Here is a 54108-nt window from a genome sequence, read left to right as displayed (position 1 = left end):
ATTACAACGGCAGCCTCGATCCCTCGACCTACGTGGTCGTTCCCTACGCCGCTCCCGAAGTGCGGTTGAAGGCGTATACCCGTTACCTGGAAGCGATCCCGATGGCGGCCCAGCGCATCCGCGAGAATTTGCGCACCCCGCTGCCGATGTCGTTTGTCGACTATGGCAAGAGCGCGTTCGGCGGATATGCGGACTATTACCCCGGTGATGGCCTCAAGGCATTCGCCGGTGTCGGCAACGGACAAGAGCAAGAAGCGCTCAAGACCGCATCGACCAACGCGGCGACGGCAATGCACTCGCTCGCCGACTGGTTGGAGCAGCAGCGACCCAAAGCGAACAATGACTTCGCGCTGGGCGCGGCGAAGTTCCAGCAGATGCTCTACGACACGGAAATGGTCGATACGCCGATCGCCGAGCTTGAGCGGATTGGCCGTGCCGACCTCGATTCCAATTTGAAGCTGCTCACCGAAGCTTGTGGCCGCTGGGCAGCCGGCATGACGATCATGCAGTGTATGGAAAAGATGAACGCGAACAAGCCCGAAGGCGGCGCGGTCGCGGCCGCGCGAGTGCAGCTGACGGGCCTCAAGCAGTTCATTGTCGACAAGGATCTGGTGACGATCCCCGGGACGGAAGAGGCCAAGGTCGAGGAAGCGCCAGCCTACAATCGGCAGAATTTCGCCTACATCAACATCCCTGGGCCGTACGAAAAAGGGCTGCCATCGGTTTATTATATCGCCCCGGCCGACCCGACTTGGCCCAAGGCGGTTCAGGATGGCTTTGTCCCCGGCAAGGCGGACCTGCTGTTCACCTCGGTGCATGAAGTGTGGCCCGGCCACTTCCTCAACTTCCTCCATTCGAACCGCTCGCCCTTCATTTTCGGCAAGGTGTTTGTCGGCTACGCATTCGCCGAGGGCTGGGCGCACTACAGCGAAGAGATGATGCGCGTTGCTGGCGTCGGCGGCGGCACTGACGAAACGATGATCGGGCAATTGTCCAACGCGTTGCTGCGCGATTGCCGCTTTTTGTCAGCCATCGGCATGCACACCGGCAGCATGACTCAAGAACAAAGCTATCAGATGTTTCGCAACCAATGCTTCCAAGATGAGGGTAATGCCAAGCAGCAGGCAGCGCGCGGAACCTATGACCCGGCCTATCTCAATTACACGATGGGCAAATTGATGATCCGCAAGCTGCGCGATGACTGGATCGCCAGCCGCGGCGGCCGCACCGCGTGGAAAGCCTTCCACGACCAGTTCCTGAGCTACGGCGGCCCACCTATTCCGTTGGTCCGCCAGCAGATGATGGGCGGGGACGCCAAGGCGGTATTTTAGGACTTCTCGTTCGCTGTTTGTTCCGGTATGCTGGTGCGATGGCGAAGTTGAAGGTCCGATACATTTGCCAGGCCTGCGGGTCGGTCAGCGGTCGCTGGCAGGGGCAATGCGCCGACTGCGCCGAGTGGAACACGTTGGTGCAGGAAGCGGCCGAGGTGTCGAGCATCTTCGCCGCCAAGCATCATCTGCGCGGTGGCGGTCGGACGATCGCACTGGTCGGGCTCGACTGCGAAATCGCGCTGCCCAAGCGGTTCGCGACCGGTATCGCCGAATTCGACCGGGCGATCGGCGGCGGGATCGTGCCCGGATCGGCGATGCTGGTCGGCGGCGACCCGGGGATCGGCAAGTCGACCTTGTTGCTCCAGGTCGGGGCGAGGTTGGCCGAGCGGGGACAAGGCGTGGTCTATGTCTCGGGCGAGGAGTCGGCCGAGCAGATCCGCCTGCGTGCGGTGCGGCTTGGGCTCGGCAAGGCGCCGGTGCAGTTGGCCGCCGCGACTTCGGTCCGAGATATTCTGACAACCGTCGAGGCCGACCCGCCGGCCTTGCTAGTGATCGATTCGATCCAGACCATGCATTCCGACTTGATCGAGGGTGCCCCCGGAACCGTCAGCCAGGTGAGGGCATCGGCGCAGGAGCTGGTGCGGTTTGCCAAGGAACAAGGGACCGCGGTGGTCCTTGTGGGCCATGTTACCAAGGACGGCAGCATCGCCGGCCCGCGCGTGCTCGAACATATGGTCGATACGGTGCTGAGCTTCGAAGGAGAACGCAGCCACCAGTACCGGATCCTGCGGGCGATGAAGAACCGCTTTGGCGGGACCGACGAAATCGGCGTCTTCGCGATGGAAGAAGCCGGGCTGAGCCAGGTACCCGACCCGTCGGCTCTGTTCCTCACCCAGCGGACGGAGCCTGTTAGCGGCACCAGCGTGTTTCCGGCCTTGGAGGGCACGCGCCCGGTATTGGTTGAGATTCAAGCGTTGACGGTGCGGCTAGCCAGCGGCGCGACGCCACGGCGGGCGGCGGTCGGCTGGGATTCGGGGCGGCTGGCGATGATCCTGGCGGTGCTTGAGGCGCGCTGCGGGCTCAGCTTCGCGACCGCCGAGGTCTATTTGAACGTCGCCGGCGGGTACAAGCTGTCGGACCCCGCGGCGGACCTGGCGGTGGCGGCGGCGTTGATCTCATCGCTGGCTGAGCGGCCGGTGCCGAGCGAGTGCGTGGTGCTGGGCGAAATCGCGCTATCTGGCGAAGTACGGGCCGTCGCCCATGCGCCGCTGCGGCTCAAGGAATCGGCCAAGCTCGGTTTCGAGACGGCGTGGGTGCCAAGAGGCGTTAAAGGCGGCGACGGGATCGCGCTTGCCGAGTTCGGCAACCTGCGCGAGTTGGTCGATCAGATTTTGGGCCGTTGAACAAAGTGGGCCGTTGAACAAAGTGGGCCGTTGAGCAAAGTCTGGGCGTTACGTGATATTGCAGACGATCCGGCGCAGCACCCAGCGAAGTCTCGGTCGCCCGTCCACTACATCGAAGCCGATTTCACGCTGCATCGCGTCTGCGACCGCGGCGGCATCGAGCGCCGGCATCCAGAACAAATGACGGCAAAATTCGCCGGCTTCGGCCAGGCTGTCGAATGCCCATGGCACCTCGACTAGCCGGTCGTCCACGACCGCCAGGCCCTCGGCCTCAAGCAATCCGGTTGTGCGATCGTCGAGAAAGCGGCCGTGGTGACCCATCGGGTTGTTCTGGTCGACGAAGCCGTTGAGGAAGGCGACCGGCGGCGTGTCGACGGCGGCGTCAGCAATGACGATTCGACCGCCGGGCCGAACCAGCCGCCGCATTTCGCGGAACACCGCTGGCAGGTCCGGCTCATGATGGAGTGCGGCGAGGCTGACGACGTAGTCGACCGCATGGTCGTTGAGCGGAACGTTGGTGATGTCAGCCTGGAGTCGGTCGAGACCATCTGGAAAGGCGCTTACAAAATCACTCGCGGGATCAACCCCGAGATATCGCATACCGGGCGGTAGGCGGGCAGCCAAATAGCCGCCGCCCGACGGCATGTCGCATATGAGGCCGTCTGGCATTGCGGCGAGCGGTTCGAGCACCACGAGGAACTCGGCATCGCGAGTGCGCGGCGATTGCGCCATCGCATGGTGGTAAGCGGCGCCGCGCTCGGCAAAAATCTCGGCGTAGCTGTCGAACATGGGCCTTAAGCGGATTGGAGGTGGACTTGGGTGAAGCGTGTGACCTGCGGCGAAAGCCCGAGCAATTCACGCAAGGCGTTGTGGGCCGGCGCCAAGCACCTCTTAAGATATTCGAATTGCGGATCGTGGTTGGGCGTTAGCGGAAAGAAGCTCATCGTGGCGTTCGCTTCGAACAACACCACTTTGCCGTTTGTGGTGATCCCGAAATCCATGCCGAAGAAGTCGAGCGGCATGCGGTCACGCACGGCTTGAAAGACAGCCCGGACATCGGGGGCAAAAGGCTCATCGCTTTCGAACAAGACGCGTTCCTCGGCGACCAGTTCGGGCCGTTCAGCCATGAAGCGCACCCGATCCTTGACGTGGACGTTCCACTGATCCGAGATGATCATGTGCCTGAGGACGATGCGTCGCCCGATGAAATAGACGCGGAATTTCCGATAAAGCCCGTTGACGCCGGCAAAGTCGACGAACTGCGTGGCGACGTGCTCGCCGGGTCCGAGCGCGGCGACGGTCTCGTCGACGGTGGTGAAGAGCCCGACGATCTTGCCGGTGTGGGTGCCGGCCTGGCGCAGGATGATCGGCGGCCCAAGACCGGCGTTTTCGAGCGTCCGCGCCGCGATCGATGTCTTGCCGCCGTGCAACCGCACAGCCTTCGGCACAATCAGGTCGGGGATGCCGGCGAGCAGGCGCGCCACCTGGTCGCGGGTCGATCGCAACACAGCTTCTGGTGGGTTGACTACGCGCCCTGGAACGCCACGCAGAACCTTCCTCAAATTCTCCAGCACCTTCGCGTTCTGCTCGGGTTCGGTGATCAGGTTAACGAGAACCCTGTAGCCCGAAAGGTCTGCCTGGCGGGATTGGCGAAAATAGTTGCGGGTAACATGAAGGCGATGGTGCGGCTCGCGGTCGAGAAGTAGCTTAGTGAGGTCGGTGGTGCCGGCAACCATGATCTTGGAGCCGGCCTGCATGATCTGGTCGCCTTGGTCGCCGCCGCCGATTATGAAGAGTAGCGAGGCATCAGCCGCGCTCGCCGTCCCAGACATCTGCGCCCACCTCTTGCCGGATCAGCGAATCAATGGCCGATTAGCCCGTCACGGGCAAGGCGGAGAACCGCCGCGCATGTCGCAAGGGCTGGCATCGGATGTTGGCCTCCGCTAGCCGAAGGTCGATGAGCGCGCTCGACATCTTCGTCATCCTTCTCCTGGGCGGCGGGGCGATCATCGGCTTTATCCGCGGGTTCGTTCACGAAGTGCTGGGGCTGTTCGCCTGGGTGGTGGCCATCGCCATGCTCAAATTGTTTCACACCCAGCTGTCGACGGGGCTGACCGAGACCGTCGGAACGCCAGCAGGCGCGGCGGTGGTCGCGTTCGCGCTTCTATTCATCCCGAGTTTCCTGTTGGTGAAATTGCTCGCCCGCTCGATCGGCGGCAAGGCGCGCAAGTCGGTGCTGGGCGCGGTCGATCGGTTGCTCGGCGGCGGATTCGGTTTGATCAAAGGGCTGCTCGGCGCAACGCTGTTCTTCCTCCTCGCCAATCTCGCCACCGACATGGTCTATGGACCCGAAGCCGACCGACCGGAGTGGATGACGACGTCGCGGACTTATCCTCTGCTCAACGCCAGCGGCCTGGCGATCGTCGACTGGGTCGAGAAGCGCCGGTTGAAGGTCAACCCGGCATGATCCGGCTTTACGACACCATGGCGCGCGAGAAGCGGGCGTTCGAGCCGGCCGATCCGAAGCGCATCACGATGTATGTGTGCGGGCCAACGGTTTACGGGCGCGCGCACATCGGCAATGCCCGGCCGGCGGTGGTGTTCGACACGCTCGCCCGGCTTATCCGGCACCAATATGGCGCGGACAGCCTAGTCTATGCCCGCAACGTCACTGACGTTGACGACAAGATCATCGCGGCGGCGGAAGCGGAAGGGGTCGCGCCGACGGTGATCACCGAGCGGTATGAGCGGCACTATATCGAGGACATGGGCGCGCTGGGCGTGGCGCCGCCGACCATCGCGCCGCATGCGACGCAAGAGATCGCGCCAATGATCGCGATGATCGAGCGGTTGATTGGGTTGGGCAACGCGTACGAAGCGGAAGGCCATGTCCTGTTCCATGTGCCGTCCGACCCGGATTATGGCGCGCTCAGCCGCCGCGACCGCGATGCGCTGCTGGCCGGGGCGCGGGTCGAGGTGGCGCCGTACAAGCGCGACCCGGCGGATTTTGTGCTGTGGAAGCCGAGTGCCGATGGGGTGATCGGCTGGGATTCGCCGTGGGGTCGCGGGCGGCCCGGCTGGCACATCGAATGCTCGGCGATGATCGCCGCGCATTTGGGCGAGACGATCGACATCCACGGCGGCGGTCTCGATCTCATTTTCCCGCACCACGAAAATGAGATCGCCCAGAGCCGCTGCGCGCATGGCGGCGCTCCGCTCGCGCGATATTGGGTGCACAACGGTTTCGTCGATATGGGCGCGGAGAAGATGTCGAAGTCGTTGGGCAATGTCGTGACGGTGGGTGAACTGCGAAAGGTACATCGCGAGGAGGCCCTGCGACTGGCGTTGCTGTCAGCGCACTATCGCCAACCTTTGCCGTGGACGGAGACGCTGATCGCGCAGGCCAAGACGACGCTCGACGGACTATACCGCAAGGTTGGCGATGTCGAACCGAGTGACGTCGATAGCGGAGTTATGGACGCGCTGCGCGACGATCTGAACACGCCGCTGGCACTGACGCGGCTGATGGCGCTCGATGATCCGGCGACGATCAAGTCGAGTGGCGTTCTATTGGGACTGCTCAGCCAGACAGGAGAGGATTGGCTCAAAGGCCGCAATCCTCATGTCACTGTCGCGCTAGTTGGCCTTTCGATGACAGCGCACGCAGGTGTCATTCGTGCGGAGAATGACATCGAGCAAAAGATCGCCGAGCGGGCCGAGGCTAAGAAGAACCGTGACTTTGCCACCGCCGACCGCATCCGCGACGAGCTTGCCGCCGAGGGCATCGTCCTTGAAGATGGACCGGGGGGGACGACATGGCGCCGGTCATGAATGCGCCGCTGTACACCATCGGGATCCTGCGGCTGGCGGGATCGCTGCCCGATCCGACGCACCTCGAGCGGGTCGACGGGATGGCTGAGCTGCGCGCGCCGACCTGCGGCAGCACGGTGCGGACAGAAGTGCAGCTTGAGGGTTGGGTCGTAACCGCGATTTCTCAGCAAGTTCGTGCCTGTGCGTTCGGCCAGTCATCGGCGGCTTTGGTCGCGAAGCACGCGGCGGGCCGGACCAAGGAAGAGATTGCCGAGGTGCTCGCCAGTTTGTCCGCCTGGCTCGACAGCCGCGGCGACGATCCCGGCGGATGGGGGTTTGAGGCGCTGGCGCCGGCGCGGTCGCGGACCTCGCGGCACGGCGCGATTCTCCTGCCGCTGCGGGCGCTGCTGGCGGCGATCGAGGAAGCGGGAGGGTGAACGACACCGCCCAAACCGCCGTGGCCGGCGCGACCTTGCTCAGCATCGCCGTCATGCTGGGAGCGGCGCTCATCTTCGTGACGCTATTTCGCAAGCTCGGGCTTGGCGCGACGCTGGGGTACATCGTCGGCGGAGCGGCGATTGGCCCCTTTGCGCTGAATTTGATCGGCGATCCCGACGCGGTGATGCGGGTGTCCGAAATCGGTATTGCTTTCCTGCTGTTCTTGGTTGGCCTGGAGCTCAATCCCGGTCGTCTGTGGCGGCTGCGCAAGGATATCTTCGGGCTCGGCCTGATCCAGGTCGTGCTGTGCGGACTGGCGTTGAGCGGGCTGATTTATGTCGTACTCGGGTTTAGCATCGAGGCCAGCCTCGCGCTCGGCCTGCCACTGGCCTTGTCGTCGACGGCTCAGGTGCTGCCGATGTTGCGGTCATCGGGGCAGCTCAACACCAGTCGCGGTGAGCGGGCGTTCTCGGTGTTGTTGTTCCAGGACCTGTCGATCGTGCCGATGATCACGATCATCGCCGCGCTGTCGCGATCGCCGCTCGATCCGAATGCGCCGCCCGGGGGGCTGCTCGCTCTCTATACGGTCGGTGCGATTGTCGGTTTGGTGCTGGCTGGGCGTTATATCTTGAACCCCTTATTCCGACTGGTCGGCCGGTTGGGCGAGCGCGAGTTGTTCGTCGTCGCCGGGCTGTTTGCAATCATTGCCAGTGCGGCCTTGATGCAGTGGCTCCACCTGTCGGTCGCCTTGGGCGCGTTTATCGCTGGCGTCGTTCTCGCCGAATCGCCGTACCGGCACGAGCTGGAGAGCGACGTCGAGCCGTTCCGCTCAATCCTGCTCGGCATGTTCTTCCTGTCGGTTGGGATGCTGATCGATTTCAACGCCATCGCCGCCCAACCCCTGCTGGTAGCCGGGGCCGCGATTGCGATCGTGATCGTCAAGGCCGTACTGATCGCGGGGCTGGCGCGGTGGTTCGGCATGAAATGGGGCCGGGCGATCTGGCTCGGCCTGCTGCTCAGCCAGGCGGGCGAGTTCAGCTTCGTCCTGTTCGGCCAGGCGGCCATGGCCAAGCTGATCTTGCCGGAGGCGGCGTCGCTGTTCAGCGCCATCGTCACCGTGTCGATGATCTCGACGCCGTTTCTGATGCGGTTCACGGAATGGGTCCAGAAACGCATTCCCGATCCCGATGTCGATCTTGAAGGACCGGAATTCTCGCCCGAAACCAACGCTATCGTCGTCGGCTATGGGCGATTTGGGCAGACCGTCGCCCAGATGCTGCAAGCCAAGCGAGTCCCGGTGACGTTGATCGACAGCAAGCCCTCGCAAATTGAATTGAGCCAGGAGTTCGGCACCAAAGTCTATTACGGCGACGGCACCCGCATCGACCTGCTTCGTACCGCTGGCGCCGAGACCGCAGAGGCGATCCTGTTCTGCCAGGACGGGCAGGATTTGAATCGCGCCGGCCTGGAAACCATCCTCGAGGCGTTTCCGCGCGCGATGGTCATGGTCCGGGTCTATGACCGACGGCAGGTCATCGAATTCGATGGTCTCAAAGTCGCTTTCATTCAGCGCGAGCTATTCGAAGGCGCAGTCATGATGGGCCGGGAGGCGCTGCTGAAACTGGGGATTGCCCAACGCGAAGCGGATCGGGTCGAGGCCGCGTACCGTCAAAGAGATACCGAACGCCTTCAGGTCCAGAGCAAGACCGGTGACTTGCGCGCCGCCCAAGACCGGATGTTCGGCGCCGATTCTTCACTGCCCGACGAACAGGTTCGCGATCCGGCTTAGGATTTGGGGGCCGAGAGATGCTCCTCGAGCGCTTTGATAATGGAGTCGACCACGTCGCGGTGGGCGCCATCGCCGCTTTTCACATGGATGTGAGCGGCCGAATAAGACGGCCTCTCGACCTCAGCAAGGCGCTCAAGCGTTCCTTTGGGGTCGCCATTGCGGAGCAGTGGCCGAGTGTTGCGCCGGGAGGTGCGAACGGCAAGAATATCGATGGGCGCGTCGAGCCAGACGGTGATTGCACGCGTGTTCAGCATGTCGCGTGTCCGGGGATCGACGAATACTCCGCCGCCGGTGGCAATCACCCGGACCTCCCCGTCAATCAGGCGCGCGACCAGCCGCCGCTCGCCGTCGCGATAATCCTCTTCGCCAAAGCGTTCGAACACCTCGGCGGCGGACAGGCCAGAGGCATCTTCGATCGCCGAATCGCTGTCGACAAAGGGCAGACCGAGCCTTCGTGCAAGACGACGGCCGACGGTCGATTTGCCGACGCCCATTAATCCCACGAGGACGATCGGCCGGTCGAGACGCTGGACTAAGTCTTGCACGGCTAGGGCTATACAGCGGTGGGCAAGGACGGCAAAAGCCCCCGATTGCTCAGCCATTGAAGCGGATCGTCGATGTCGCGACTGATTGTTCTCATCTTTGCCCTGGTGCTCGTCATCGGCGGTCTGATTTTTCTCTCGACGCGGGCCAAGGAAGTGCCGACGCGCACGATCGAATCGGATGTGAGCCAGGGTGCGCACTAAACGATTATTGATTATCTCCGCGGCCGTGGTGCTGGCGCTGCCGGCGCTGGCGCAGGATCGCGCGCCGCCTGCCGCTACCGCGACGCCGCTGGCCACAACTCCAGTCGGCGCTTCACCGGTGTCCAGTACAAGTGCCTCGGAAGCCTCGCCTGGGTTCGGCGAGAGCGAAACCGGGATTACCGCAGTCAGCGCACCCGAGGTGCAGTCTGTGACGCGGCCGGTGGAACTGCCCGATCATGCGCGGCGCGATCCTTGGGTCGTTGGCCGCCTCGATTCGGTCAAGCTCGGTCTTGGCGCCAATCCTTGGGGCATGGCCAGCGGAGCGTTCCTGTCGAGCCTGATGCGGCGAACCGATACGCCAATCGCCTCGCGATGGGCGCACATCGCGCTACGCAACGCATTACTCGCCAAGGTTAAGGCGCCACGCAACGTCAATCCGGTGGATTGGACAGCCGAACGCGGCTGGTTGTTGCTCAGGATGGGCGAGGCCGACGCGGCCCGCATGCTGGTGTCCGGCGTCGATGTCGACAAATTCACTCCGAAGATGTTCCAGGTCGCGGTGCAAAGTGCGCTGGCGAACGCCGATCCGGCCGGGCTGTGTCCGCTGTTGGACGGCGTCCGCAAGGTCGAGCCGCGAGTGTTTCCACTGGTCGACGCAATGTGCGCGTCGCTGTCGGGCGAACCCGAAAGCGCGGCGGCGCAGATCGATGCCGCGCGCCGCCGGGGGCGGATCGGGGGCATTGACCTGGTCCTTGCCCAGAAGGTCGTCGGCGCGGGTGCGGACACCGGCCGGGCGGTGACCGTCGAATGGGAGCCGGTCCAGCAACTGACCAGCTGGCGGTTCGGATTGGCCACTGCCACCGGCATGGCGGTACCCGATCGCCTGCTCAAGTCGGCGACGCCGCAAGTTAGGGCCTGGCAGGCTCGCGCACCCTTGCTGTCCCCGCAACAGCGGCTTGATTCGGCCCGCATCGCGACCGGCCTTGGGGTCCTGTCGTCGCAGTCGCTAATTGACCTGTATTCGATGATCTACGATGCGACCGACCCCGACCAGCTGTCGGAGACCGAAGCCTGGCAAGTGCGTTTGGCATTCGCGGGCAAGGATCGCGATGCTCGTATCAAGGCGATTCGGCGCTTATGGTCGATTTCCAAAGACCCGCTGCAAGTCGAGGCATCCCGAGCCCTATCTGGGCGTGCCGCGACGCTCATCGCGCCAGACGCTAGCGTACAAGAGGATGCGCCGGCGCTGATCGCGTCGATGCTGGCCGCCGGCTACGACCGCGAAGCCGCCCGCTGGACCAATGCGGTTCGGCGGATGGACGAGCGCTTCGCCGATCCTAGCTGGGCAATGCTGGTGCTGTCCGCACCCGAGACCGCTGGCCTGGATCTGAGCTTCGGTCGGATCAACGCTTTCATCAGCCGCGACCAGAGCGAAGGCAAAAAGCGGAGCGCGTTGCTGGTCGCGGGCCTGGCCGGGCTCGGCCGGATCGACGCGCGCAGCGCCGACCGGCTCAACCGCCGCCATGGCCTGGCCATCGGGCATCTCAATCGCTGGACCCGGCTGATCGACGGGTCCGCCGCGCTCGGGCAAGCCGGAAGCGTTCTGGTGCTGACCGCAACCGGTTTCCAGTCCACAGGCTTTGAGAGACTTCCGTCGTCCCACCTCTACCATGCGGTCGCGGCACTCAGCCGGACCGGGCAAGGTTACACCGCGAGGATGATCGCCGCCGAGGCGCTCGCCCGCACGTGACCGACGACGATCGGGCGCTGGTCGATCGATTCCTCGACATGATGGCGGCCGAGGCCGGCGCTTCCCCCCACACCCTGTCCGCCTACCGCAATGACATAAGCCACGCGGCGGCGGATGTCGGCGGATCGCTGGGGACGGCGAATGCAGAAACCCTTTCGCGGCTTGGGGAGCAATGGGCTGAACTCTCACCGGCGACGGTGGCCCGCCGATCGGCGGCGCTGCGGCGGTTTTTCGGATTTCTCATGGATGAGGGGTTTCGCACTGACGATCCGTCGGCGGCGCTCCCCCGGCCCCGGCTCGAGCGGCCCTTGCCACGCATACTCGATGAACGCGAAATCGGCCGGATTTTCGAGGCCGCTGAAGCGCGCGCGTCGAGCGGGGAGCCGAATGCAGTCCGCAATCTGGCCATCCTCGAGCTGCTCTACGGGTCCGGCATGCGGGCCAGCGAGCTGGTCACGCTCGGGCGCGGCGCTTTGCGCAAAGGGCAGCCGTTCGTGATCTTGAGCGGCAAGGGCAACAAGGAACGGCTGGTGCCGATTTCCACCCGCGCCGAGGCGGCGGTCGAAAGCTGGCTGGAGAATGTGTCGCGCGACAGCCTGTGGCTGTTTCCCAGCGGCAAGCGTCATTTGAGCCGAGTCAGGCTGTTCCAAATCGTGCGTGAAATTGCGGCGCTTGCCGGGATTTCCCCCGAGCGCATCAGCCCGCATGTGCTGCGCCACGCCTTTGCCACGCATCTGCTGGCGGGGGGCGCGGACTTGCGGGTGCTGCAATCCTTGCTCGGCCATGCTGACATCGCCACCACCCAAATCTACACCCATGTTGACAGCGCGCGACTGGTAGAGTTGGTCAATGCGCGCCACCCACTTGGCGACCGCAATCGTTGACGCGGAAGGAGGCGCGTCCTACCCGCCGCCCCGAATGCTGACCTTCCTCGACTTTGAGAAACCGATCGCCGAACTCGAAACTCGTGTCGCCGAGCTGCGCGAGACCGCGAGCGTGGGTTCGATCGATATCGAAGCCGAGATAGGGCGGCTCGAGGTCAAGTCGGCCAAGCTCTTGAAAGATACCTATGCGAAGCTGACGCCGTGGCAGAAGTCGCAGGTCGCCCGGCACCCCGAACGTCCGCATTTTAACGATTATGTGGCGGGGCTCACCGATGATTTCCTGCCGCTGGCCGGCGACCGGGCATTCGGCGACGATCCTGCGATCATTGGCGGACTTGGCCGCATCGAAGGCCGGCGGGTGATGATCATCGGCCACGAAAAGGGCGATGATACCGCCTCGCGGCTCAAGCATAATTTCGGAATGGCAAAGCCCGAAGGCTACCGCAAGGCGATCCGGTTGATGAAGCTTGCCGACCACTTCGGAATTCCGATCGTCACCTTGGTTGACACGCCTGGCGCATTTCCGGGCGTTGAGGCGGAAGAACGCGGGCAAGCGGAAGCAATCGCGCGGTCGATCGAACAATGCCTCGAAGTCAAAGTGCCGATCATTGCCGCGATCGTTGGTGAAGGTGGGTCGGGCGGCGCCGTGGCGATTGCGGCGGCGAACCGGGTGCTGATGTTCGAGCACGCGGTCTATTCAGTAATCTCGCCGGAAGGTTGCGCTTCGATCCTCTGGCGAACCGCGGACAAGGCGCCGGAAGCTGCTGAAGCCATGAAGATCACCGCGTCCGACCTCCAGGCGTTGGGCGTAGTCGATCGCATCGTCGCCGAGCCATTGGGCGGCGCCCATCGCGATCCCGAAGCAGCGATCGGGGCCATCAAAGGCGCCATCATGGAAGAGCTCGACGGTTTCTCGGTAATCGGCGGCGACGAGCTTCTCGCCCAGCGCCGGGCGAAGTTCCTGGCGATCGGCTAACCGACGCGTTTTCGGAACAACCGCTTTCATCTTCCGTTCAAACGGCGATTCCTACGAAGCTGCCAAAACCGGAGACTGAAATGCGTAACTCCGTCCTGCTGCTCACCGCAACCGCGGTCGCGCTATCGCCGGCCGCCTTGCCGGCGCAATCGTCCGCGCGATTCCTCGATCAACGCGAAGTTGCCGAGGCCCAGCGCCAACACGCCGAACTGATTGCCGAGTTCGGCGGCGCCGAAACCGGCCCGCGGGGTGCTTATGTCGAATCGGTCGGGCGCCGCGTCGCGGCCTATTCCAGCATCGCCAATGCCGGTGCTGCTTTCCACTTCACGACGCTGAATTCCGCGGTTGAGAACGCCTTCGCGGTCCCGGGAGGCTATGTTTACATCACCCGCCAGTTGATGACGCTGATGGATGACGAATCCCAGCTTGCGTTCGCGCTCGGCCATGAAACCGGCCATATAGCCGCCAACCACGCCCAGGCGCGACAGTCGGCGGCCCGCCGCAATTCGATCGGTGGAATTTTCGGGGTCTTGCTGGGCAGCATTCTTGGCGGTGGGATCGGTAATGCCATTTCGCAATTGAGCGCCCAGCGGGCGCAATTGGCGACGCTAAGCTTCTCGCGCGACCAGGAATATCAGGCGGACACTCTGGGTACGCGTTACATTGTCGCCGCCGGCTATGACCCGGTCGGCGGGCCCGGAATCCTCGCTGCGATAACGCGGGCGAGCGCACTCCAGGCGAGGGTGCAGGGGCGCACCAACCGGCAGACTCCCGAATGGGCCAGTACGCATCCGCTCAGCGAAAACCGGATGCAACGCGCCCTGGGCGAGGCGCAGCGAACCGGGCGGCTTGGTCAAGGCATCCGCAACCGCGATACATTCCTTGGCCAGCTTCAAGGCATCACCGTCGATGACGACCCGGCGCAGGGCATTATCGAAGGGCGATCGTTCACCCATCCCGACTTGCGGATTCAATTTTCGGTACCACCGGGCTATCTGATGCAGAACAGCGCGCAAGCGGTCACCATCCAGGGGTCGGCGGGGCAGGCGCAGTTCAGTGGTGGCCGTTACAACGGCTCCATCGAGAATTACATCTATCAGGTGTTTCAGCAGCTAACCGGCGGGCGCCAGCAGCTGAATATTCCGCCCCCGCAGCGGACAACGATCAATGGTCTCCCGGCGGCGTTCACCACCGCCCGGGCAAATACGTCATCAGGCGTGGTCGACGCCAGTGTCGTTGCATTTCAGTGGAGTCCAAACACGATCTATCACTTCGTCATGCTGACGAATGGCGGATCGGGGATCAACCCGTTCACGTCGATGGTCAATTCTTTGCGGCGGGTTTCGCCGGCGGAGGCGGGGGCGATTCGGCCACGGGTGATTGACGTCGTGACGGTTCGTCCGGGCGATACCGTCCAGTCACTTTCCAATCGGATGGCGTATCGGGATTTCCAGGTCGATCGATTCCTGACCATCAACAGCCTAGCCGCTGGCGGCCGCCTGGCACCTAGCCAGAAGGTCAAGTTAGTTGTTTATGGAGCGCGGCGAACTTAGCTCGCCGTCGTGGCTACATCGAAGCCTGAACGGTGCCGCTGAGGTTGGTCCACATGCCGCCGGATCCGCCGCCCAATGCAGAGAAGCCGCCGATTGCCGCTACAGCAATCAAAGCCACGATAAGCCCATATTCGATTGCAGTTGCGCCCCCCTGTTCGGCGAGCAGCTTGCGAAAATTCTTCCGGATAGCGTCCAAGCCACCCTCCTCTGGTCCACGTCCACGAAGCCAAGCTAACCTTTACGGAGTTAACAACTCATGTGCGGCACATCGTTAACGGCATCTCAGCCCTGTCTTACGAAATAGCTCAGCGGGCCGGTGTCCAGGCGGCAAAGTGAAGGATTTCGAAACTTTCGACCGTGCGCAATCCGTCGCCAGCCAAGCGGAACGCGGCCTTTGCGGCCGCACTGGCCGCGCGCATCAGAGGAGTGCGAGCGCGCGCATTGAGAATGCTGGTCGCGCCCATCCGGCGCAAGTCGTTCACCAGGCCGTCCAGAGTTTCGTAGGCAACCTGCACGCGGTCGACGTCGACCACCGGCCTGACGAAGCCACAACCTGTCAGCAATGCTGCCAACGAACCGGCCTCGATGCGCGGATGCACATGTGGCGAGGCAGCTCCCCCTCCCTGGTCGGCATAGTGCATGGCGCGGCGCAGTTGCGGCAGGCAATCGCCGCCCGCCATCGCCCCAATCAGGAGCGAATCCTCGGTTAGTGAGCCGCGGATCAATTGCAGCGCGCGGGGCAGGTCGTTTACCGTGTCGATGGTCCCAATCGAAAGGCAGAGATCAAAGGCTTGCGGCTGCGCATCCCATTGGTCTTCGATAATGACCGCTCCGTCTACCGCCTTGGCGAACAGCGGTCCTGGATCGCAGACTTCGACCGACTGGACGAAAGTCTCCAGCCGGCTGCGCCAGCCGGCATCCGGGCAGCCGATCAGCAGCGCCGATTGGAATCGACGACGGAAGAGCGTGAGCCGCTCAAGGCAATCTTCGAAGGCTCGTTCGTGCAGGAATAGTTCGGGGCCACTGCGGAACGCGCGGTCGCGGCGAAGCGCCCGCAATTCCATGTCGAAAATATTGTTTGGCACGCGAAAGCTTGTGCGGCGCACGCTGCGAGCCGACAAGCGGCAATATGATTGGCGCGGCGAGACACGAGATCGGCAGGCTTGCCATTTGGATCCTGGATTTCGCACTGCCGCCCCGCTGCGCCGGTTGCGGCACTATTGTTACCGACGTCCACAGTTTCTGCCCCGATTGCTGGACGCAAATCGAGTTTTTGGGATCCGCGGGATGCGTAACGTGCGGCATGCCGTTGCAGGCGACGGATGCGGAAAGTTGCGCGATCTGCCTGGCCAGGCCGCCGCGAATAGCGCGGACGCGGGCCGCCGTGGCGTATGGCGATGTCTCGCGCGGCCTCGCCTTGCGGCTGAAATATGGGCGCAAGATTGCCATTGCGAAGACCATGGCGCGATTCATGGCGCCGCTGATCGAAGCGCGCGGTGAAGGTAATTTGCTGGTGCCGGTTCCACTGCATCGAAGCCGGTTGTGGCAGCGGGGATTCAACCAATCCGCAATTGTTGCTCGCGAACTGTCACGCCACACTGGGATTGAGACCAACACCAGCCTCCTGAAACGCGTCAAACGCACCCCGCCTTTGAAAGGAATGAGCTTGCAGCAGCGCCGTCGCCTGGTTGTGGGTGCGTTCAAAGTTGAAGATCGCTCGACCTTAGCCGGACGCACCGTGGTCCTGGTCGATGACGTGCTGACCACGGGAAGTACCGCCAATGCCTGCGCACGCGAATTGCGGCGGGCGGGCGCTGCGAGAGTCGAACTTATCAGCTGGGCACGGGTGGTGCGTCCCGCGCAATTTGTGCCTTGAAAATACGCCGATGCTTGAGAAGGATGGGCTCGTGCCAAGGGTAGAAATCTACACCAAGACCTTCTGCGGCTACTGCGTTCAAGCCAAGCACCTGCTCGATTCCAAGGAGATCGAGTATAAGGAGCATCTCGTATTCTACGGCGGACCAGAAAGGCAGGAGATGATCGAGCGGTCGGGTGGCCGGACCACGGTCCCGCAAATCTTTATCGATGGGCGCCATATCGGTGACTGCAGCGAGCTGTTGGATCTAGAAAGCCGAGGCAAACTCGACGGCCTGTTGGCTGCCTAACGATGATCCGGATTGCCCTCTTCCAATCGCGCACCGGGATTGATCCTGCCGCCAGCGCGCAAACTTTGACCGATGCGATTGAACAAGCGTTCGCGGGTAAGGCGGAGATGCTGTTCACGCCCGAGATGTCGGGACTGGTGGACCGCGACGCCAAGCGTGCCGCTGCCAATTTAAGTACGGAAGAGAATGACCGAGTGCTCGCCGCCTGCCGCGAAGCGGCGAGCCGCCGGGGCCTCTGGGTGCATCTGGGATCGCTGGCGGTGCGAACCGACGACGGCAAGCTCGCCAATCGCGGATTCGTAATTGATCCGGCGGGGGAAGTGCGCGCACGATACGACAAGATCCATTTGTTCGACGTAGACTTGCCGACCGGCGAAAGTTGGCGGGAATCGGCGGTCTATCGTGCCGGCGAAAGCGCCGTGGTGGTCGAGGGCACGCCGTTGGGCAGGCTTGGCCTGTCGATTTGCTACGACCTTCGATTTCCGGAATTGTTTGCGAAGCTAGCCGAGGCGGGGGCAGAGGTGGTTGCGGTACCCGCGGCGTTCACGGTGCCGACGGGCCAGGCGCATTGGGAGGTTCTGCTCCGGGCGCGAGCGATTGAATCCGAAGCATTTGTGATTGCGGCGGCGCAATCGGGGCACCATGCGGATGGCCGCGATACCTATGGCCATTCGCTGGTCGTGAGCCCGTGGGGCGAAGTGTTGCTGAACATGGGGCAAGACACCGGAGTCGCATTTGCCGACCTAGAGCTGGCGCAGGTCGACGACGTGCGCCAGCGGATCCCCGTGCTCGATCATCGCCGACCGATTGGCCCGGCGATATTAGTATGATCGTCTTTGACCTCCACTGCCTGGCGCGCGGCGAGCGGTTCGAAGCCTGGTTTCGATCCAATGCCGAATTTGAGCGGCAACTTGCGCTGGGCTTGGTGCAATGTCCGACTTGCCAATCGAGCCGGGTGGCCAAAGCGCCGATGGCGCCGCGAGTGCCCCGGAAAGGCGATCGTGATCCGGTAATTGGCGATGCGCTCGCCAAACTCGCGTCCGCGCAAGCGGAACTCTTGCGCAATTCGAAATGGGTTGGTGGTGAATTCGCCGACACGGCCCGGGCGATGCATCTGGGCGAAATCGACATTGCGCCGGTGCATGGGGAAGCGACCGCGGAACAAGCGCGTTCGCTGGTCGATGATGGCGTGCCGATTGCGCCTTTGCCACTGCCCGTAGTGCCGCCCAACCAGGTCAATTGAAAAAGGCGGGCCTCGTGCCTATTCCCTCGCCGGAGTATGGCTCCGTAGCTCAGCAGGATAGAGCAACGGTTTCCTAAACCGCAGGTCGCAGGTTCGAGTCCTGCCGGGGCCACCAAATTGGTTCGAAAGAGGGGCTAGCACGTGCCATGGCATTAGGACAGCGAAAAACCGGTTCCGACACAAGCTCAAACTTGGTCGGTCGGCTCTTCAATGATCATCCGCGCTCACTCGGAATGTCGTGGGCATCGCACGGCGCCGGAGCCGCGGTTATCGGGGCCCGGCTGGTCAGTGCTGGAATCGCCTGCCTGATCCATTCGGTCGTGCCCGCCTGGTTCACCCAGACCGCCGGCCGCACAGTCACCGACATCTATGACGACATCGCCAGCCGCAAAGCCGGGGCCGCCAATCCCAACGCATGGCCGGACTATGAAATCTGACCGGCGCGTACCGGTTGCGATTATCGGCGGCGGATTTTCGGGGACGATGCTGGCGGCCCAACTCGCCCGCCGCGGCATTGCTTCGCTGTTAATCGAAGGCGGCGGACGAGTGGGTCTCGGCACGGCCTATTCAACCGCGGAACCGGCGCATGTTTTGAATGTGCGGGCTGAAGGGATGAGCGCGTGGCCCGACGACCCGAGTAATTTCGCGCATAAATTTGGCGACCCACGAGGCTTCGCGGAGCGGAGATTCTTCGGCCGCTATCTGCGCGAAATCCTCGATAACGTGGTGGCGTCCGGTCTCGGCGAGGTGGTATCGAGCACGGCGGTTGCCGCGACACCGGGTGCAGACGGATGGTGGGTAGAGTTGGACGACGGCGGCATGGTCGCGGCGCAAGCGGTGGTACTGGCGACCGGCAACCAGTCGCCGGAGCCGTTGGGCATCGCTTCGGGACTGGGCGCGCGTTTCATCAACAACCCGTGGAACGACGAAGCCAAGGCCGCGGTTCGCGACGCCGCGACGAGCGGCGGCGATGTCCTGCTGGTCGGCACCGGGCTGACGATGATCGACGCGGTGCTGTCGCTCAATGCCGCGGAGCACCAGGGCAGGATTGTCGCATTGTCGCGGCGCGGGCAGATCCCCAAGGCACATGCGGATTTCGTCGCTTCTCCCGTGGAAGAAAGCGATGTTCCGAAAGGCGACGTATTGGCATTGTGGCGCTGGCTCAGGCGGCGAAGCGGCGAACTTGGCTGGCGCGCCGCGATCGATTCTCTGCGGCCGCACAGCCAAAAGCTCTGGCAAAGCCTGGACGATCGGCAGCAGCGGCGCTTCCTGCGCCATGCGCGACCGTGGTGGGATGTGCACCGCCACCGGATCGCGCCCGAGGTTGCGCGCCAGGTCCATGATCGGGTTGCGGCGGGCAGCCTGGAGATCGTCGCCGGCCGTATTGGCGCCATCCGGGATGTCGATGGCGGGCTCGAGGTCGAAATCCGGCGACGCCGCGGATCGGCGGAAACCAGGCGATTTGCCTATGCCATCAACTGCACCGGGCCGCTGGGGGCCATCGAGCGGACCTGCGATCCGATGTTGCGGTCTTTGCTCGATGGCCAACTGGTGCGACCTGACCCGCTCGGTATCGGCCTCGATGTCGACCAGCGATCGCGGGCGATTGGCGCCGAGCGGATGTGGGCGTTGGGGCCGCTGACCAAAGGCCGCTATTGGGAAATCGTCGCGGTACCCGACATAAGGGAGCAGGCGGCCGCGGTCGCCGAGGGCATCGCGAGGGAGTTGGAAATATGACCGCTGAACCTGAAGATGGCGATTTGGTTGAATCCCCGCCCAAAGTCGGCGTTCCCAGCGACGTCACCGAAGCGGTGCGAACATTGATCCGCTGGGCCGGTGACGATCCCGATCGCGAAGGCCTGCTCGATACGCCCAAACGCGTCGCGCGAGCCTGGCGCGAATATGCCAGCGGCTATGCCGAAGACCCGGCAATCCACCTCGCGCGAACATTTGAGGAGGTCGGCGGCTATGACGAGATCGTGCTGTTGAAGGATATCCCGTTCCAGTCCCACTGCGAGCACCATATGGCGCCGATCATCGGCAAGGCGTCGATCGCTTATTTGCCGCGCGATAAAGTTGTTGGAATCAGCAAGTTAGCCCGTGTCCTCCACGGCTACGCCCGGCGCCTGCAAGTGCAGGAACGGCTGACCGCGCAAGTCGCCGACTGCATCTGCGAGCATTTGAAGCCCAAGGGCGTCGCCGTCGTCATCGAGGCCAGCCACAGCTGCATGAGCGCGCGCGGCGTCAACACGCCCGGGGTGATGATGACCACCAGTCGCATGATGGGCACGTTTCGGAGCGACGAGAGAAGCCGGCGCGAGGTACTGGCGCTGATGGGCTACTGATCGTCCCCCTCACTTCACCGGCAGATGGTGCCGGATCAGGCGGTATTCGTGCCAGATGAGGGCGATGACGAAGAGGTCGAAGATGGTCAGCGCGATCAGGCCGAGGCCGTGGGTGTAAGAAAAACGGTAGAGCTGGTAGGCGATGAACAGGGTCATCACGCCAAGCGAAGCGGGATAGGCCCAGAGGCGGTTCATCAGCAGGCCGACGACCAGCGCCAGCTTCACGACGCCGTGGCTCAATAGATAGAAAGCGTAGAAATGCTGGGTCTGGACCGAAAAGGTCTGGGCCCAGGCGAGCATATGGCTGGCGATGAAGTCGCCGCGGTCGTGGAGGAGCTCGTCCTGGGTCAGCCGGTCGACCCAGGCGCGGATGGTGGCGGCGCTGGTCACCGCCAGCGCGATGCCGCCCAGGCATTCGATCATCGCGTGGGCACCCTTTAAGAGGATGCTCAGCTGGAAGATCTCGTGGATGCGTTTTTCCTGCATCGCGATCCGGTTAGCGGCGGCGAAACCCGTCCGGTCAACCTGCAGAGCTACCTGCGACGGGGATCGTCGGCGGGATTGACGTAGGTGATCGCGAACGGTCCCTGGCTGGTGACCTGAATCACGGCCCCGGAGCGGGTCGACGCGTAATGGGCCATGCGCGCGGGCGCATTGGCGAACCCGCCAGCGACCAGGCTCGCCATCCGCCGCGGCCGGACTCGCGGCCCCATGCCAAGCGACAGCTGGCCGGAAATGACCGTCACATGCTCATCGGCCGGATGGGTGTGCGGCGGCACCGCATAGCCGGCCGGGAAACGCAGGCGGATGGTGAACATGCCCGACCGCTCGGGGTTGCCGGCAAGCACCGAGGCCTGCGCGCCGCGCGGCAGCCCCGCCGGCGCCGGACCCCATTTGAGGTTGCCGGGATTGACCTGCGACTGGACGCTTGAAGTCAATAAAGGGGTGCCGAGAAGCGCTATGGCTGCAGTGATCAGGAACGCATTTTTCATCGTCATCTTCCCCAAGTTGTGACCCCACCCGACTCCGCCCTTAGCACCGGCGGGGTTGGCGAAGAATAGGGTTCTAGCGGCGGCGATACTTGGGCTTGGGCGGCGGGCGAAGCTCCGCGTTGCGAACGCAATTGTGGAAGCCGACCCAGTCGACGCGGGTGCCGTTGCGGCCGGCGTTGCGATTGCACAGCTGGATCTTCCACGGCGGCGGCGGGTATTTGGCGACAAATTTGAGCGCGTCGCGCATCGCGCCTTTTTGGCGGTCGATGCAGCGATCGTCCCAGCGGCAGACGAAGCCAATGTTGAGGACGGCGGGGTTCTTGAGCGGCGGCAGTTGCGCGGCGGCAACAGCCGCCGACGGGCTGAGGATCAGAGCCAACACCGCAAACTTGTATTTCATCGCGCCATCCCGATTCATCCTTGCGGACACAGTTACCAACGCAGCAACCAGGCTTGTTGATGCACCGCTTATCGTCGCGACGAGTCTAGGATGGGTGAATCACCTTCCGCAATGGTCGGAAAACCGGCCGTTCGAATTTGGCACGCGGAAGGTGGCCTTGGCCCGAAGGCGGCTCGCGAGGGCCCGGCGCGATATGCACCGAACCTCCGCGAGCCGCGCTTCGATCGATCGGGTTGGCGGCCGGCGACCGTCAGAGGCTCAGGCTGGAGGTGCGGCCGCGGCTGCCGGCGGGGCGCCGGGGGTGGCGATGTCGGCGACCGCCTTCCACGATCCGTCGGCCTGCTTGCGGAACACGGTGACGTAGGTGCCGGCGACCTTCTCGACCGCCTTGGTTTGCGGGTTGGTGGAGCTCACATTGAAGGTGCCGCTGGTGTAGGCGAGGTCGGCGGATGCGGCGACATCGGTCTTGTCGTTGACGAAGGCCAAGGAGAAGGCCGGATCGGCGAGATCCTGAGTGTAGGCTTTGGTGATCTCCTCGGTGCCCTTGACGGTGCGGCCAGGGAGGGCGAGCACCGCATCCGACGCATATTGCGATATGAGCTTCGCGGCATCCTTTGTCGCGAACGCCGCGAGCATCTCGGCTTCGACAGCCTTGACTGCAGCGGCGGCGGTGGCGGCGGCGGTGGCCGTGGCCGCGGTGCCGTCAGCCTGGCTGGCCGGCTTGTTGCAAGCCGCCAAGGGAAGCGACGACAGTAAGAATGTCGCCAGGAATAGAGTCTTGGTCATGGTTTTCGCCCCTGTTGAAGAAACTGATCGCTTACTCGTCAGCCGGGTCTGCAAAAGGATGGCGTGCAGGCCCCTAATGGCGCTTGAAAGCGGGCTGACGATGCGGCTTACCATGGGCGCAACGGCCTGTGGAGTCGGTCGCTGGGGCGGGCTCCAGGGCGGGCGATGGTGCGGATTGGGACACCGGCCGGCCAGCAATTGTCCGGCCTGCGCAACCGGTGTAATGCGAGTCGGAGTCCCGGGGGGTCCCATGTTGAAATCGTTGGTGAGTTTGGCGCTGTTGATGAGTGCGACCGAAGCCTGGGCGGCGTCGAGCACAACCGATTTCGGCATCCGCACGGTCGGAGTTCGCACGGTCGGGGTCCGCACCAATTCCGGGCAAATCACCACCGTCGTCACCAATTCGGCGTCCAAGGCGCTGCTGGCGTCGAATAATCCGACGCCCGCGCGGTTGAACAATCCATTGTTCACCAATCCGTCGTTGCCGTTGGGGTCGAGGGTCAATTTGCGCGCCGTGGCCAGCCTTGGCGCCCAATGGGGAAGAGTGACCAGCATGATCCGCTCGGTCGCCCACAATCACGCTGTCGGCGGGGTCCGCAACAGCTGGCATTTGAGCGGACGGGCGGTCGACATCGCGCGCCGGCCGGGCGTTACCCATGCGCAGATCGCCGCCGCCTTTCGCAACGCCGGATATCATCTGATGGAATCGCTCGACGAGGGCGATCACAGCCATTTCGCCTTTGGTGGTTCGGGCGGCCATTACGTACCGCTGGCCCCGACGGTGCGCAGCGCCAGTACCACGCCGTCGACGCAGTGGAAAATCGTCACCGCCGCCAACGCCGCGTTCCGCTAGAAGCTGAATTCACGAACGATTGTCGAACGCGCCGATAAAGACTTCACCAGCTGTCAGCGTCTCCATTGTGATATCGAGGCGGCGATAGGCGTCCCCGAAAACATCCTGGAAGCGCTCGAATGCGCCCAATGACTCCCACCGGTCGAGGGTTAAATAAGGCCCGCCGGATTTAATCGGTGTGAGCAAGGTCGTGCCGACAAACCCTTCGGCCTGGTCGAACAGCTTTGCCCAGACGCTGCCGCCGGAATAGGCCGCCACGAAATCACTTTCGCGCCCAGGGGCGGGCTGGAATTGCCAGACGCGGACATGAGTCATGTGGCACAATCTCCCAGAATTAAATAACCAAACCGGTAAATAATGCTTGACATCGTCACGCTCATTGGGTACATGACAGGAATAGTGACAAGTTGCCGGCCAAGCCCAGAAGGAATTGTTCCACAACGAAGCGTTACAGGTCATGGACGTGCTGGTGGCGGGCGCCGTCGAAGGACTTCCGCTCGCGGCGCCGCCCGCCAGCCCGACAATCGGCAATTGCTATATCATTGCTGGCAGCCCGACCGGCCTTTGGGTCGGTCACGCGCAACAGCTTGCGGCCTTTACCAGCGGCGGTTGGCGCTTCGTCGCGCCGCGCGACGGCATGAGTTTCTATGTCGCCAGCAACGGGAAAATCGCGGTGTATCATGGCGGCGCGTGGGAGATTGGAACGCTCAATGGGTCGCAACTGGCGGTCGACGGCCTGAAAGTGGTGGGATCGCGAGCCCTGGCAATCGTGGCCCCCGCGGGCGGAACCACAATCGATTCGGAAGCCCGAACAGCGATCGGATTAGTCCTTGCTACCATGCGCCAGCACGGACTTATTGAAATGTAATAAATTGCATGTGTTTCAATGACTTGAATACCAATCTGAGGCCATGTGAGGCTTTTGTGCAACAATTTGAGAGAACAGCCACCTTGCGCGGAAACAAGCGCTCTCATAATGTGTTCCGGCAGTTCAATTTCAGAACGCACGTGAAAGGGGACAATTATGCGCAAGCTGGCCATCGTAATGGCGCTCGCATCGACAGGGCTGACTACACCGGCGCTCGCTCTCGACCATTCGGGCTACGTCGGCATCGAAGGCGGTCCGATGATCGTCGAGGATACCGCACTCATCTATCGGGATGCGAATCTCACGCTCCCGAATGGTTTGATTATGAACCATAAGAAGGGTTGGGACGTCGATGCCATCGGCGGTTACGACTTTGGATGGATTCGCGCTGAAGCAGAGCTCGGTTACAAGCGTGCAAGCCTGCAGCCCACCAAAATCGATGCAGTCTTGGCGCTGCCCGCTTCCGCTCTGTTCTACCCGACGGACGGGCGAGTCTCCGTTCTTTCGGCGATGGCCAACATACTGCTCGATTTCGGCGACGATAATGGCTGGAACGGCTATATCGGCGGTGGTGCCGGTTACGCTAAGGTCAAGTATAGCGCTTCGATAGCTGCGCCGCTCAGTTCCTTTAGCTTCAGCGATTCTGACAATTCGTTTGCCTGGCAGGCCATTGCCGGCGTTCGTTATGCGGTCACGCCTAACATCGATCTAGGCCTGAAGTATCGCTTCTTCAACGCGAGCAATCTGACCTTCAACGAAAGTGGTGGACAGCGCGTTCCGTTCGATTTGAGCGGTCGCCTGCGCACGCACAGCTTGCTGCTGAGCCTGATCTACAACTTTGCTCCGCCGCCGCCACCGCCACCGCCGCCGCCGCCACCCCCGCCGCCGCCGCCTCCGCCGCCTCCTGCGACGCAGACCTGTGCCGACGGTTCGGTGATTTTGGCGACCGACGCCTGTCCGGTGCCGCCGCCGCCGCCGCCGCCGCCGCCGCCTGAGCCCGAGCGCGGGTAACAAGGGGAACCATCCCGCAAAGTGGTACTTCGCGGGGGGTCCTGAGGCGAGGCGTCAGCTCGGCTGACGGTCTTGAAAAGAATGCCGGCTCGGAGGTTCGCCTCCGGGCCGGTTTTCTTTGTGCTGAGAATTTGGCCGGTGGAGCTGGGCCTGGGGCCTCCGCCCCGTTGGCTAGGCTAAGCTTGCGCTATCAATGTGCGGGCGACTTGCAACGACGCGCCCGCCGCGAACCCATCGCCGCATTTCCATCCCAGCGGGACAGCAGGGCGCTTCTACCCGGCGCGTTTACAAGATCGTCGAAATTACCCGTCGATGACGCTATTTGCCGCCAGCAGCGAGCCGTTGCCACGCACTCGCGGTCAATGGTGGCTTCCGCGTTAGTTTGACGCGAATTGCGGCGCGGCGCGGTCCCAACCGTAAATGTCGGGCCGATAGGCGAGCTTGCCGTCTTTCACCTGCGCCGTGATGTAGGTCAGGTAGACCTGCGTGCCTTGCGCCAGCTGGACACGCGTCTCCGCTTCTTTTCCCGGCCATGTTGGCTCAGAACCGAGCAGCCAGCGTCCGAGCCGCTTGGCATCTTCGACGCGTACACAGCCGTTGCTGAGGTTACGGTTGGCCAGTGCGAACTTCGCATGGTCCGGCGTGTCGTGGAGATAGATGTCCTGAGGGTTCGGGAACGGGAATTTCAAAATTCCCATCGAGTTCAGAGGACCAGGCCGCTGTCTCACCCGAAGGTGGACCGTCCCGGCTGCGGCACCCTTCCAGTCGACTGTGGCCGGATCGATGACCTTTGAATTCTCGCTCCATTCGTCGATCACCTCGTAGCCGTGCGACTTCAGATAGGATTGGCCGAGGTGCACCGCATTGGGCGCGATTGTCTTGCGCACCAAATGGTCAGGTGCATGCCAATAGGGATTGTAAGTGATGTAATACATGACGCTGGCGATGAGCGGCGTCGGCAGCTCATTGGTGCCGGTAATGACCTTCATCGAATCGATCGGCTGCCCGTTCTGGTAAAGCGTCAGCATCGACGATCCGGCATCGACCAACAGAAACCGGCCGCTGGCGGGCAATGAGCGCACCCGATCAAGGTTTGCAAGCAGCCGCGGATCGGGTGTGAGATTGCCGCTCGCTTGAGCCTGCGCCCACGCGGTATCGCGCAACTGAGCGTAAATTGGATTCACGTTTGCAACCGACGTTATGTATTGCGTCAGCGAAGGCGCCGCCGCCGCGGTCAACAGGATCTGATCGGCCCGGCCACCCCGGGGCTTCAGCACGTCGTAGGCATAGATCATACCCGTGGTCGGCCGCTTGACCGCCAGCGCATATTCGACCCAGGCGGTCGACAGCACTCGCTCGGCCGACGCGATGTCAGTCGCGTTACCGCTCTGCGCCTGCGCCGCCACCGCTTCGACCTGGGCGGCAAGTTGTGGCCCCGTCGCAAGGCCATCGAATGGCGCCCGTTTCAAGATATTCACCAGCTGCGGAACGGCGGCATTGGGCATGCTGCCGCGGAACCACATCGGGGTCGACCATCGACCGTAGAAAGCGTTGACTGCGCTGGCGGAAGGCAAGGGCGCCTGAAACGCCGTGCTTGGAATAGTTTGCTGCGCCGAAGCGGCAGCGCCGACGTCGAGTAATAGGGCCGCGCCAGCGAGCCAACGAATTGAGTACGAGTTCATGCCTGTCCCCTAGCCTTGGCTTTATGAACGATAGCCATATGGCCGCTTTATCGAATCTGCCACGGACCGATTGGAATGTCAGCGGTTTCTATCTCGATTCTCGACGATTAGATGGTCTTGGCCGACGGAGCGTGTTTCCCTTGCATCACCTTGCCGGTTGGCGACCCACTTGGTGATCGGACAAATCCATCGCATAGGCCCGCACCAGCGCTGGCCGGGCCAGCATCAAGCGAAGGCACGAGCATGGACATCCAAGGAATTTCGGCGGTCGTTACCGGTGGCGCGTCGGGGCTGGGCGAAGCGACGGCGCGCGAACTCGCGCGGCGCGGGGCCAAGGTCGCAGTGTTCGACCGCGACGCCGACAAGGGCGAAAAAATTGCCAAAGAGATCGGCGGCATCTTCTGCGAAGTTGACGTGACCAGCGACGAGAAAGTCGCGGCGGCTTTCGCCAAGGCGCGCGCGGCCCACGGCCAGGAACGCGTGCTGGTCAATTGCGCCGGCGTCGCCAACGCCGCCAAGACGGTCGGCCGCGACAAGCTGACGGGGGAGATCAAATTTTATCCAATGCAACAGTTCGAGCTGGCAATCGCGATCAACCTGGTCGGGACTTTTCGCTGCATCGCGCATTCCGCGGCGGGGATGGTCGGGCTCGAACCGCTGGCGGACAATGAGCGCGGCTGCATCATCAATACCGCCTCGGTCGCCGCGCAGGACGGGCAGATCGGCCAGGTCGCTTATTCGGCGTCGAAGGGCGGGGTGCTGGCAATGGCGCTGCCGATCGCGCGCGACCTGATGAACGACGGGGTGCGGGTCAACACCATCCTGCCGGGCGTATTCAAGACGCCAATGGTGGCGATGATGCCCGAAAATGTGCAGGACGCGCTGGGGGCCCAGGTGCCGTTTCCCAAGCGGCTCGGCCGGCCAGAGGAATATGCCAAATTGGCATGCTTCGTGGTCGAAACACCGTATTTGAACGCGGAAGCCATCCGGCTCGACGGCGGCATCCGCATGGCGCCCCGTTAGGCACGAGCATTTTGGAAGAGCTGAAGCTTCTCGACTCCATCGCGATCGCGGCGCGCGAAGCCGGCGAGGCGATCCTGCAGATCGTCGCGCGTGGGTTCGAGGTCGAGAGCAAGCGGGACGCGTCGCCGGTCACGGAGGCCGACCGCGCGGCCGAGCTAATCATCCTCGCGGCGTTGGCCCGCGCTGCCCCCGGCGTCCCGGTGATCGCGGAAGAAGAGGTTGCCGCCGGGCGCATACCTGCCCATGACCAACTGTATTTCCTGGTCGATCCGCTCGACGGCACCAAGGAATTCATCCGCGGCGGTGACGACTACACCGTGAACATCGGGTTGATCAGCGACGGAATGCCGCGCCTGGGTGTCGTGTTCGCCCCCGCGCGGGGAGTGCTTCACGGCGGATTGGTGGGTCATGGGGCATGGATGGAAGACGACGGTGGTCGGCGGTCGATTGCAACGCGCAGGCCCGGACCGGAGTTAACTGCAGTGGCTTCCAAATCGCACTTCAACCAAGCGACGGCCGATTATCTGGCGAAGACGGCCAGCGGCTGCGGCTACGTCGCGGTCGGCTCTTCGTTGAAGTTTTGTATTGTCGCCGAAGGAAAAGCCGACATCTACCCGCGGCTGTCACCAACCAGCGAATGGGATACCGGCGCCGGCCATGCCGTTCTGATTGCCGCCGGCGGGCGTGTCGACGGGCCCGATGGATCGTCGCTTCGTTATGGCAAGAAAGCCTTTCTCAACCGTGGTTTCGTCGCGACCGGCGGTTGGCAGGCGCCGGCAATCTGGCCTTGGCTGGAAGAATTCGCCGGCGGGGGTGACATTCCGCAAGGCATCTAGAATTTGGGCCGGCCCCGCCACGGGAAGAGACTGGTCCAACTTGGATCAATCTTCGTCGGCTGGGAGCTCCAGCCACCCCGGCGCAGGTTCTCGACTTCAATTCGGACCAATTCCAGGCGGCCGTGGAGAGTTTTCGCTTCGGGACAATCGGCTGTTGATGTGCTCAAGCACCGAGCCACCCGTTGCGCCTCGGCAATGGCGTCGGCCAACTCAGCCAACCACCGCCCTCGCTCGGCCGTTGGCCGGTCACCCAATCGCTCCACGCATACTCTCCCGTCCAGGTGAATGGGTATAGTCGCCGGTTCATTGCTACTCAGTTGCGAAGCATCCAATATGGATACCGAAATCGTCTGACTCTACTCCACAATGCGCGCTATCAACCAAAGTTGCTCGGTCCCGACTTTCGAAGGGACTAATCAATGACCGATTATTTGGCCGGCGCGGCGAGTTCGCAGAGCGGTTTCGATCGCCCTCCGATCCTGATTGCCGGGGACAGCGATGCCGCGCTCCAGCGCGCCGCCCGAACCGTCGAAGCCTGCGGGTTGAGGATCGCCGATTCCGTTGACATCGAGGCGGCGCTGGAACGGATTGACCGGCAGGCGGCGGCGTCGGCCTTGTGGATCGAACTGGACGACGATCGCGGGGCGCCGATGGACCGGCTGCTCGATCATGTAAATCGGGATGTCGCGCACGGGCGATACCCGGCAATCGTCGCAGCTCCGTCTAAGCTGATAGACGCGATTGAGGCGCGGCTTGGTGACGGCGGGATCGCGTTGGTTGTCGACGGTGACGAGGCCGATCGCACGGCGGCGCTCGCGGTTGCGTTGAGCACTGCCGGCCGTCCCGATCGCCTGTCGGATGTCGCATCGGACCAGAATGCGACCCGGCTGCGCCAGCTAAGTGACGAAGTCAGCCGAATTGCGTCGACCCTGGCGAGATTGTCGACCGGCCCGGCCTCTTCGCCACGGCTGACCGAAATGCCGCCTGTATCGGGCGACCTGCCACAGGTTTCCGCGGAAACGGTGCGAAACGTCATTCAAGCGCGGCGGTTGCGCGCCCGCTACTTTGACGAAAATATGTTCGCCGACCCTGCCTGGGACATGCTGCTCGACTTGCTCCAGGCTGAACTTACTCAGCTCCGCGTGCCGGTATCGAGCCTGTGCATCGCTGCGTCGGTACCCGCCACAACGGCACTACGCTGGCTCAAGACGATGACCCAGCAGGGAATTTTTGAGCGCCGCGCCGATCCGCATGATGGCCGGCGGGTTTTCGTCGAACTCGCCCCGCAGGCGAGCCAGGCCCTGCGTCGCTATTTCGCCGACATCGGCCAGCCTGCGGTGGTGTGATCGCCCGCGGCTGACTTGCCCAAGCGCCCGGCCCGTGGCACCGCAAACGCGATCCTCGCACGGGCGCTTAGCTCAGTTGGTAGAGCATCTCGTTTACACCGAGAGGGTCGGCGGTTCGAGCCCGTCAGCGCCCACCAAAGTTCAGCGCGGGGAGCGTCTGAACCAAATTCCCTAGAGGCTCCGGACTAGCCGAACCGCGACCGCCAGCCATGGCGGATCGGCGACGACGCTCTGGCGGCCGCCGGCCCCGGGCGGCAGCATGTGGAGTTTGCCATCTTCGCGACCGATCAGGCGGCCGAACAGGAATCGGCCCGCCGGTCGCGGGATCAGCACGTCGCGATTGAGCGCCTGGGTGAAGTCCTCGGGCTGCAACACGTCGCACCAGACTTCGTCGCCGGCGCGATAGTCGCCGAGACTGGCCGAGACGGTCACTGCGACCTGGCCCGCGCTCGCCCGCGGCGGAACGACCAGTGCGGTTCGTTTTGGCGCCGACGCGCCGCCGGCTCCAAGAATTGCGACAACGCCGAGATCCGCCCGATCGCCATGATCGACGAGGTCTGAGGCTTCGACCTTAAGCGCGGCAGCGATGCGGTTGAGCCAGCCGACCGATACGGTGCGGGTCCCGGTTTCGAGGCGGCCGATGGTCTGCGGCGTGGTCGGCGGAACGCAGGCGCGGGCAACATCGTCGAGGGTCATCGCCCGTGCGCGGCGCACTTCACGAATCCGCGTGATCATCAGTCTGCCTCCAGATTATCCTAACCAAACTGGTTTTTTCACTGTCCTACAGTTTCGCCGCTGTGGCAAGACCTCAGTGGTCCATTGGTCCGGCGAGAGGAAATTTAATGAGCAAAATTAGACAGGCGCGGTTGTTGCAGGAGCGCGCCATCGGTGGGCTCGGCATGCCGGCGTCGGCGACCGGCCCGGCGATCCGGCGCTCGGCGCGGTCGGTGACGGTCAACCTCGCGGAATCGCCGCTTGGCTGGCTGCTGTCGCGCGGCCTGGTCAGCCGGCTCCAGTTTGATGCCGGGGAGCGGCTGCGGATGGACTGGGAACGGTCTCAGCTTGCCCCCCGCGTGACGATGTCCTGGGATGCGGCGCCGATCGCCCGCGGGTGTGGCGGAGCGTCACCGGGACCAGAACCTTCGTCCGGCCAGCTCGATGCCCGTCGGCGGTTTCACGCCGCGGTCGCCAGCGTCGGGCCGGGGCTGTCCGACATCTTGTGGCGCGTGGTTTGCGCGGGCGAGGGCATGCGTGAGGCCGAAACGGCGCTCGGCTGGCCGGCGCGGGCCGGCAAGCTGGTGCTAACCTTGGCCCTCGACCGGCTCGCGGGATATTATCGGATGGGCTAAGGCGAGGCCTTGTCGGCCCTACCGGAGGCATTTGATCATGATTCTCTACGGTTCATCGCTCTCGCCGTTCGTTCGCAAAGTGCTAGCTTTCGCGGCCGAAAAGGGCATCGACCTTAAAGTCGTGCCGGTCGGGCCGGGCGATCCCAATCCGGACTTTCGGGCAGCGAGTCCGTTCGGCAAGATGCCGGCATTCTCCGACGGTGATTTTCACCTCGCCGATTCGAGTGCGATCGTCCATTATCTCGAGGCCAAGCACCCCGAGCCGGCGCTGATCCCCGCCGAACCTAAACTGCGCGGGCGCACCATTTGGTTCGACGAGTTCGGCGATACAATCATTGCTGCTTGCGGGGCCAAGATGTTCTTCAACCGGGTGGTTGCGCCGCGTTTCCTCAATCGACCGGGCGACGAAGCCGCTGCCGCGACCGCCGAGCGCGAGGAACTGCCGCCGATCCTCGATTATCTTGAGACGGTGGTGCCGGACGGCGATGGCTATCTGGTTGGCGACCGCCTGACCTTGGCCGATATCGCGGTGGCCAGCCCGTTCGCCAATCTGGGGCATCTCAATTGCGAAATCGACCGCGCGCGGCACGGACGCACCCGCGCTTATGTCGAACGGATCCTGGCGCGGCCCAGTTTTGCACCATGGATCGAGCGGGAAACCGCGTTCCTGGCGCGCGAACCGGCGTAACAAAAACGCCGCGCCCCCGGGGGAGCGCGGCGTATTAGCAATCGCGAGACGGACTTAGGCTTGCTCGCCGTCATCCGTGGCGGGCGGTTCGTCCGATGCTTCGGCGGCGGGGGCTTCCGCAGTGGCTTCACCCTCAGGAGCGTCCGCGGTTTCCGCAACCGCCTCATCGGCGGTCTCGGCAACGGCGTCTTCCGCGGCATCCGCGTCAACGGCGGGATTGAGCTCTTCCGGCGCGGGTGCGGCGTCGCGCTCGAACATTTGCGCCATCACGTCGATGCCCTGGGCCTGCAAATCGGCTTCCTCGGGCGAGCGGGCGACATTGACCTTGATCGTCACCGCGACTTCGGGGTGCAGCGCGACTCTGACGTCGTGCATGCCGATCGCCTTGATCGGGCGGTCGAGCACGATCTGGCTCTTGGTCACATGCGCGCCATCGGCTTCGAGCGCATCGACGATGTCGCGGGCGCTGACCGAGCCGTACAGATGGCCGACGTTGGACGCCTGGCGGATCAGCTGGACGGTTTTGCCTTCGACGCCCTTTGACGCCTTTTCGGCCTCGGCGCGCTTGTCGGCATTGTCGGCTTCGATCTTGTGGCGGTTGACTTCGAACAGCTTGCGGTTGGTTTCGTTGGCTCGCAGCGCCTTCTTGTTAGGCAGCAGATAATTGCGCGCGAAACCGTTCTTGACGGTGACGACGTCACCGATCGCGCCCAGTTTCTCGACCCGCTCGAGCAGGATGATTTCCATGTGCCCGGCTCCTTATTTCACGAGGTAGGGGAGCAAGCCGAGGTGGCGTGAGCGCTTGATCGCCTTGGCCAGCTCGCGCTGCTTTTTGGTGGACACCGCGGTAATCCGCGACGGGACGATCTTGCCGCGCTCGGATATGAACCCCTGGAGCAAGCGGACGTCCTTATAATCGATCGTTGGCGCGTCCTTGCCCGAGAAGGGGCAGCTCTTGCGGCGGCGGAAAAATGCACGGGCCATCGGTTAAACTCCCATCTCTTCGTCGCGAGGACGATAGCTCGGGCGGTCGCCGCGGTCGGGGCGGTCGCCACGGTCGCGATCGCCGCCGCGGGGCCCGCGGTCGCCGCGGTCGCCACCACGGCCGTCACGGTCGCTGCGCTCGGACCGCCGCATCATCGCCGACGGGCCTGTCTCGTGCTCGTCGACGCGGATGGTGAGGAAGCGGATGACGTCCTCGTTGATGTTGGTCTGGCGCTCGAGCTCGGCGACCGCGGCCGGGGGCGCGTCGACGTCGAGCATGACATAATGCGCCTTGCGGTTCTTGGCGATGCGATAGGCGAGGCTGCGCAGGCCCCAGGTTTCGGTCTTGACGACCGTGCCGCCATTGTCGGTCAAAATCTTGGTGGCGTTTTCCGCTAGCGCATCGACCTGGGCCTGGGCGAGGTCCTGACGTGCGAGGAAAACATGCTCGTATAGAGCCATGTTCATTGTCTCTTCGTTGGCCGATTGCTGACGCCGCACCGTGCGGACGCCCCTCCGGCTGTCGTCTCAAAAGCAACGGGGCGGCGGCAAGGCCGACACCCCGATGCGCCGCCCATTGCCGCAGCCACGCCAAAATGGCAAGTCTTGAGGGATGGCGACGCATTTGAAATCCGTGGCTTGCAAGCCCGAACCGCTCGACGGGATGAGCTTGCCGGGGTGGCTGTATCACGACGCGGAGTTCTTCGCGGCGGAGAGACGGGCGTTCCTGCGGGCGGCGCCGCAGGTCGTGTGCCACCAGAGCGACATCCCCCAGGCGGGCGACTGGCAGGCCCTCGACTATCTCGGCGAGAGCGTAATCGTCATGCGCGGGGACGATGGCGAGGCGCGGGCGTTCGCCAACGTCTGCCGGCATCGCGGATCGCGGTTGGTCGACGGCACTGGCGGCTGCGCCAAGGTGCTGACCTGCCCTTATCATGCGTGGAGCTATGCTCGTGACGGGCGGCTGGTCGGGGTCCCCCATCGCAACGAATATCCGGGGCTCGAGACCGATAAATTGGGCTTGGTGCCGGTTGCGCTGGAGCCATGGCACGGGTTCCTGTTCGCGACGCTCGAGCCGGGCGCGCCGAGCGTGGCCGAGATGATGGCGCCGTATGAGGATGAGGTGGCGCCGTATCGCTTCGAGGATTTGCGCGCGATCGGACGGGTGACCAATCGGCCGCGCAGTCTCAACTGGAAGACCATTGCCGATAATTATTCGGATGGACTGCACATCCCGATCGGCCATCCGGGGCTGTCAAGATTATTCGGGCGAAACTACAAAATTGAAGCGCGCGAGCATGTCGACCGCATGGAGGGCGAGCTGGTCGACAAACCGTCGAGTAATCCGTCCGAGCGCGCCTATCAGCATTATTTGCCCGAGGCGACGCACCTGCCGCCGTCGCACCGCCGCAAGTGGGTCTATTACAAGCTGTTCCCCAACGTCGCGTTCGACATCTACCCCGACCAGGTCGACTTCATGCAGTTCTTGCCGGTCAGCGCGACCGAGACGGTGATCCGCGAGATCAGTTACGCGCTGCCCGATGAGCGGCGCGAGATGCGGGCGACCCGGTACCTCAACTGGCGGATCAACCGGCGGGTCAATGCCGAGGACACCGAGCTGATCAGCCGGGTGCAGGCGGGTATGCAATCGCCGAGCTACATCGCCGGACCGCTGGGAACGAGCGAAGTGTGCCTGCGAAGCTTCGCGCAGAAGCTGCGGCGGCTGATTCCGGAAGCTAGACTTGAGCGGTCGCCGCCGCCGGGGTGGCACCGCGCGAACTGAGCCGGTGCATGATGAGGTAATTGGCGAGGCCGAGCGCCAGCAGGGCCAGGCACCAGGCGTCGGCCTCGGCGCCCGATCCGTAAAAAGCGAAGGCGATGAACAGCAAGGCCAGCCAGAGGATCATCCGGGTGCCCACCGACCCACCCTTGCGAAGAGCCGCTAGCGTTCCTGCCAAATACACCACCAGGATTCCCGACGTCGACAGCAAGATAATGAAAGTAAATAGTCCAGCGGTCGTCCGGCTGCTGTTTGACAATACCAGCAGGATTGCCAGTGCCGAACCGGCGATTTGCGAGGCGACCGGCGTGTTGGCGCCCTGAGTCCGGGCAAGGACCGCGGGAAGCTGGCGCCGCAGGGCCATCGCATAGCCGAGTTCACCGGTAGCCAGGATCAGGCAGTTCAACGTCCCGAACGCGCTGACCGCGATTGCGAAGGCCGCGAGGATAACGATCGACTCGCCGCCATAAGCCGCGAAGACGTCGGCGTAAGGGGCTGGTGACGCGGCGACCTCGCCGGCCGGAAGCAGGAAGGTCACCCCGCTGCTCGACAGGAGGTAGATTGATCCGACCAGCACCGTCCCTCCGAGCAAGGCTCGGGGCAAGGTGCGTTCAGGATCGCGGACCTTGCCCACCGGTGTGGTCGCATTTTCGAACCCGAGCATTGCAAACAGGGTCAGCGTGGTGGCGGTGGCGATGTTGGTGATGGTCAAAGGGGCAGGAGCAAGCGGCTCGAACGGAGCGCCTGAAATTCCGCGCAGTCCAAGGAGCACCGTGACTCCGACCAACGGAATGAGCTTGATCGCGATCGTCGCCATGTTGAGCCCGCCCGATACCCGCACGCCCATGGCGTTGACGGCGGTCAAAAACGCGATCGACCCAATTGCCAGGATAACGACGGTTTCGTTGCCGAACATCGGGCTGATCCGCGACGTCGCCGCGCCGAACGCGATCGCTAGCGCGGCGTTCCCGGTCCAATTGGAAAACCAGAACGCCCAGGTACTGAGGTAGGCAATTAAAGGACTGAACGCCTGCTCGACGTAGGACTGGATCCCGCCGCCGCCAGCCCGCGACAGCCGCGCAAAAGCAAAGGCGATCGACAGCGCCCCGGCGATGCTCAGCAGCCAGCCGATTAGCGCATTCGCGCCGAGTGGCGCGAGCGACACCGGAAGCATGAAGATGCCCGACCCGATCATCGCGCCGACCACCAATGCCGTGGTTAGCCACGGGCCCATCATCTGCGATCGTTCGACCTGGGTGCCATCGACTTGTTTGGTCACACATGCCCCCTCAGGCTTGGCATCCCGCCGTTCACCGCTTAGTCCGCCCGCGGCCAGAAAGAACAGATCGGCGGGAAACACAATGCGGGCATTCCTTTTTCCGGGGCAGGGTAGCCAGGCGGTTGGCATGGGGGTCGCGCTGGCCGATGCCAGCCGCGCCGCGCGCGACATATTCGAGCAGGTCGACGAAGCGCTCGGCCAGAATCTGTTCAGGCTGATGCGCGACGGGCCCGACGACGCGTTGCGGCTGACCGAGAATGCGCAGCCGGCGATCATGGCCAACTCGCTGGCGGTGTTCGCGGCGCTGACCCGTGAAGGCAATGTCGATCTGGCCAAGGCAGCGCAATTCGTCGCGGGGCATAGTCTCGGTGAATATTCGGCGCTGTGCGCGGCGGGTTCGTTCGACCTGGCGACGACCGCCAAGCTGCTCAAGCTGCGCGGCCAGGCGATGCAGGCGGCGGTGCCGGTCGGCGTCGGCGCGATGGCGGCGCTGCTCGGCGCGGACGTCGAGCTCGCGCAAAAGATCGCCGACGCGGCGGCACAGGGCGAAGTGTGCACCGTCGCCAACGACAATGACCCCGGTCAGGTCGTGCTGTCTGGGCACAGGGGCGCGATCGACCGCGCGATCGAGATGGCCAAGGAGATGGGCGCCAAGCGCGCCGTGCCGCTGCCGGTGTCGGCGCCGTTCCATTGCCCGTTGATGCAGCCCGCCGCCGAGGCGATGCAGGACGCGCTGAGCTATGTGGTGGTCGAGAAACCGGCGGTGCCGATTTACGCCAATGTCACCGCCGCGCCCGAGACCGACCCGGACAAGATCCGTGGCCTATTGGTCGACCAGGTAACTGGCATGGTCCGCTGGCGCGAAAGCGTCGCGGCGATGGCCGACGCTGGCATCGACGAATTCATCGAATTGGGCGGCAAAGTGCTCGGGCCCATGGTCAAGCGCACCGCGCCGGACGTGAAGGTGTTGAGTGTGGTCACGATGGCGGACATTGAAGCTCTGGCGAAGGAGATCGCATGATGTTCGACCTCACGGGAATGACCGCGCTGGTGACGGGGGCGAGTGGCGGGCTCGGGTCGGCGATCGCGCAGGCCCTGGCGGGGCAAGGCGCGCGGCTGGCGGTGTCGGGGAGCAATGTCGACAAGCTCGAGAAATTCCGCTCGTCGCTGGGCGGTGACCATGTCGCGCTGCCCTGCAATTTGTCGGACGGCGCGGCGGTCGATGCGCTGGTGCCGCAAGCCGTGGAGGCGTTGGGGGGCAAGCTTGACATCCTGGTCAACAATGCCGGCATCACCCGCGACAACCTCGCGATGCGAATGAAGGATGAGGAATGGGACGAGGTTTTGCGCGTCAATCTCGAGGCCGCGTTCCGGCTGATGCGCGCGGCGGCGCGGCCGATGATGAAGGCGCGCTTCGGACGGATCATCTCGGTGACCTCCGTGGTCGCAGTGACGGGCAACCCGGGCCAGGCGAATTATGTCGCGGCGAAGGCGGGTCTGATCGGACTGTCGAAGGCGTTGGGGCAAGAACTCGCGACGCGCGGGATTACCGTCAATTGCCTCGCGCCCGGCTTCATGACGTCGGCGATGACCGATGCCTTGAACGACCAGCAACGCGACAGCATCCTGTCACGAATTCCGATGGGCGCCATGGGCAGCGGTGACGATATCGGCGCCGCGGCGGTCTATCTGGCGTCGCGGGAGGCAGGCTATGTTACCGGCCAGACGCTGCACGTGAATGGCGGGATGGCGATGATCTGACCATTGTGCGGCGGATGGCGATGGCGGCGACGATGATCGCCGACGCAAGGCCGAGCGGCACATGCGTGAATTGGGCAACCGACCGCGCGAATAGTGGCGCGATCCACACCACTGCCATCAAGCTTTTGTCCCATGGCAAGACGCTGTGCCGTTGGCCGTCGATCCACAGAAATGCGAGTGCCGGCAGCAGCACGACATAGTCGTAGTCTAGCGCATAGGGAGTGGCGATCAGTACGGCGGCGCAGACCAGCGCGCTGCGTAGCTCCGGGCGCTTTCGGGTCCATGAAATCCACACCACCGCTGCAATTGCCGCGAGTGTCGCGGCCAATTGTACCGCATAAGCGATCGCAATGCCGCCGCCCCACATGCGGATCGCGGCGAACGGGCTCATAATCTTTTGCCAGCCGGTGGCGCCCTGCTCGATGACGACGTGCCGTGTCAGCGGGAGGCTGTCGAGGAACGCCTGCCACACCGGCCAGCCCCAGATCGCGAGAGTGAGTCCAACTAGCAGTCCGGCCGACAGAATCGCGCCGGCGATCGCGCGCCAGTTGCGAGTGGCGAGCAGCAGCGGCGGCAAGATCAACGCGAACTGGGGCTTGTAGATCAGGCAGCCGAACAAGAGGCCGGCGAAGACCGGTTTGCGGTCGAGCAGCATGAGGCCGCCGCCGAGCAGCAAGGCGGTCAGGAACCCGTTGTGGCCATGCGTCAGGCAAATCATGGTGACCGGGGCGGCGAGGGCCAGCAGCACGGTTTCGCGCCGCGGTACCAGCCGGGTTATCAACCAAGTGAACGGTGCGAGGGTCGCTAACTGCCATAGGATCAGGGCGGGGATGTAGGGCAGGGACGCGAGAACGGCGGCGACGAGCAGGAACGGCGGCGGATAATGCCAGCCGTAAAAATCGACATCGGCCTTGTGGTGGAGCGCCCGCTGGACCGCGTAATGGTCTTTCCACACCCACGCGTCGGCGGCGCGGCCGTCGAGCGCCAAATGGCCCGCCGCCCAGACGTTGGAGAAATCGGTCCCGAGCGGCCGCCCGAGCGCGTCCAACGTGCCGTGCGAGAAGGCCGCGAGCCAGGCGAGAATTGCGAGCGTGCCGAGGCCGCAGATAGTGGCGATCCGCACCACTCGCTCACGCGTCAGCCATTCCCCACTCGCCAATGCCTGCATCGCCACCCCCTCGGCGCTTGAATAGATCAAGAATTCGTCGGCGCGAAGCCGCGTCCGCACGCCTTGTCGTCGGCGTAATGCCCCCTATATCGCCAGCGAAATCACAAGTTCGGCTGCTTGGCTGCGGCCGAGGGGCAATGAAGAGGGAAGAGTTATGGCCAAGGTCATCGGAATCGACTTGGGCACCACCAACAGCTGCGTTGCAGTGATGGAGGGTGGCAAGCCCAAGGTCATCGAGAATGCGGAAGGCGCGCGCACGACGCCGTCGGTGGTCGCGTTCACCAAGGACGGCGAGCGACTGATCGGCCAGCCGGCCAAGCGCCAAGCGGTCACCAACCCCGATAATACCGTGTTTGCGGTCAAGCGCCTGATCGGCCGTCGCTTCGACGACCCGATCACCAAGAAAGACACCAAGCTGGTGCCCTACAAGATCGTCAAGGGCCCCAATGGCGACGCCTGGGTCCATGCCGGTGGCCAGGATTATTCGCCATCGCAGATCTCGGCATTCATCCTGCAGAAGATGAAGGAAACCGCCGAGGCTTATCTCGGCGAGACGGTCACCCAGGCGGTGATCACGGTTCCCGCTTATTTCAACGACGCCCAGCGCCAGGCAACCAAGGACGCCGGCCAGATCGCCGGCCTCGAAGTGTTGCGGATCATCAACGAGCCGACCGCGGCCGCGCTCGCCTACGGGCTCGAGAAGCAGGACGGCAAAACCATCGCGGTCTACGATCTAGGTGGCGGCACGTTCGACGTCTCGATCCTCGAGATCGGCGACGGCGTGTTTGAAGTGAAGTCGACCAACGGCGACACCTTCCTCGGTGGTGAGGATTTCGACGCTAAGATCGTCGAGTTTCTCGCCGACAAGTTCAAGGCCAAGGAAGGCATCGACCTGCGCGGCGACCGGCTGGCGTTGCAGCGGCTCAAGGAAGCCGCCGAAAAAGCCAAGATCGAATTGTCATCGGCCGCCTCGACCGAGATCAACCAGCCGTTCATCACCGCGCGCATGGAAGGCGGGCAAACCACGCCGCTCCATTTGGTTGAGACGATTACCCGGGCCGATCTTGAGAAGCTTGTCGCTGACCTCATCAATCGCACGCTCGACCCGTGCAAGAAGGCGCTCAAGGATGCTGGCCTGACCGCCAAGGACATCGCCGAAGCGGTGCTGGTCGGCGGCCAGACCCGCATGCCGCGGGTGCGCGAAGTGGTGAAGGAATTCTTCGGCAAGGAACCGCATATCGGCGTCAATCCCGACGAAGTCGTGGCGATGGGCGCCGCGATCCAGGCCGGCGTGCTGCAGGGCGACGTCAAGGACGTGTTGCTGCTCGACGTGACGCCGCTGTCGCTGGGCATCGAGACGCTGGGCGGCGTGTTCACCCGGATGATCGACCGCAACACGACCATCCCGACCAAGAAAAGCCAGGTGTTTTCGACCGCCGACGACAATCAGAGCGCGGTCACCATCCGCGTTTTCCAGGGCGAACGCGAAATGGCCGCGGACAATAAGGTCCTCGGCCAGTTCGACCTGGTCGGCATTCCGCCGGCGCCGCGCGGCGTGCCGCAGATCGAGGTCACGTTCGACATCGATGCCAACGGCATCGTCAACGTCAGCGCCAAGGATAAGGGCACCGGCAAGGAACAGCAGATCCGCATCCAGGCGTCGGGCGGTTTGGCCGATGCCGACATCGACAAGATGGTCAAGGAAGCCGAGCAGTTTGCCGAGGAAGACAAAAAGCGCCGCGCCGAGGCCGAAGCCAAGAATCAGGCCGAGAGCCTGATCCACTCGACCGAAGGGCAGCTTAAGGAGCATGGCGACAAGGTTTCGGCCGACATCAAGACGGAAATCGAGACCGCGCTCGCCGAGGCCAAGACCGCGGTTGAAAGCGGTGATGCCGAAGCGATGACCGAAAAGACCAACGCGCTGACGCAGGCGGCAATGAAGCTTGGCCAGGCGATGTACGAGCAGCAACAGGCGTCTGATGCCCAGCCCGAGGCGGCTGAAGGTAGCGATGCGGAGCCGTCAGAGGCGGCGGGAGACGAAGAGGTCGTCGACGCCGAATTTTCCGAAGTCGACGACGAGACCAAGGGGTAATGCTGATCGGGACGCCGGCTCCTAAACGGCCGGCGCTTCGACTGCAGGCTGGGGAGCCGTGATGGTCGACGGGGACTATTACGAAATGTTGGGACTGGCGCGCGGCGCGGACGACGCGGCGATCAAAGCCGCGTACCGGCGGCTTGCCAAGGAATGCCACCCGGACCGCCACGGCGGCTGCACCGACCAGGAAGCGCGCTTCAAGGCGATCAGCGAGGCCTATGAGTGCCTCAAGGATCCGCAGAAGCGCGCGGCCTATGACCGCTTTGGTAAAGCCGCATTCCAAAACGGCGGCGATCCGTTTGGCGGCGGCGGCGGCGGTTTCGAGGGCTTTTCCGACATTTTCTCGTCGATTTTCGGCGAATTCATGGACCCGCGCGGGCAGAGCCAGAATGCCGCCCGCGGCGCCGATTTGCGCTACGATCTTGAGCTGACGCTTGAAGACGCGTTTGCCGGCAAGGAAACCGAAATAGCGATTGAGGCGCTGGCCCGGTGCGAAGGCTGCGAAGGCCGGGGGGCGAGCGGCCAAAGCCACGCCCAAACCTGCGCGACCTGCAATGGCGCCGGCAAGGTCCGCGCCCAGCAAGGCTTTTTCGTGGTCGAGCGCGGTTGCCCGACCTGTCGCGGCAGCGGCCAGACGATCGCCGACCCTTGTGCCACTTGTGACGGCGAAGGGCGGGCGCTCAAGCGGCGCAGCATCTCGGTAAAGATCCCTGCCGGCGTCGACGAAGGCACCCGCATCCGCGTTTCCAACGAAGGCGAGGCGGGCGTGCGCAACGCCGCCAATGGCGACCTGTACATCTTCGTCCACATGAAGCGACATGCGCTCTACGGGCGCGACGGCACAACGCTGGTCGCCGAATGCCCGGTGAGCTTTACGACGGCCGCGCTGGGCGGATCGATCAGCCTGCCTGGCGTCGATGGCGCCAAGATCGACATCAAGATCCCCGCCGGCATCCAGTCGGGCGAGCAGCTTCGCCAGCGCGGCGCCGGAATGAGCGTGTTAAACGGCCACGGTCGCGGTGATCTGGTCGCGCGCGTGCTGGTCGAAACGCCGCGCCGGTTGAGCGCCAAGCAGAAGAGGTTGCTCCAAGACTTTAAGGCGACGGAGACCGGCGACGAGAGTCCGGCGTCGAAAAGCTTCTTCCAGCGGATCCGCGAAACCTTCGGCAGCTAGCCGCGCAGACGGTCGATCTCGAGGCGCAGGGCGAGCATTTGCGCGAACAGCTCCGCCGCCGCGTGAAGCTCAAAATTGGGTTGGATCGGCGAGCGGGATTCGCAGCGAATACGGCCGATCGGCTGACCTTCAAAGGTCAAAGGAATGCTCATGGCTGAGCAAATTTCATGAACGCGCAACTGTCGTAGCGAACCGGCCGACGGTGACCACAGCAGCGCGTGGGCGATCGAACGGTCTCCCGGCTTGCGGGGGAAGATTGGCACCGGAGCGTCGGCCGTGTTGGCCACGATTCCCGGGAGGTCGGCGATGTTCGCGGTGTCCGAGGTACTTTCGCGGCTGCTGTGCGCGGTTTGATCTCCGCAAGCGATCGAGCATTGGTCGTATCCGGTGAGCGCGCGAAGACGTCGCGCCGCGCCTTCCATCAGTGCCGGCCCGCTGCGCCCGCCGAGGCTTTCGATCAACCCACCCACCGAACCCATCGCCTTGCCCGGCCCGCGCTCGGGGCTGGGCGCGGCTTCGAGCAGCACGCGGCCTTCGCTGACCTGGAACGTAATATCGAAACGCGGGCGATCGTCGGTCAGCCGGACGCGATAGGCGCGCCCGATTCCGGTTGAGCCGCTTAGCCTTGAGAACAGGTTGCGCAGGTCGTGGAGCGCCTGCGCCTGGACGAAGCGGCTGAGTGGTTCCTCGATCAAAGTGACGTGCGATTCGCCGAGGAAGTCATCGATGTTCTCGGACGCGCGCAAGATGATCCAGTCGAGCGACATCTGGATCAGGAAGCCGGCCGCCTGGAGCTGCAGCTCGTCGGAATCCACAGGTTTCACAGTCTGAGAGCGATTGTCATTTAGGGTATAAGTGTCCTGCGGCGACATCAGTTCCTTGGCCCGCACCATAGCGCAGGATCGGCCCGCGCAACCCAAAAACATCAGTCCGACGGGGCCGTTACGCGCCCGGTCCGAAAACCCGAGTGAAGATTGTGTCGACCGCACTCAAGTGATGGTCGAGGTCAAACAGCATTGCGAGATCTGCGGGGCGGATGTGGGCCGTGATCTCTGAATCCGCTCGGAGAAGGTCGAGCAATGACTGTTTGCCATCGGATTCCCACACCTTCATCGCGTGGCGTTGGACCGAGGCATAAGCATCCTCGCGGCTGAGGCCGGCCTGAGTCAGCGCCAACATTACGCGTTGCGAATGAACCAGGCCGCCCATGCGATCGAGGTTCTTGCGCATCCGCTCGGGATAAATGAGCAATTTGTCGATCAGGCCGGTGAGCCGCGCCAGCGCGAAATCGAGCGTGATCGTCACGTCCGGGCCGATAAACCGCTCGACCGATGAGTGCGAGATATCGCGCTCGTGCCACAGAGCGACATTCTCGAGCGCCGGGGTGACGGCGCTGCGCACTATGCGGGCGAGGCCGGTCAAATTCTCGCTCAACACCGGGTTGCGCTTGTGCGGCATTGCCGAGCTGCCCTTTTGCCCGGGCGAGAAATACTCCTCGACCTCGAGCACTTCGGTGCGCTGCAGGTGGCGGATCTCGGTCGCCAGCCGCTCGATCGACGAGGCGATCACGCCCAAAGTGGCGAAGAACATCGCGTGGCGATCGCGGGGGATGATCTGGGTCGAGATCGGCTCGGGCGTGAGGCCGAGTTCGGCGGCGACGTGGGCCTCGATCTCGGGCGAGACGTTGGCGAACGTGCCCACCGCGCCGGAGATGGCGCAGGTGGCGATATCGTCGCGGGCGGCGGCCAGACGGACGCGGGCGCGGTCGAACTCGGCATAAGCCTGGGCAAGCTTCAACCCGAAGCTGGTCGGTTCGGCGTGGATGCCGTGGCTGCGGCCGATGGTCGGGGTGTTTTTGTGTTCAAGGGCGCGGCGTTTGAGCACCGCCAGCAACGCGTCGAGGTCGGCCAGCAGCAGGTCGGCGGACTGCTTCAGCTGCACCGCCAGCGCGGTGTCGAGTACGTCGGAACTGGTCATCCCCTGGTGGAGGTAGCGCGCTTCGGGGCCCATCTTGCTGCCCGCCCAAGTGAGGAAGGCGATCACGTCGTGCTTGGTGACGGCTTCGATGGCGTCGATCGCCGCGATGTCGATCTCGCCGAGCACGTCGGCGTCGTAGGCGGCGCGAATCTTGGCGGCATCCTTGGCCGGGATCGCGCCGGTGCGGCCCATCGCCTCGGCGGCGAACACTTCGATGGCAAACCAGATGCGATAGCGATTGTCAGCCGACCAGATCGCGGTCATTTCGGGGCGGGAGTAGCGGGGTACCATGGCGAGGGCGGCTAGCAGAGGCGCCGCCCAGCATCAAATCTGACTTGTGATCAGCCCTCGATATATGGTCCCGATTTCAGGGCGCCTTTGAGCTGGCTAATGGCATCGCTGTCCTTGGCCTGCGCCAAGGCCTTCTGCACCGCGGTGCAGTGCGCGATCCGCAGAATATCCTGAGGTGAGGTCGGGACATCGGGGATAACGCCGGTGCCTTCCCAATTCCTGCCGGTTACGGCATCGACCGCTTGCCCTTGCGGGCAGAATGCGACGAAGCCCTGTCCAATGTCGAAGAAATCCCCGGGATTGGCTCCGCCGCGGGTCGTTTGGCCGACGATCGTCGCGCGTTTTGTCGATTGCAGACTGTACGCCACGGCTTCGGCCGCTGAGAACGTCTCGCTGGAAATGGCCGCAATCAGCGGACGCGATTCGCCATAGGACGGCCCAATAATATTTCGCGTCGTTTCGATCCGTTCCTCGGGCTGGCGCCGCCAGACCATGCGGTTGAGCAAAAACGGCGGTCGGTCGAAGAAATAGCTGAGCAAATACGCCGGCGTGTCCGACGTCCCGCCGCCATTGTGCCGAAGGTCCAAGATCATCGCCCAGCTGTCGGACAGCAGGTCGATCGCATGGCCAATCCGTTCCTTGACCAAATCATAAAGCGGGACAAAATTATCGATCCGCAAAAGACCAATATTGCCCTCCAAAAGCTCGGCTTTGATCACGCCATATCCCTGTGGCCCGAACACCGCTTTGGCCCGGAGCGATGGGGTCTTTGGTGATGGCGGATTGGCGGGCGCGGGCGCTGCCTTTGCGGATGTTCGCATCGCGGCGTCTTTTGGGTCGTAGGTGACTTTCAGATGTTCGTCATGGCCCGGCTTGCGCAAATCGGCCGTCAACGCCGCGGCGAACGCTTGCGGATCGGTCATCGAGTAGCGATTCGAACGCATTTCGCGGCGAATCCCGGTCGCAATAGCACGCGCCAGCAGCGGGTCTGGATATTCTCGTTCGACCAGGTCGGCCAGCGTTTCCGCGACGCCATCGCGTTTGCCGGCTCGGGCCATCGCCGGTGAGGACGCCAATATGGCTGTCGCTCCTGCAAGAGCGAGCAAGTCGCGACGATTTACGAGACTTTCGAAATCATTTGCACGTCCATTCATCGCCGCCCCACTCCATCGCCCGCATGGCGCACAATAGGTTTTGGGCCGGCCCCAATGCAAAGGCCATCTGGCCCTAATTGGGGCGAGAAATGCGCATATTATTAGGCGATTTCCAGCGAAGACGAAGAAACATGCGACTGAGATTCAAATCAGACCAAGCGCTTTTAAGCTGGTGCGGCCTTGGGCGCCGACGATGATGTGGTCGTGGATGGTGATCTTCATGTGCTTGCCGGCTTCGACCAGATTGCGGGTCAGGCGGATGTCCTGGGTGCTGGGCGTCGAATCGCCACTGGGGTGGTTGTGGACAATCACTAAAGCGGTGGCGCCGAGCGCAATCGCGCGGCTGATGACTTCTCGCACGTGCACCGACGCTTCGTCGACCGAGCCCTGCCACATCGCTTCGTTGGCGATCAGGAGGTTTTTGGCGTTGAGGAACAGCACCCGCACTTCTTCCACCGTCGCATGGGCCATGGCCGCTTGAAGATAGTCGCCGAGTGCTTCCCAGTTCGACAATATCGACCGCCCTTCAACCCGCGTTTCCAGCAGCCGCAACGCGGTGGCTTCGGCAATCTTGAGCGCGGCGACGGTGTTTTCGGTGAGACCGGCGCGGGTCAGCGTCTCGGCATCGGCCGACAACAACGGGCCAATCCCGCCGAACTCGGCAATCAGCTTTTTCGCCTGCGCCTTGGTGTCGCGCCGGGGGATGGCCAGCGCGAGCAGATATTCCACCAGCTCATGATCGAGCAGCGCCTTGGAGCCGCCATCGAACAGCCGCTTGCGCAGGCGGGCGCGGTGGCCGGCGGCATCGATCGGTGGTTCCCCCATGATTGGTCAAGGCTAGGAACATGGGTCGCACCATGCAACTGCGGGCATTTAGCGGGGTCGTGCCGGTCACGGAACGGGCCAGCACCGCAAGGGTTTGTTAGAGCCAATGGTAGAGCGGCCGACGACAGAACAAGGACGGACCCCCGACGAGGGCCCTGGAGTCGCGATGCGTCGCTATCGGGGCCGTCGGATCGCGATGACCGCGGGTATTGGCCTGTTGATCGCGCTGCTGGTCGTACTGGCCGGATTGTGGATCGCGCGCCGACCGATCGCCAACGGATTTCTCCAAAACGAGTTCGCGAAACGAGGGGTTGAAGCGACCTACCATCTCGACCGCGTGGGGTTACGCACTCAGCAAGTCAGCAACCTGGTCATCGGCAATCCCCGGCGGCCCGACCTCACCGCGCGGTTCGCGCAAATCCAGACCCGCATTAAATGGAATGGCAGCGTCGAAATCTATCGCGTCGTGGCGCGAGGAGTCCGGCTGCGCGGCCGCCTGGTGCACGGGCGGGTCAGCTGGGGCCAGATCGACAAATTGCTGCCACCGCCGAGCGGCAAGCCGTTCACATTGCCCAATTTCGCCCTCGATGTGAGCGATGCCAGCATCGCGTTGGCGACGCCGTTCGGTCCGCTTGGCGTGGCGATTCAGGGGGCCGGGAACCTGACCGGCGGCTTCAAGGGACGCATGGCGGCGATGGCGCCGCGCCTGATCCCCGGCCGCTGCGAAATCCTTAATTTGCGGGCCAACACGGCGGTGTCGGTGGAAGCCCGCCGGCCGCATGTCGACGGCCCACTGACCTTGGGGCAATTGAATTGCCCGAAGAGCCGGCTGGTGATGATTGAGCCGCGGTTCGACATCAACAGCCGCTTCAACGAATCGTTCACCAGCTATGACGGCAGTGGGCGAATGGCGATCCGGACGCTGACCGCCGGCGACAACGGCCTAGCCGCGTTCGTTGGCGACCTGACCTTTCGCGGTAATCCCAAGGCCACTTATGGCTCGGTCAAACTGTCCGCTCAGCGATCACGGCTGGCCAGCATCTTTGCCGATCGGACTCATCTCGCCGGACAATATCTGTTGGGCGTGACGGGCGGGACCCTGGTCTTCGTCGGGGGATATGAAGCGAATAGCGCGACCCTGGCGCCGGCGATGCTGGCCAGCATTACCGGCCCGCTGGCCGCCGCCGCCATAACGCCGATCGGCCCGGTGGCGACCTCGATCGGCGATGCGATTCGCCGCACGGCGAAGAATTTCGATGCCTCGGGCGGCATCCGGCTGGTCAATTTCTCCGGCGGCGGCGCGGCGCGGATCGAAAGCGCCGATGTGTCGGGACCGATGGGCGCGCGCGTCAGCTTGTCCGGCGGCGACGGCGCGACTTATTATTGGCCAACCGGGCGCATCCGCATCGACAGCGGCATTGCGACGACCGGGGGTGGCCTGCCGACCGGGCGGATAGCGCTGCATCAGCCGCGCAATGGTGGACCGATCAGCGGCCTGGCCGAATTCGTGCCTTATTCGGCGAACGGCTCGCGGCTGGCGCTGACACCGATCCGCTTTACCGGCGCGCGTGACGGTTCGACCCAGTTGAGCACCCTCGCTTTGCTCGACGGACCATTTTCCAGCGGCCGCGTACAAGCGCTCAGGATCCCGATCAGCGGGCGGTTGGGCAATGGCGGCAACTTCGCGTTCGGGACTGGCTGCGCGGTGGTCAGTTTCGCCTATCTGAAGACCGGCGCCCTTCAGTTTGGGCCAACCAGTCTGCCGGTTTGCCCGCTTGGGCCGGCGATAGTTTCCAAGCCGGCCGGCGGATCGGCGCGATTCGCCGCCCTGTTCAACCATCCGGTGCTCGATGGCCGGCTGGGCGCATCGCCATTGCATCTTACCGCCGTCAACGGCCGGATCGAAAACGCGCGCTTCGCTTTCAACGCGCTGGCGCTGCGGCTTGGCCGCCCGACGGCACCGATCATCTTCGACGCGCAGAAGCTCCAGGGCAGCCTCGCCGGCAGCGGGCTAGGCGGCACGTTCTCCGGCGGGCGCTCAACCATCGGCAATGTGCCGCTGGCGCTGAGCGAGATCGGCGGTCGCTGGGGCGCGTATAAGGGCGATATTACTGTCGATGGCGCGACGACCGTGTCCGACCGGGCGCCGATGCCGCGTTTCTATCCGCTGCACAGCGACAATGTGCACTTTTCGATCGCCAACGGCATGGTGCGTGCCAACGGCACGCTCAACCATCCGGCGAGCGGCACCAAGGTCACCGACGTCACGATCGAGCATGTGCTGGCAACTGGGGTCGGCCATGCCGATCTCGATGTGCCGGGCGTCACTTTCGGGCAGAATTTGCAGCCGGAAGAACTGACGCGATTGTCCGAAGGGGTGATCGCGTTGGTTCAAGGGACGCTGACGGGCCGCGGCCGGATCGACTGGACCGGATCGCAGGTCACCTCGACCGGAGATTTTGCCACTGCGGGCATGGACCTCGCGGCGCCGTTCGGGCCGGTGACCGGGATTCGCGGGACGATGCATTTCAGCGATTTGCTGGGCCTGACGACACCCCAGGGCCAGACCATGACGGTCGCGTCGATCAACCCCGGCATCCTGGTCGAAAATGGCGTCATCCATTACCAGTTGCTGCCCAATCAGCTGGTCCAGATCGAGCGCGGCGAATGGCCATTCATGGGCGGCCGTCTGATCCTGCGCGAAACGGTGCTCAATTTCGGCAAGCCCAGCGCCAAACGACTGACGTTCGAAGTCGTTGGCCTCGACGCCAAGGTGTTCGTCGAGAGTTTGGGCTTCAAGGAAATCGCCGCGACCGGCGTGTTCGACGGCGTGTTGCCGATGATTTTCGACGAGAATGGCGGCCGGATCGTCGGCGGGCGGCTTGATTCCCGCGCTCCCGGCGGGGTCCTGGCCTACAATGGCGTGATCAACCGGGCGAACCTCGGCATGATGGGCAACATCGCCTTCGACGCCTTGAGAAACTTGCGCTTCAAATCGATGATCGTGCGACTGGACGGCGATCTCGCCGGCGAATTCGCCACCCGGCTGACGATCGACGGCGTTGGGCTGGGCGAAAGCAAAACCGCCAAGTTTATCCGCGCGCTCTATCGGCTACCGTTGAAGTTCAATGTCACCATCCGCGGGCCGTTCCGCGCCCTGATCGCGACCGCCAAGGCATTCCGCGATCCGCGGCAAGTGATCGCGGACGTGCTGCCGCACCCGCTCGACGAGGTGCCAGGCATCGTCACCGAAGTGCGCCGGCTCGATGAACAGCAGACCCAGACGCAGACCCCGGTCCAGGAGAAAGTCGACGTGTCCACCACCCCACCCCCGCCAAGCGAAAGATGAGCCATGATGAAAATGCCCATTAGTCGTGCCACCGGACTCGGCGCAGCTGCTCTGAGCACCGCACTGACCGGCTGCATTTCGGTCAAGACGCCGGAAAAGCCGATCGAAATCAACTTGAACGTCAATATCAAGCAGGAAGTGCTGGTGCGGCTGCAGCGCGACGTCGAGCAGCTGATCAACCAGAATCCGCAAGCCTTCCCGCCAACGCCAAAACCGCAATGAAGCCGGTTTACCTGGTCGTGCTGGCGGCGGTCATGGCACCAGCGGCTCCGGCCGGCGCCCAAGTGCCGGCGATCGATGCCGCCCGGCAGTCGGCCCAGATCGGCGAGCGCTACGACGGCTATCTGGGGCTAAGCGTCCCCGCTTCGCCCGGACTGCGTAGCCAGGTCGCGGCGATCAACATCCGGCGGCGTTCGCTTTATAGCAACTTGGCTGCGAGCAAGGGCGTTTCGCCCGAGGAGGTCGGCCTCACCGCCGGTTGCCACTTGCTCGGTCGGTTACAGGTTGGGCAGGCGTATATGCTGGCCGATGGACAATGGCGGCGGCGGCTTCCCAACCAATCCCCTCCGGTCCCCGATTATTGCCGCTGACGGAGCGCGGCCGCGGTTGACTAAATGCGGCCTGGTTCATAAAGGAACCGCGCCTTGGCGGGCTCCAAAGCCGCCATGTTCCTCGTTCTTTGCGGCTGCGCTTTTTCAAGCGTCGCCGCGCACATTCGGAGTTGGGCGCATGGCGGGAGACGAGACCGAAAAGGATCCAGCGTCCCCCCAGGACGTGCGCCTGACATCGCTCGACGAGCGATTGAAGCGAGCGGAGAGGGTGGAAAGCGAGCGCAGGCCGTCCGCGGATTCAAAAGCTGCGATTCGGTCGGCTGGCGGTCAGCTGGCGCAGAATCTCGTTGGAATGCCACTGGGCGGCTTCGTGGTCGGATTTCTGTTCGACCAACTGTTCGGTACGGTGCCGTGGATCGCCTTGGCGCTGATGTTCATCGGCTTCACCGGCGGAGTCTTGCAACTGATGAAGTCGACCAAACAAGGCGGGGGCGCAGGGAAGTAAGACGTGGCGACTGAGACCAAAATCGACCCGATGCACCAGTTCCAGATCGACCCAATTTTTGGGCAGCTGGGGCCGAACAATCCGTTCGTGTTCACCAACGCGACGTTGTGGACCTTGGCTGTGCTCGCGCTGATCACCGGCTTCATGTTGGTCGGCATGCGCCGCGAACTGGTGCCAGGCCGCTGGCAGATGGCGGCCGAAGGGTTGGTCGGCTTCCTGAACAACATGGTTGTGACCAGCATCGGGCCGCAGGGCCGAGCCTATCTGCCGTGGATTTTCACGACTTTCATCTTCATTCTGTTCGCCAATTTCCTCGGTGCCATGCCGTTCGCGGTCTATCCGGGTCTGCATCCGTTTACCGTCACCAGCCAATTCACGATCACCGGCGCGATGTCAGTCCTCAGCTTCCTGATCGTGCTCGGCGTCGGCTTCTGGAAGCATGGACTGCGCTTTTTCTCCCTGTTCGTGCCGAAGGGGACGCCGTTCGTCCTCAAACTGCTGATCACGCCGGTCGAGTTCATCAGCTTCGCGGTGCGGCCATTCAGCCTCGGGCTGCGGCCGTTCATCGCCATGTTCGCCGGGCACATCCTGCTCGACGTTTTTGGAAATTTCGTCGTCCAGGGGATCAACAGCCAGAGCGCCGCTGGCTATGCGGTGTCGGCTCTGTCGTTCCTGTTCGTCGCTTTCATCAACGCGCTGGAGTTGTTGGTCGGCGCCATCCAGGCTTACGTTTTCGCACTGCTGACGTCGCTCTACATCAACGACGCGGTCAATCTTCACTAGCCATTTTCGTCTTTTTTTTAAGGAGTAATGCAATGGATCTCGCTTCAGCCCAAGTCATTGGCGCCGGACTCGCCGCAATCGGTGTCGGCGCTGCAGCTGCCGGCGTCGGCATCGTCTTCGGATCGTTCCTCCAAGGCGCGCTGCGCAATCCAGCGGCTGCCGACGGTCAGCAGGGACGGCTGTTCATCGGCTTTGCCGCTGCCGAGCTGCTCGGCCTGATGGCCTTCGCGGTGGCGATGATCATCCTCTACGCGCGTTAATCGAATCGGCGGGGTACGTCCCTGCCACGCACGAGGAACCAGATGCCCCAGCTCAACCAGCTATCGGATGTCATACTGTCGCAGCTGTTCTGGCTCGCGATCACGCTTGGCTTCATTTATTTCGTCATCGGCCGCGGCATGGTGCCGCGAATCCAGTCGACCGTCGACAAGCGCGATCAGCAGATTGCCGACGATTTGGCCGCAGCCGAGCTCGCCAAGTTCAAGGCGGACGAAACTGAAGTGGCCTATCGTCAACGAATGGACGCCAGCCGGGCAGAGGCGATGAAGATCACCGCCGCCGCCAAGCAGGAGGCCACCCGCAGGATTGAGCAGCTGGTCGCCAAGGCAAATACCGCCAACCAAGCCAAGCTCGAAAAAGCCGAGGCCCGAATTCGTTCGGCGAGCGCGGCCGCTCGTGTCGAAATCGCGGGGGCCGCGGCGGAAATGACCCAGGAAGTCGTCGCCAAGGTCGCGGGCATCAAGATCGGCAAGGAAGAGGCGCTCAAGGCGGTGGAGGCTGTGCATGGCTGAGTCCGCTCACACAACCGCAGGTACCGAGGTGCCAGCCGAGCACCACGAGGCCACCGCGCTTGGTTTTAACGCCGGGGGCTGGGTAGCGATCGCGATGCTGGTCGTCTTCGCGGTGATGATCTGGAAGAAAGTGCCGGCGGCGATCGCCAACGCTCTCGACAGCAAGATCGATGCAATTCGCTCCCAGCTCGACGAGGCGAAGACGCTGCGCGAAGAAGCCGAGGCGCTCCGCAAGGAATATGAGAAGAAAGCCAAGTCGGTCGAAAAAGAAGCCGCGGAGATGATTGAGCGCGCCAAGGTTGAGGCCGAGTCGATTGTCGCCCGGGCCGATGCCGACGCCAAGGTGCTAATCGAGCGCCGCACGCGCATGGCCGAGGACAAGATCGCCGCCGAGGAGCGTGCGGCGATTGAAGGGATACGGGCGGCCGCTGCGGCAGCTACCTCCAGGGCCGCGGAAAAATTGATCGTCCAACGGCACGACTCCGTCGCCGACGCCAGGGTCGTCGACCAAGCAATCGCCGAGCTGCCGAGCGGGTAATTCTCATGGGCTCCTGCCTTCGCAGGAGCACACCCTTACTGCTGGTGCTGGCCGCCAGGCGCGCTGACGCCTTCGAGCGCCTGATTAGCCTGCTCGCCTTCACTACCCCGACTGAGATCGCCGAGGCTGACGATGCCGCAAAGCCGTTGCTGCTCATCGACCACGGGCAGGCGGCGGACCTGGGCTTCGCTCATCTTGCTCACCACCGCAGCAATATCGTCCTCGAGATTCACGCTGACGACGCCGCTGGTCATCAAATCGCGGACCGGAGTGTCGGGTCCGTGGCCTTTGGCGATGCCGCGCACGGCGATGTCGCGATCAGTAATCATGCCGATCAGCCGCTCGTCTTCGGTCACCGGGATCGACCCCGCGTCGGCGCTGAGCATGAAGGCGGCGGCCTCTCGTGCAGTCTGGTCGGGTCTGATCGTCTGTACGTCCGTCGTCATCACATCACTGATTTTCATTGTCGCACTCCATTTGGAACCGGTTCGACCCTCGAACGAACGGTGGGAGCGACGCGTTCCGCCTAGGGGACGTTCTCGGTCAGCAGATCGTAGGTGGCGACGAGTTCATCCTTCTGGTTGAAAATCTCCACCGCCCAGCGGACGACGCCGGTTTCCTCGCTTTTCAATGATTTGGAGCGGACGGTGAGCTCAACCCGCATCGAATCGTCGGGGTAGAGCGGGGTCAGGAAGCGCAGATTCTCAAGGCCGGTGTTGGCCAGCACCGGGCCGGGGTCGGGATCGACGAACAGGCCGGCGGCGAAGCTCAGGATCAGATAGCCGTGGGCGACCCGCCCTTCGAAGATCGGCGAGGCCTTGGCCGCTTCCTCATCC

At 63.5% G+C, this 54108-nt stretch carries 62 protein-coding genes and 2 tRNA genes (1 of these 64 only partly in view); 41 read left to right on the top strand and 23 right to left on the bottom strand.

Features of this window, described 5'->3' with window-relative positions; translation table 11 throughout:
- On the top strand, nucleotides 1-1331 hold the 3' portion of the coding sequence (locus RMO25_RS05060) for a DUF885 domain-containing protein (protein ID WP_309661509.1). 406 nt of this gene lie to the left of the window's left edge; only the last 1331 of its 1737 coding nucleotides appear in the window; the start codon falls outside the window, past its left edge; its stop codon occupies nucleotides 1329-1331.
- 38 nt (nucleotides 1332-1369) lie between these two features.
- Nucleotides 1370-2734 (top strand): DNA repair protein RadA, encoded by a 1365-nt coding sequence (gene radA, locus RMO25_RS05055; protein ID WP_309661508.1) that lies wholly within the window; start codon nucleotides 1370-1372, stop codon nucleotides 2732-2734.
- Between the two features lie 48 nt (nucleotides 2735-2782).
- Here the strand turns inward: radA and RMO25_RS05050 are convergent, their stop codons facing one another.
- On the bottom strand, nucleotides 2783-3523 hold the full coding sequence (locus tag RMO25_RS05050) for a class I SAM-dependent methyltransferase (RefSeq protein WP_309661507.1): 741 nt from the start codon (nucleotides 3521-3523) through the stop codon (nucleotides 2783-2785).
- Nucleotides 3524-3528: 5 nt separating this feature from the next.
- Nucleotides 3529-4566: a hypothetical protein gene (locus RMO25_RS05045; protein WP_309661506.1), complete on the bottom strand. Its 1038-nt coding sequence runs from the start codon at nucleotides 4564-4566 to the stop codon at nucleotides 3529-3531.
- Nucleotides 4567-4691: 125 nt separating this feature from the next.
- Between RMO25_RS05045 and RMO25_RS05040 the strand changes: the two genes are divergently transcribed.
- From RMO25_RS05040 to RMO25_RS05025, 4 genes are read left to right on the top strand one after another with little or no spacing between them, the layout of a single operon-like run.
- On the top strand, nucleotides 4692-5201 hold the full coding sequence (locus tag RMO25_RS05040) for a CvpA family protein (RefSeq protein ID WP_309661505.1): 510 nt from the start codon (nucleotides 4692-4694) through the stop codon (nucleotides 5199-5201).
- Nucleotides 5198-6565, top strand: coding sequence for a cysteine--tRNA ligase (gene cysS / locus RMO25_RS05035; RefSeq protein ID WP_309661504.1), 1368 nt, complete (start codon nucleotides 5198-5200; stop codon nucleotides 6563-6565). The genes RMO25_RS05040 and cysS overlap by 4 nt, the downstream gene beginning before the upstream one ends.
- Nucleotides 6562-6981 (top strand): iron-sulfur cluster assembly scaffold protein, encoded by a 420-nt coding sequence (locus RMO25_RS05030; RefSeq protein WP_309661503.1) that lies wholly within the window; start codon nucleotides 6562-6564, stop codon nucleotides 6979-6981. The genes cysS and RMO25_RS05030 overlap by 4 nt, the downstream gene beginning before the upstream one ends.
- Nucleotides 6982-7034: 53 nt before the next feature.
- Nucleotides 7035-8771: a cation:proton antiporter gene (locus RMO25_RS05025; protein WP_309661538.1), complete on the top strand. Its 1737-nt coding sequence runs from the start codon at nucleotides 7035-7037 to the stop codon at nucleotides 8769-8771.
- Here the strand turns inward: RMO25_RS05025 and RMO25_RS05020 are convergent.
- Nucleotides 8768-9373, bottom strand: coding sequence for a shikimate kinase (locus RMO25_RS05020; RefSeq protein WP_309661502.1), 606 nt, complete (start codon nucleotides 9371-9373; stop codon nucleotides 8768-8770). The genes RMO25_RS05025 and RMO25_RS05020 overlap by 4 nt on opposite strands.
- A 15-nt stretch (nucleotides 9374-9388) precedes the next feature.
- Between RMO25_RS05020 and RMO25_RS05015 the strand changes: the two genes are divergently transcribed.
- The 5 genes from RMO25_RS05015 to RMO25_RS04995 all read left to right on the top strand — a co-directional run bounded on the left by RMO25_RS05015 (nucleotide 9389) and on the right by RMO25_RS04995 (nucleotide 14680).
- Complete coding sequence (locus RMO25_RS05015; RefSeq protein ID WP_309661501.1) at nucleotides 9389-9517, top strand: hypothetical protein; 129 nt, start codon at nucleotides 9389-9391, stop codon at nucleotides 9515-9517.
- Between the two features lie 7 nt (nucleotides 9518-9524).
- Nucleotides 9525-11267 (top strand): hypothetical protein, encoded by a 1743-nt coding sequence (locus RMO25_RS05010; protein ID WP_309661500.1) that lies wholly within the window; start codon nucleotides 9525-9527, stop codon nucleotides 11265-11267.
- The gene (locus RMO25_RS05005) at nucleotides 11264-12151 is read left to right on the top strand and encodes a tyrosine recombinase (protein ID WP_309661499.1); all 888 of its coding nucleotides are present in this window, start codon (nucleotides 11264-11266) and stop codon (nucleotides 12149-12151) included. The genes RMO25_RS05010 and RMO25_RS05005 overlap by 4 nt, the downstream gene beginning before the upstream one ends.
- Nucleotides 12152-12185: 34 nt before the next feature.
- Nucleotides 12186-13127: an acetyl-CoA carboxylase carboxyltransferase subunit alpha gene (locus tag RMO25_RS05000; protein WP_309661498.1), complete on the top strand. Its 942-nt coding sequence runs from the start codon at nucleotides 12186-12188 to the stop codon at nucleotides 13125-13127.
- Nucleotides 13128-13207: 80 nt separating this feature from the next.
- Nucleotides 13208-14680 (top strand): M48 family metalloprotease, encoded by a 1473-nt coding sequence (locus RMO25_RS04995; RefSeq protein WP_309661497.1) that lies wholly within the window; start codon nucleotides 13208-13210, stop codon nucleotides 14678-14680.
- A 13-nt stretch (nucleotides 14681-14693) separates the two neighbouring features.
- Here RMO25_RS04995 and RMO25_RS04990 read toward each other — a convergent pair whose 3' ends face one another.
- Nucleotides 14694-14876 (bottom strand): Flp family type IVb pilin, encoded by a 183-nt coding sequence (locus RMO25_RS04990; RefSeq protein WP_405051842.1) that lies wholly within the window; start codon nucleotides 14874-14876, stop codon nucleotides 14694-14696.
- A gap of 109 nt (nucleotides 14877-14985) precedes the next feature.
- Complete coding sequence (locus tag RMO25_RS04985) at nucleotides 14986-15765, bottom strand: hypothetical protein (protein ID WP_309661496.1); 780 nt, start codon at nucleotides 15763-15765, stop codon at nucleotides 14986-14988.
- Nucleotides 15766-15809: 44 nt separating this feature from the next.
- Between RMO25_RS04985 and RMO25_RS04980 the strand changes: the two genes are divergently transcribed.
- From RMO25_RS04980 to folE, 8 genes are all read left to right on the top strand, one after another.
- Nucleotides 15810-16556 (top strand): ComF family protein, encoded by a 747-nt coding sequence (locus RMO25_RS04980; protein WP_309661495.1) that lies wholly within the window; start codon nucleotides 15810-15812, stop codon nucleotides 16554-16556.
- 31 nt (nucleotides 16557-16587) lie between these two features.
- On the top strand, nucleotides 16588-16845 hold the full coding sequence (gene grxC, locus RMO25_RS04975) for a glutaredoxin 3 (protein ID WP_309661494.1): 258 nt from the start codon (nucleotides 16588-16590) through the stop codon (nucleotides 16843-16845).
- Between the two features lie 5 nt (nucleotides 16846-16850).
- Nucleotides 16851-17675 carry a carbon-nitrogen hydrolase family protein gene (locus tag RMO25_RS04970; RefSeq protein WP_309661536.1) on the top strand — a complete coding sequence of 275 codons (825 nt, stop codon included), beginning with the start codon at nucleotides 16851-16853 and terminating at the stop codon, nucleotides 17673-17675.
- Nucleotides 17672-18088, top strand: a complete 417-nt coding sequence (locus RMO25_RS04965; RefSeq protein ID WP_309661493.1) for a DUF1178 family protein — start codon at nucleotides 17672-17674, stop codon at nucleotides 18086-18088. The genes RMO25_RS04970 and RMO25_RS04965 overlap by 4 nt, the downstream gene beginning before the upstream one ends.
- 38 nt (nucleotides 18089-18126) lie before the next feature.
- Nucleotides 18127-18203: transfer RNA gene (locus RMO25_RS04960), tRNA-Arg, on the top strand.
- 31 nt (nucleotides 18204-18234) lie between these two features.
- Complete coding sequence (locus tag RMO25_RS04955; protein WP_309661492.1) at nucleotides 18235-18525, top strand: DUF6356 family protein; 291 nt, start codon at nucleotides 18235-18237, stop codon at nucleotides 18523-18525.
- Entirely contained in the window at nucleotides 18515-19825 is a 1311-nt protein-coding gene (locus RMO25_RS04950) for an FAD/NAD(P)-binding protein (protein WP_309661491.1), read from the top strand. Before RMO25_RS04955 ends, RMO25_RS04950 begins: the two co-directional genes overlap by 11 nt.
- Nucleotides 19822-20433 carry a GTP cyclohydrolase I FolE gene (gene folE / locus RMO25_RS04945; protein ID WP_309661490.1) on the top strand — a complete coding sequence of 204 codons (612 nt, stop codon included), beginning with the start codon at nucleotides 19822-19824 and terminating at the stop codon, nucleotides 20431-20433. Before RMO25_RS04950 ends, folE begins: the two co-directional genes overlap by 4 nt.
- Nucleotides 20434-20442: 9 nt before the next feature.
- On the opposite strand, the gene RMO25_RS04940 is transcribed toward folE, so the two are convergent.
- The 4 genes from RMO25_RS04940 to RMO25_RS04925 all read right to left on the bottom strand — a co-directional run bounded on the left by RMO25_RS04940 (nucleotide 20443) and on the right by RMO25_RS04925 (nucleotide 22611).
- Nucleotides 20443-20919 (bottom strand): DUF2127 domain-containing protein, encoded by a 477-nt coding sequence (locus RMO25_RS04940; RefSeq protein ID WP_309661489.1) that lies wholly within the window; start codon nucleotides 20917-20919, stop codon nucleotides 20443-20445.
- A gap of 47 nt (nucleotides 20920-20966) precedes the next feature.
- Entirely contained in the window at nucleotides 20967-21425 is a 459-nt protein-coding gene (locus RMO25_RS04935; RefSeq protein ID WP_309661488.1) for a cupin domain-containing protein, read from the bottom strand.
- A gap of 73 nt (nucleotides 21426-21498) precedes the next feature.
- A complete protein-coding gene (locus RMO25_RS04930; protein ID WP_309661487.1) occupies nucleotides 21499-21825 on the bottom strand; it encodes a hypothetical protein in 327 nt (108 codons plus the stop codon).
- 258 nt (nucleotides 21826-22083) lie between these two features.
- Nucleotides 22084-22611 (bottom strand): SgcJ/EcaC family oxidoreductase, encoded by a 528-nt coding sequence (locus RMO25_RS04925; RefSeq protein WP_309661486.1) that lies wholly within the window; start codon nucleotides 22609-22611, stop codon nucleotides 22084-22086.
- Between the two features lie 283 nt (nucleotides 22612-22894).
- Between RMO25_RS04925 and RMO25_RS04920 the strand changes: the two genes are divergently transcribed.
- On the top strand, nucleotides 22895-23464 hold the full coding sequence (locus tag RMO25_RS04920; protein WP_309661485.1) for a D-Ala-D-Ala carboxypeptidase family metallohydrolase: 570 nt from the start codon (nucleotides 22895-22897) through the stop codon (nucleotides 23462-23464).
- A 9-nt stretch (nucleotides 23465-23473) separates the two neighbouring features.
- On the opposite strand, the gene RMO25_RS04915 is transcribed toward RMO25_RS04920, so the two are convergent.
- Complete coding sequence (locus tag RMO25_RS04915; protein WP_309661484.1) at nucleotides 23474-23779, bottom strand: antibiotic biosynthesis monooxygenase; 306 nt, start codon at nucleotides 23777-23779, stop codon at nucleotides 23474-23476.
- 115 nt (nucleotides 23780-23894) lie between these two features.
- Between RMO25_RS04915 and RMO25_RS04910 the strand changes: the two genes are divergently transcribed.
- Together RMO25_RS04910 and RMO25_RS04905 are read left to right on the top strand one after the other, a co-directional pair.
- Nucleotides 23895-24332, top strand: coding sequence for a DUF2793 domain-containing protein (locus RMO25_RS04910; RefSeq protein WP_309661483.1), 438 nt, complete (start codon nucleotides 23895-23897; stop codon nucleotides 24330-24332).
- A 156-nt stretch (nucleotides 24333-24488) separates the two neighbouring features.
- Complete coding sequence (locus RMO25_RS04905; RefSeq protein ID WP_309661482.1) at nucleotides 24489-25343, top strand: outer membrane beta-barrel protein; 855 nt, start codon at nucleotides 24489-24491, stop codon at nucleotides 25341-25343.
- A gap of 377 nt (nucleotides 25344-25720) precedes the next feature.
- On the opposite strand, the gene RMO25_RS04900 is transcribed toward RMO25_RS04905, so the two are convergent.
- On the bottom strand, nucleotides 25721-27025 hold the full coding sequence (locus RMO25_RS04900; protein ID WP_309661481.1) for a L,D-transpeptidase family protein: 1305 nt from the start codon (nucleotides 27023-27025) through the stop codon (nucleotides 25721-25723).
- A gap of 243 nt (nucleotides 27026-27268) precedes the next feature.
- On the opposite strand from RMO25_RS04900, the gene RMO25_RS04895 reads away from it, so the two are divergent.
- The 4 genes from RMO25_RS04895 (at nucleotide 27269) to RMO25_RS04880 (ending at nucleotide 30367) form a co-directional block, all read left to right on the top strand.
- On the top strand, nucleotides 27269-28048 hold the full coding sequence (locus tag RMO25_RS04895; protein WP_309661480.1) for an SDR family oxidoreductase: 780 nt from the start codon (nucleotides 27269-27271) through the stop codon (nucleotides 28046-28048).
- An 11-nt stretch (nucleotides 28049-28059) separates the two neighbouring features.
- A complete protein-coding gene (gene cysQ, locus RMO25_RS04890) occupies nucleotides 28060-28884 on the top strand; it encodes a 3'(2'),5'-bisphosphate nucleotidase CysQ (protein WP_309661479.1) in 825 nt (274 codons plus the stop codon).
- Nucleotides 28885-29303: 419 nt separating this feature from the next.
- A complete protein-coding gene (locus RMO25_RS04885; RefSeq protein ID WP_309661478.1) occupies nucleotides 29304-30230 on the top strand; it encodes a hypothetical protein in 927 nt (308 codons plus the stop codon).
- A 61-nt stretch (nucleotides 30231-30291) separates the two neighbouring features.
- Nucleotides 30292-30367 (top strand) — tRNA-Val (locus RMO25_RS04880).
- 34 nt (nucleotides 30368-30401) lie between these two features.
- Here the strand turns inward: RMO25_RS04880 and RMO25_RS04875 are convergent.
- Nucleotides 30402-30965, bottom strand: coding sequence for a helix-turn-helix transcriptional regulator (locus RMO25_RS04875; protein WP_309661477.1), 564 nt, complete (start codon nucleotides 30963-30965; stop codon nucleotides 30402-30404).
- Between the two features lie 164 nt (nucleotides 30966-31129).
- Here RMO25_RS04875 and RMO25_RS04870 point away from each other — a divergent pair, with 164 nt between their 5' ends.
- Nucleotides 31130-31579, top strand: a complete 450-nt coding sequence (locus RMO25_RS04870) for a DUF6456 domain-containing protein (RefSeq protein WP_309661535.1) — start codon at nucleotides 31130-31132, stop codon at nucleotides 31577-31579.
- 37 nt (nucleotides 31580-31616) lie between these two features.
- On the top strand, nucleotides 31617-32267 hold the full coding sequence (locus RMO25_RS04865; RefSeq protein ID WP_309661476.1) for a glutathione S-transferase family protein: 651 nt from the start codon (nucleotides 31617-31619) through the stop codon (nucleotides 32265-32267).
- Nucleotides 32268-32321: 54 nt separating this feature from the next.
- On the opposite strand, the gene rplI is transcribed toward RMO25_RS04865, so the two are convergent.
- From rplI to rpsF, 3 genes are read right to left on the bottom strand one after another with little or no spacing between them, the layout of a single operon-like run.
- On the bottom strand, nucleotides 32322-33014 hold the full coding sequence (gene rplI / locus RMO25_RS04860; RefSeq protein ID WP_309661475.1) for a 50S ribosomal protein L9: 693 nt from the start codon (nucleotides 33012-33014) through the stop codon (nucleotides 32322-32324).
- A 12-nt stretch (nucleotides 33015-33026) separates the two neighbouring features.
- Nucleotides 33027-33251 (bottom strand): 30S ribosomal protein S18, encoded by a 225-nt coding sequence (rpsR, locus tag RMO25_RS04855; RefSeq protein ID WP_309661474.1) that lies wholly within the window; start codon nucleotides 33249-33251, stop codon nucleotides 33027-33029.
- A gap of 3 nt (nucleotides 33252-33254) precedes the next feature.
- Nucleotides 33255-33713, bottom strand: a complete 459-nt coding sequence (gene rpsF / locus RMO25_RS04850) for a 30S ribosomal protein S6 (RefSeq protein ID WP_309661534.1) — start codon at nucleotides 33711-33713, stop codon at nucleotides 33255-33257.
- 151 nt (nucleotides 33714-33864) lie between these two features.
- On the opposite strand from rpsF, the gene RMO25_RS04845 reads away from it, so the two are divergent.
- The gene (locus RMO25_RS04845; RefSeq protein WP_309661473.1) at nucleotides 33865-35034 is read left to right on the top strand and encodes an aromatic ring-hydroxylating dioxygenase subunit alpha; all 1170 of its coding nucleotides are present in this window, start codon (nucleotides 33865-33867) and stop codon (nucleotides 35032-35034) included.
- Here RMO25_RS04845 and RMO25_RS04840 read toward each other — a convergent pair.
- Nucleotides 34988-36310, bottom strand: coding sequence for an amino acid permease (locus RMO25_RS04840; RefSeq protein WP_309661472.1), 1323 nt, complete (start codon nucleotides 36308-36310; stop codon nucleotides 34988-34990). The genes RMO25_RS04845 and RMO25_RS04840 overlap by 47 nt on opposite strands.
- Before the next feature lie 82 nt (nucleotides 36311-36392).
- On the opposite strand from RMO25_RS04840, the gene fabD reads away from it, so the two are divergent.
- Both fabD and fabG read left to right on the top strand, forming a co-directional pair.
- The gene (fabD, locus tag RMO25_RS04835; RefSeq protein ID WP_309661471.1) at nucleotides 36393-37331 is read left to right on the top strand and encodes an ACP S-malonyltransferase; all 939 of its coding nucleotides are present in this window, start codon (nucleotides 36393-36395) and stop codon (nucleotides 37329-37331) included.
- Entirely contained in the window at nucleotides 37331-38071 is a 741-nt protein-coding gene (fabG, locus tag RMO25_RS04830) for a 3-oxoacyl-[acyl-carrier-protein] reductase (RefSeq protein ID WP_309661533.1), read from the top strand. Before fabD ends, fabG begins: the two co-directional genes overlap by 1 nt.
- On the opposite strand, the gene RMO25_RS04825 is transcribed toward fabG, so the two are convergent.
- On the bottom strand, nucleotides 38025-39299 hold the full coding sequence (locus RMO25_RS04825) for a glycosyltransferase family 87 protein (RefSeq protein ID WP_309661470.1): 1275 nt from the start codon (nucleotides 39297-39299) through the stop codon (nucleotides 38025-38027). The two genes, fabG and RMO25_RS04825, sit on opposite strands and share 47 nt — an antisense overlap.
- Nucleotides 39300-39393: 94 nt before the next feature.
- On the opposite strand from RMO25_RS04825, the gene dnaK reads away from it, so the two are divergent.
- Nucleotides 39394-41331 (top strand): molecular chaperone DnaK, encoded by a 1938-nt coding sequence (gene dnaK, locus RMO25_RS04820; RefSeq protein WP_309661469.1) that lies wholly within the window; start codon nucleotides 39394-39396, stop codon nucleotides 41329-41331.
- A gap of 58 nt (nucleotides 41332-41389) precedes the next feature.
- Nucleotides 41390-42508 (top strand): molecular chaperone DnaJ, encoded by a 1119-nt coding sequence (gene dnaJ, locus RMO25_RS04815; RefSeq protein WP_309661468.1) that lies wholly within the window; start codon nucleotides 41390-41392, stop codon nucleotides 42506-42508.
- Here the strand turns inward: dnaJ and RMO25_RS04810 are convergent.
- From RMO25_RS04810 to radC, 4 genes are all read right to left on the bottom strand, one after another.
- Nucleotides 42505-43323 (bottom strand): GAF domain-containing protein, encoded by an 819-nt coding sequence (locus tag RMO25_RS04810; protein ID WP_309661467.1) that lies wholly within the window; start codon nucleotides 43321-43323, stop codon nucleotides 42505-42507. The two genes, dnaJ and RMO25_RS04810, sit on opposite strands and share 4 nt — an antisense overlap.
- Nucleotides 43324-43450: 127 nt before the next feature.
- A complete protein-coding gene (gene purB / locus RMO25_RS04805; RefSeq protein ID WP_309661466.1) occupies nucleotides 43451-44776 on the bottom strand; it encodes an adenylosuccinate lyase in 1326 nt (441 codons plus the stop codon).
- 50 nt (nucleotides 44777-44826) lie between these two features.
- On the bottom strand, nucleotides 44827-45834 hold the full coding sequence (locus RMO25_RS04800; protein WP_309661465.1) for a S41 family peptidase: 1008 nt from the start codon (nucleotides 45832-45834) through the stop codon (nucleotides 44827-44829).
- Between the two features lie 240 nt (nucleotides 45835-46074).
- Nucleotides 46075-46755, bottom strand: a complete 681-nt coding sequence (gene radC / locus RMO25_RS04795) for a DNA repair protein RadC (RefSeq protein ID WP_309661464.1) — start codon at nucleotides 46753-46755, stop codon at nucleotides 46075-46077.
- A gap of 166 nt (nucleotides 46756-46921) precedes the next feature.
- Between radC and RMO25_RS04790 the strand changes: the two genes are divergently transcribed.
- The 8 genes from RMO25_RS04790 (at nucleotide 46922) to RMO25_RS04755 (ending at nucleotide 53272) form a co-directional block, all read left to right on the top strand.
- Nucleotides 46922-50104, top strand: a complete 3183-nt coding sequence (locus tag RMO25_RS04790; protein ID WP_309661463.1) for a YdbH domain-containing protein — start codon at nucleotides 46922-46924, stop codon at nucleotides 50102-50104.
- 12 nt (nucleotides 50105-50116) lie between these two features.
- Complete coding sequence (locus RMO25_RS04785) at nucleotides 50117-50326, top strand: YnbE family lipoprotein (protein ID WP_309661532.1); 210 nt, start codon at nucleotides 50117-50119, stop codon at nucleotides 50324-50326.
- Complete coding sequence (locus RMO25_RS04780) at nucleotides 50323-50694, top strand: YdbL family protein (protein WP_309661462.1); 372 nt, start codon at nucleotides 50323-50325, stop codon at nucleotides 50692-50694. Before RMO25_RS04785 ends, RMO25_RS04780 begins: the two co-directional genes overlap by 4 nt.
- 139 nt (nucleotides 50695-50833) lie before the next feature.
- Nucleotides 50834-51160 carry an AtpZ/AtpI family protein gene (locus RMO25_RS04775; protein WP_309661461.1) on the top strand — a complete coding sequence of 109 codons (327 nt, stop codon included), beginning with the start codon at nucleotides 50834-50836 and terminating at the stop codon, nucleotides 51158-51160.
- Nucleotides 51161-51163: 3 nt separating this feature from the next.
- Entirely contained in the window at nucleotides 51164-51943 is a 780-nt protein-coding gene (locus RMO25_RS04770; protein WP_309661460.1) for a F0F1 ATP synthase subunit A, read from the top strand.
- A 32-nt stretch (nucleotides 51944-51975) separates the two neighbouring features.
- Nucleotides 51976-52203: a F0F1 ATP synthase subunit C gene (locus RMO25_RS04765; RefSeq protein ID WP_309661459.1), complete on the top strand. Its 228-nt coding sequence runs from the start codon at nucleotides 51976-51978 to the stop codon at nucleotides 52201-52203.
- Between the two features lie 42 nt (nucleotides 52204-52245).
- On the top strand, nucleotides 52246-52734 hold the full coding sequence (locus RMO25_RS04760; protein ID WP_309661458.1) for an ATPase: 489 nt from the start codon (nucleotides 52246-52248) through the stop codon (nucleotides 52732-52734).
- Nucleotides 52727-53272, top strand: a complete 546-nt coding sequence (locus tag RMO25_RS04755; RefSeq protein ID WP_309661457.1) for a hypothetical protein — start codon at nucleotides 52727-52729, stop codon at nucleotides 53270-53272. The genes RMO25_RS04760 and RMO25_RS04755 overlap by 8 nt, the downstream gene beginning before the upstream one ends.
- 35 nt (nucleotides 53273-53307) lie before the next feature.
- On the opposite strand, the gene RMO25_RS04750 is transcribed toward RMO25_RS04755, so the two are convergent.
- Nucleotides 53308-53736 carry a CBS domain-containing protein gene (locus tag RMO25_RS04750; RefSeq protein WP_309661456.1) on the bottom strand — a complete coding sequence of 143 codons (429 nt, stop codon included), beginning with the start codon at nucleotides 53734-53736 and terminating at the stop codon, nucleotides 53308-53310.
- 62 nt (nucleotides 53737-53798) lie between these two features.
- A partial coding sequence (locus tag RMO25_RS04745) for a MaoC/PaaZ C-terminal domain-containing protein (RefSeq protein ID WP_309661455.1) occupies nucleotides 53799-54108 on the bottom strand: 310 nt, incomplete at its 5' end.

The organism is Sphingomonas sp., from assembly GCF_031361285.1.
In the GTDB taxonomy this organism is placed as follows: domain Bacteria; phylum Pseudomonadota; class Alphaproteobacteria; order Sphingomonadales; family Sphingomonadaceae; genus Sphingomicrobium.
Note: the sequence above shows the minus strand (reverse complement) of the source record. Positions and strands in the feature narration are given on the sequence as shown.

What these genes read in the sequence shown, in the direction of transcription:
- radA (WP_309661508.1), top strand. Translation starts at nt 1,370, where the DNA reads ATGGCGAAGTTGAAGGTCCGATACATTTGCCAGGCCTGCGGGTCGGTC.
- RMO25_RS05050 (WP_309661507.1), bottom strand. Translation starts at nt 3,523, where the DNA reads ATGTTCGACAGCTACGCCGAGATTTTTGCCGAGCGCGGCGCCGCTTAC.
- RMO25_RS05045 (WP_309661506.1), bottom strand. Translation starts at nt 4,566, where the DNA reads ATGTCTGGGACGGCGAGCGCGGCTGATGCCTCGCTACTCTTCATAATC.
- RMO25_RS05040 (WP_309661505.1), top strand. Translation starts at nt 4,692, where the DNA reads ATGAGCGCGCTCGACATCTTCGTCATCCTTCTCCTGGGCGGCGGGGCG.
- cysS (WP_309661504.1), top strand. Translation starts at nt 5,198, where the DNA reads ATGATCCGGCTTTACGACACCATGGCGCGCGAGAAGCGGGCGTTCGAG.
- RMO25_RS05030 (WP_309661503.1), top strand. Translation starts at nt 6,562, where the DNA reads ATGAATGCGCCGCTGTACACCATCGGGATCCTGCGGCTGGCGGGATCG.
- RMO25_RS05025 (WP_309661538.1), top strand. Translation starts at nt 7,035, where the DNA reads ATGCTGGGAGCGGCGCTCATCTTCGTGACGCTATTTCGCAAGCTCGGG.
- RMO25_RS05020 (WP_309661502.1), bottom strand. Translation starts at nt 9,373, where the DNA reads ATGGCTGAGCAATCGGGGGCTTTTGCCGTCCTTGCCCACCGCTGTATA.
- RMO25_RS05015 (WP_309661501.1), top strand. Translation starts at nt 9,389, where the DNA reads ATGTCGCGACTGATTGTTCTCATCTTTGCCCTGGTGCTCGTCATCGGC.
- RMO25_RS05000 (WP_309661498.1), top strand. Translation starts at nt 12,186, where the DNA reads ATGCTGACCTTCCTCGACTTTGAGAAACCGATCGCCGAACTCGAAACT.
- RMO25_RS04995 (WP_309661497.1), top strand. Translation starts at nt 13,208, where the DNA reads ATGCGTAACTCCGTCCTGCTGCTCACCGCAACCGCGGTCGCGCTATCG.
- RMO25_RS04980 (WP_309661495.1), top strand. Translation starts at nt 15,810, where the DNA reads ATGATTGGCGCGGCGAGACACGAGATCGGCAGGCTTGCCATTTGGATC.
- RMO25_RS04965 (WP_309661493.1), top strand. Translation starts at nt 17,672, where the DNA reads ATGATCGTCTTTGACCTCCACTGCCTGGCGCGCGGCGAGCGGTTCGAA.
- RMO25_RS04955 (WP_309661492.1), top strand. Translation starts at nt 18,235, where the DNA reads ATGGCATTAGGACAGCGAAAAACCGGTTCCGACACAAGCTCAAACTTG.
- RMO25_RS04950 (WP_309661491.1), top strand. Translation starts at nt 18,515, where the DNA reads ATGAAATCTGACCGGCGCGTACCGGTTGCGATTATCGGCGGCGGATTT.
- folE (WP_309661490.1), top strand. Translation starts at nt 19,822, where the DNA reads ATGACCGCTGAACCTGAAGATGGCGATTTGGTTGAATCCCCGCCCAAA.
- RMO25_RS04940 (WP_309661489.1), bottom strand. Translation starts at nt 20,919, where the DNA reads ATGCAGGAAAAACGCATCCACGAGATCTTCCAGCTGAGCATCCTCTTA.
- RMO25_RS04935 (WP_309661488.1), bottom strand. Translation starts at nt 21,425, where the DNA reads ATGAAAAATGCGTTCCTGATCACTGCAGCCATAGCGCTTCTCGGCACC.
- RMO25_RS04930 (WP_309661487.1), bottom strand. Translation starts at nt 21,825, where the DNA reads ATGAAATACAAGTTTGCGGTGTTGGCTCTGATCCTCAGCCCGTCGGCG.
- RMO25_RS04925 (WP_309661486.1), bottom strand. Translation starts at nt 22,611, where the DNA reads ATGACCAAGACTCTATTCCTGGCGACATTCTTACTGTCGTCGCTTCCC.
- RMO25_RS04920 (WP_309661485.1), top strand. Translation starts at nt 22,895, where the DNA reads ATGAGTGCGACCGAAGCCTGGGCGGCGTCGAGCACAACCGATTTCGGC.
- RMO25_RS04915 (WP_309661484.1), bottom strand. Translation starts at nt 23,779, where the DNA reads ATGACTCATGTCCGCGTCTGGCAATTCCAGCCCGCCCCTGGGCGCGAA.
- RMO25_RS04905 (WP_309661482.1), top strand. Translation starts at nt 24,489, where the DNA reads ATGCGCAAGCTGGCCATCGTAATGGCGCTCGCATCGACAGGGCTGACT.
- RMO25_RS04900 (WP_309661481.1), bottom strand. Translation starts at nt 27,025, where the DNA reads ATGAACTCGTACTCAATTCGTTGGCTCGCTGGCGCGGCCCTATTACTC.
- RMO25_RS04895 (WP_309661480.1), top strand. Translation starts at nt 27,269, where the DNA reads ATGGACATCCAAGGAATTTCGGCGGTCGTTACCGGTGGCGCGTCGGGG.
- RMO25_RS04885 (WP_309661478.1), top strand. Translation starts at nt 29,304, where the DNA reads ATGACCGATTATTTGGCCGGCGCGGCGAGTTCGCAGAGCGGTTTCGAT.
- RMO25_RS04875 (WP_309661477.1), bottom strand. Translation starts at nt 30,965, where the DNA reads ATGATCACGCGGATTCGTGAAGTGCGCCGCGCACGGGCGATGACCCTC.
- RMO25_RS04870 (WP_309661535.1), top strand. Translation starts at nt 31,130, where the DNA reads ATGCCGGCGTCGGCGACCGGCCCGGCGATCCGGCGCTCGGCGCGGTCG.
- RMO25_RS04865 (WP_309661476.1), top strand. Translation starts at nt 31,617, where the DNA reads ATGATTCTCTACGGTTCATCGCTCTCGCCGTTCGTTCGCAAAGTGCTA.
- rplI (WP_309661475.1), bottom strand. Translation starts at nt 33,014, where the DNA reads ATGGAAATCATCCTGCTCGAGCGGGTCGAGAAACTGGGCGCGATCGGT.
- rpsR (WP_309661474.1), bottom strand. Translation starts at nt 33,251, where the DNA reads ATGGCCCGTGCATTTTTCCGCCGCCGCAAGAGCTGCCCCTTCTCGGGC.
- rpsF (WP_309661534.1), bottom strand. Translation starts at nt 33,713, where the DNA reads ATGGCTCTATACGAGCATGTTTTCCTCGCACGTCAGGACCTCGCCCAG.
- RMO25_RS04845 (WP_309661473.1), top strand. Translation starts at nt 33,865, where the DNA reads ATGGCGACGCATTTGAAATCCGTGGCTTGCAAGCCCGAACCGCTCGAC.
- fabD (WP_309661471.1), top strand. Translation starts at nt 36,393, where the DNA reads ATGCGGGCATTCCTTTTTCCGGGGCAGGGTAGCCAGGCGGTTGGCATG.
- fabG (WP_309661533.1), top strand. Translation starts at nt 37,331, where the DNA reads ATGTTCGACCTCACGGGAATGACCGCGCTGGTGACGGGGGCGAGTGGC.
- dnaK (WP_309661469.1), top strand. Translation starts at nt 39,394, where the DNA reads ATGGCCAAGGTCATCGGAATCGACTTGGGCACCACCAACAGCTGCGTT.
- purB (WP_309661466.1), bottom strand. Translation starts at nt 44,776, where the DNA reads ATGGTACCCCGCTACTCCCGCCCCGAAATGACCGCGATCTGGTCGGCT.
- RMO25_RS04800 (WP_309661465.1), bottom strand. Translation starts at nt 45,834, where the DNA reads ATGGCCCGAGCCGGCAAACGCGATGGCGTCGCGGAAACGCTGGCCGAC.
- radC (WP_309661464.1), bottom strand. Translation starts at nt 46,755, where the DNA reads ATGGGGGAACCACCGATCGATGCCGCCGGCCACCGCGCCCGCCTGCGC.
- RMO25_RS04790 (WP_309661463.1), top strand. Translation starts at nt 46,922, where the DNA reads ATGCGTCGCTATCGGGGCCGTCGGATCGCGATGACCGCGGGTATTGGC.
- RMO25_RS04785 (WP_309661532.1), top strand. Translation starts at nt 50,117, where the DNA reads ATGCCCATTAGTCGTGCCACCGGACTCGGCGCAGCTGCTCTGAGCACC.
- RMO25_RS04780 (WP_309661462.1), top strand. Translation starts at nt 50,323, where the DNA reads ATGAAGCCGGTTTACCTGGTCGTGCTGGCGGCGGTCATGGCACCAGCG.
- RMO25_RS04775 (WP_309661461.1), top strand. Translation starts at nt 50,834, where the DNA reads ATGGCGGGAGACGAGACCGAAAAGGATCCAGCGTCCCCCCAGGACGTG.
- RMO25_RS04765 (WP_309661459.1), top strand. Translation starts at nt 51,976, where the DNA reads ATGGATCTCGCTTCAGCCCAAGTCATTGGCGCCGGACTCGCCGCAATC.
- RMO25_RS04760 (WP_309661458.1), top strand. Translation starts at nt 52,246, where the DNA reads ATGCCCCAGCTCAACCAGCTATCGGATGTCATACTGTCGCAGCTGTTC.
- RMO25_RS04755 (WP_309661457.1), top strand. Translation starts at nt 52,727, where the DNA reads ATGGCTGAGTCCGCTCACACAACCGCAGGTACCGAGGTGCCAGCCGAG.
- RMO25_RS04750 (WP_309661456.1), bottom strand. Translation starts at nt 53,736, where the DNA reads ATGAAAATCAGTGATGTGATGACGACGGACGTACAGACGATCAGACCC.